The organism is Pseudoduganella violaceinigra DSM 15887 (genome assembly GCF_000425385.1).
Lineage (GTDB): Bacteria > Pseudomonadota > Gammaproteobacteria > Burkholderiales > Burkholderiaceae_D > Rugamonas > Rugamonas violaceinigra.
In genome coordinates, this window is record NZ_KE384360.1 from 6196 (window position 1) to 62082 (window position 55887).

At 64.5% G+C, this 55887-nt stretch carries 55 protein-coding genes (1 of these 55 only partly in view); 18 read left to right on the top strand and 37 right to left on the bottom strand.

Annotation, left to right across the window (positions count from 1 at the left end; all coding sequences use genetic code 11):
- On the bottom strand, positions 1-1274 hold a 1274-nt coding region (locus H597_RS0126470; RefSeq protein ID WP_028104763.1), incomplete at its 3' end, for a type VI secretion system Vgr family protein.
- Positions 1275-1451: 177 nt separating this feature from the next.
- Here H597_RS0126470 and flgG point away from each other — a divergent pair.
- The 6 genes from flgG to flgL all read left to right on the top strand — a co-directional run bounded on the left by flgG (position 1452) and on the right by flgL (position 8213).
- Entirely contained in the window at positions 1452-2234 is a 783-nt protein-coding gene (gene flgG, locus H597_RS0126475) for a flagellar basal-body rod protein FlgG (RefSeq protein WP_028104764.1), read from the top strand.
- 15 nt (positions 2235-2249) lie between these two features.
- Positions 2250-2903, top strand: coding sequence for a flagellar basal body L-ring protein FlgH (locus tag H597_RS0126480; protein ID WP_028104765.1), 654 nt, complete (start codon positions 2250-2252; stop codon positions 2901-2903).
- A 2-nt stretch (positions 2904-2905) separates the two neighbouring features.
- Positions 2906-4012: a flagellar basal body P-ring protein FlgI gene (locus tag H597_RS0126485; protein ID WP_028104766.1), complete on the top strand. Its 1107-nt coding sequence runs from the start codon at positions 2906-2908 to the stop codon at positions 4010-4012.
- A 10-nt stretch (positions 4013-4022) separates the two neighbouring features.
- Positions 4023-4931, top strand: coding sequence for a flagellar assembly peptidoglycan hydrolase FlgJ (flgJ, locus tag H597_RS0126490; RefSeq protein WP_028104767.1), 909 nt, complete (start codon positions 4023-4025; stop codon positions 4929-4931).
- A gap of 63 nt (positions 4932-4994) precedes the next feature.
- On the top strand, positions 4995-6950 hold the full coding sequence (flgK, locus tag H597_RS0126495; RefSeq protein ID WP_028104768.1) for a flagellar hook-associated protein FlgK: 1956 nt from the start codon (positions 4995-4997) through the stop codon (positions 6948-6950).
- 21 nt (positions 6951-6971) lie between these two features.
- Positions 6972-8213, top strand: coding sequence for a flagellar hook-associated protein FlgL (flgL, locus tag H597_RS0126500; RefSeq protein WP_307581156.1), 1242 nt, complete (start codon positions 6972-6974; stop codon positions 8211-8213).
- Here the strand turns inward: flgL and fliR are convergent.
- The 13 genes from fliR to fliF all read right to left on the bottom strand — a co-directional run bounded on the left by fliR (position 8190) and on the right by fliF (position 19669).
- Positions 8190-9044 carry a flagellar biosynthetic protein FliR gene (fliR, locus tag H597_RS32620; protein ID WP_051294138.1) on the bottom strand — a complete coding sequence of 285 codons (855 nt, stop codon included), beginning with the start codon at positions 9042-9044 and terminating at the stop codon, positions 8190-8192. The two genes, flgL and fliR, sit on opposite strands and share 24 nt — an antisense overlap.
- A gap of 3 nt (positions 9045-9047) precedes the next feature.
- Complete coding sequence (fliQ, locus tag H597_RS0126510) at positions 9048-9317, bottom strand: flagellar biosynthesis protein FliQ (RefSeq protein WP_028104770.1); 270 nt, start codon at positions 9315-9317, stop codon at positions 9048-9050.
- 11 nt (positions 9318-9328) lie between these two features.
- Positions 9329-10078, bottom strand: a complete 750-nt coding sequence (gene fliP / locus H597_RS0126515; RefSeq protein WP_028104771.1) for a flagellar type III secretion system pore protein FliP — start codon at positions 10076-10078, stop codon at positions 9329-9331.
- Positions 10068-10673, bottom strand: coding sequence for a flagellar biosynthetic protein FliO (gene fliO / locus H597_RS0126520; RefSeq protein WP_028104772.1), 606 nt, complete (start codon positions 10671-10673; stop codon positions 10068-10070). The genes fliP and fliO overlap by 11 nt, the downstream gene beginning before the upstream one ends.
- Entirely contained in the window at positions 10670-11092 is a 423-nt protein-coding gene (gene fliN, locus H597_RS0126525) for a flagellar motor switch protein FliN (protein WP_028104773.1), read from the bottom strand. Before fliN ends, fliO begins: the two co-directional genes overlap by 4 nt.
- 21 nt (positions 11093-11113) lie before the next feature.
- Positions 11114-12094 carry a flagellar motor switch protein FliM gene (gene fliM / locus H597_RS0126530; RefSeq protein WP_028104774.1) on the bottom strand — a complete coding sequence of 327 codons (981 nt, stop codon included), beginning with the start codon at positions 12092-12094 and terminating at the stop codon, positions 11114-11116.
- Between the two features lie 14 nt (positions 12095-12108).
- Positions 12109-12627, bottom strand: coding sequence for a flagellar basal body-associated protein FliL (gene fliL, locus H597_RS0126535; protein ID WP_028104775.1), 519 nt, complete (start codon positions 12625-12627; stop codon positions 12109-12111).
- Positions 12628-12860: 233 nt separating this feature from the next.
- Positions 12861-14303 carry a flagellar hook-length control protein FliK gene (locus tag H597_RS33595; protein WP_028104776.1) on the bottom strand — a complete coding sequence of 481 codons (1443 nt, stop codon included), beginning with the start codon at positions 14301-14303 and terminating at the stop codon, positions 12861-12863.
- A 12-nt stretch (positions 14304-14315) separates the two neighbouring features.
- Positions 14316-14756 carry a flagellar export protein FliJ gene (fliJ, locus tag H597_RS0126545; protein ID WP_028104777.1) on the bottom strand — a complete coding sequence of 147 codons (441 nt, stop codon included), beginning with the start codon at positions 14754-14756 and terminating at the stop codon, positions 14316-14318.
- Between the two features lie 34 nt (positions 14757-14790).
- On the bottom strand, positions 14791-16194 hold the full coding sequence (gene fliI, locus H597_RS0126550; RefSeq protein WP_028104778.1) for a flagellar protein export ATPase FliI: 1404 nt from the start codon (positions 16192-16194) through the stop codon (positions 14791-14793).
- 1 nt (position 16195) lies between these two features.
- Entirely contained in the window at positions 16196-16942 is a 747-nt protein-coding gene (locus H597_RS0126555; protein WP_028104779.1) for a flagellar assembly protein FliH, read from the bottom strand.
- Complete coding sequence (fliG, locus tag H597_RS0126560) at positions 16942-17940, bottom strand: flagellar motor switch protein FliG (protein ID WP_028104780.1); 999 nt, start codon at positions 17938-17940, stop codon at positions 16942-16944. Before fliG ends, H597_RS0126555 begins: the two co-directional genes overlap by 1 nt.
- On the bottom strand, positions 17933-19669 hold the full coding sequence (fliF, locus tag H597_RS0126565; RefSeq protein WP_028104781.1) for a flagellar basal-body MS-ring/collar protein FliF: 1737 nt from the start codon (positions 19667-19669) through the stop codon (positions 17933-17935). The genes fliG and fliF overlap by 8 nt, the downstream gene beginning before the upstream one ends.
- Before the next feature lie 169 nt (positions 19670-19838).
- Here fliF and fliE point away from each other — a divergent pair, with 169 nt between their 5' ends.
- The gene (gene fliE, locus H597_RS0126570) at positions 19839-20180 is read left to right on the top strand and encodes a flagellar hook-basal body complex protein FliE (RefSeq protein WP_028104782.1); all 342 of its coding nucleotides are present in this window, start codon (positions 19839-19841) and stop codon (positions 20178-20180) included.
- 26 nt (positions 20181-20206) lie between these two features.
- Here fliE and H597_RS0126575 read toward each other — a convergent pair whose 3' ends face one another.
- From H597_RS0126575 to H597_RS0126630, 12 genes are all read right to left on the bottom strand, one after another.
- Positions 20207-20968, bottom strand: coding sequence for a flagellar brake protein (locus H597_RS0126575; protein ID WP_035375333.1), 762 nt, complete (start codon positions 20966-20968; stop codon positions 20207-20209).
- Positions 20968-21324 (bottom strand): EscU/YscU/HrcU family type III secretion system export apparatus switch protein, encoded by a 357-nt coding sequence (locus tag H597_RS0126580; protein ID WP_035375335.1) that lies wholly within the window; start codon positions 21322-21324, stop codon positions 20968-20970. Before H597_RS0126580 ends, H597_RS0126575 begins: the two co-directional genes overlap by 1 nt.
- On the bottom strand, positions 21311-22579 hold the full coding sequence (gene fliK, locus H597_RS0126585; RefSeq protein WP_028104785.1) for a flagellar hook-length control protein FliK: 1269 nt from the start codon (positions 22577-22579) through the stop codon (positions 21311-21313). The genes H597_RS0126580 and fliK overlap by 14 nt, the downstream gene beginning before the upstream one ends.
- A 14-nt stretch (positions 22580-22593) precedes the next feature.
- Complete coding sequence (locus H597_RS0126590) at positions 22594-22926, bottom strand: flagellar protein FliT (protein ID WP_229632251.1); 333 nt, start codon at positions 22924-22926, stop codon at positions 22594-22596.
- A gap of 6 nt (positions 22927-22932) precedes the next feature.
- A complete protein-coding gene (gene fliS, locus H597_RS0126595; protein ID WP_028104787.1) occupies positions 22933-23367 on the bottom strand; it encodes a flagellar export chaperone FliS in 435 nt (144 codons plus the stop codon).
- Between the two features lie 21 nt (positions 23368-23388).
- On the bottom strand, positions 23389-26046 hold the full coding sequence (fliD, locus tag H597_RS0126600) for a flagellar filament capping protein FliD (RefSeq protein ID WP_229632252.1): 2658 nt from the start codon (positions 26044-26046) through the stop codon (positions 23389-23391).
- A gap of 176 nt (positions 26047-26222) precedes the next feature.
- A complete protein-coding gene (locus H597_RS0126605) occupies positions 26223-26594 on the bottom strand; it encodes a flagellar protein FlaG (protein WP_028104789.1) in 372 nt (123 codons plus the stop codon).
- A gap of 75 nt (positions 26595-26669) precedes the next feature.
- Positions 26670-28151: a flagellin N-terminal helical domain-containing protein gene (locus H597_RS0126610; protein ID WP_028104790.1), complete on the bottom strand. Its 1482-nt coding sequence runs from the start codon at positions 28149-28151 to the stop codon at positions 26670-26672.
- Between the two features lie 290 nt (positions 28152-28441).
- Entirely contained in the window at positions 28442-30019 is a 1578-nt protein-coding gene (locus H597_RS0126615; protein WP_028104791.1) for a GGDEF domain-containing protein, read from the bottom strand.
- Between the two features lie 112 nt (positions 30020-30131).
- Positions 30132-30779 (bottom strand): response regulator, encoded by a 648-nt coding sequence (locus H597_RS0126620; RefSeq protein WP_028104792.1) that lies wholly within the window; start codon positions 30777-30779, stop codon positions 30132-30134.
- Positions 30772-31860, bottom strand: coding sequence for a sensor histidine kinase (locus tag H597_RS0126625; protein WP_154668300.1), 1089 nt, complete (start codon positions 31858-31860; stop codon positions 30772-30774). The genes H597_RS0126620 and H597_RS0126625 overlap by 8 nt, the downstream gene beginning before the upstream one ends.
- Positions 31861-31875: 15 nt before the next feature.
- On the bottom strand, positions 31876-32457 hold the full coding sequence (locus H597_RS0126630; protein WP_028104794.1) for a hypothetical protein: 582 nt from the start codon (positions 32455-32457) through the stop codon (positions 31876-31878).
- A 39-nt stretch (positions 32458-32496) separates the two neighbouring features.
- Here H597_RS0126630 and greB point away from each other — a divergent pair, with 39 nt between their 5' ends.
- A complete protein-coding gene (gene greB / locus H597_RS0126635) occupies positions 32497-33060 on the top strand; it encodes a transcription elongation factor GreB (RefSeq protein ID WP_028104795.1) in 564 nt (187 codons plus the stop codon).
- A 104-nt stretch (positions 33061-33164) separates the two neighbouring features.
- Positions 33165-33785 (top strand): transposase, encoded by a 621-nt coding sequence (locus H597_RS34450; protein ID WP_028104796.1) that lies wholly within the window; start codon positions 33165-33167, stop codon positions 33783-33785.
- Positions 33786-33818: 33 nt separating this feature from the next.
- Here H597_RS34450 and H597_RS0126645 read toward each other — a convergent pair whose 3' ends face one another.
- Genes H597_RS0126645 through gmk form a run of 3 tightly spaced genes read right to left on the bottom strand, consistent with a single transcriptional unit; the run spans position 33819 to position 37004 of the window.
- Positions 33819-36107: a RelA/SpoT family protein gene (locus H597_RS0126645; protein WP_028104797.1), complete on the bottom strand. Its 2289-nt coding sequence runs from the start codon at positions 36105-36107 to the stop codon at positions 33819-33821.
- A 24-nt stretch (positions 36108-36131) separates the two neighbouring features.
- On the bottom strand, positions 36132-36335 hold the full coding sequence (rpoZ, locus tag H597_RS0126650) for a DNA-directed RNA polymerase subunit omega (protein WP_005665923.1): 204 nt from the start codon (positions 36333-36335) through the stop codon (positions 36132-36134).
- Between the two features lie 27 nt (positions 36336-36362).
- The gene (gene gmk, locus H597_RS0126655) at positions 36363-37004 is read right to left on the bottom strand and encodes a guanylate kinase (protein WP_371850749.1); all 642 of its coding nucleotides are present in this window, start codon (positions 37002-37004) and stop codon (positions 36363-36365) included.
- Positions 37005-37108: 104 nt separating this feature from the next.
- Here gmk and H597_RS0126660 point away from each other — a divergent pair, with 104 nt between their 5' ends.
- Both H597_RS0126660 and H597_RS0126665 read left to right on the top strand, forming a co-directional pair.
- Positions 37109-37693, top strand: a complete 585-nt coding sequence (locus tag H597_RS0126660; RefSeq protein ID WP_028104799.1) for a TetR/AcrR family transcriptional regulator — start codon at positions 37109-37111, stop codon at positions 37691-37693.
- Positions 37690-38574 (top strand): alpha/beta hydrolase family protein, encoded by an 885-nt coding sequence (locus tag H597_RS0126665; protein ID WP_229632253.1) that lies wholly within the window; start codon positions 37690-37692, stop codon positions 38572-38574. The genes H597_RS0126660 and H597_RS0126665 overlap by 4 nt, the downstream gene beginning before the upstream one ends.
- Here H597_RS0126665 and H597_RS0126670 read toward each other — a convergent pair.
- The gene (locus tag H597_RS0126670; protein ID WP_028104801.1) at positions 38571-39320 is read right to left on the bottom strand and encodes a DUF72 domain-containing protein; all 750 of its coding nucleotides are present in this window, start codon (positions 39318-39320) and stop codon (positions 38571-38573) included. The genes H597_RS0126665 and H597_RS0126670 overlap by 4 nt on opposite strands.
- Before the next feature lie 188 nt (positions 39321-39508).
- Positions 39509-40399, bottom strand: a complete 891-nt coding sequence (locus tag H597_RS0126675; RefSeq protein WP_028104802.1) for a YicC/YloC family endoribonuclease — start codon at positions 40397-40399, stop codon at positions 39509-39511.
- A gap of 97 nt (positions 40400-40496) precedes the next feature.
- Between H597_RS0126675 and H597_RS0126680 the strand changes: the two genes are divergently transcribed.
- The 3 genes from H597_RS0126680 to rph are packed head-to-tail and all read left to right on the top strand — an operon-like array spanning position 40497 to position 43170.
- A complete protein-coding gene (locus H597_RS0126680; protein ID WP_028104803.1) occupies positions 40497-41489 on the top strand; it encodes a serine/threonine protein kinase in 993 nt (330 codons plus the stop codon).
- A gap of 12 nt (positions 41490-41501) precedes the next feature.
- Entirely contained in the window at positions 41502-42434 is a 933-nt protein-coding gene (locus tag H597_RS0126685) for a PP2C family protein-serine/threonine phosphatase (protein ID WP_028104804.1), read from the top strand.
- Positions 42435-42441: 7 nt separating this feature from the next.
- The gene (rph, locus tag H597_RS0126690; protein ID WP_028104805.1) at positions 42442-43170 is read left to right on the top strand and encodes a ribonuclease PH; all 729 of its coding nucleotides are present in this window, start codon (positions 42442-42444) and stop codon (positions 43168-43170) included.
- A 34-nt stretch (positions 43171-43204) separates the two neighbouring features.
- Here the strand turns inward: rph and H597_RS0126695 are convergent, their stop codons facing one another.
- Entirely contained in the window at positions 43205-44110 is a 906-nt protein-coding gene (locus H597_RS0126695; RefSeq protein ID WP_028104806.1) for a LysR family transcriptional regulator, read from the bottom strand.
- A gap of 102 nt (positions 44111-44212) precedes the next feature.
- On the opposite strand from H597_RS0126695, the gene H597_RS0126700 reads away from it, so the two are divergent.
- Genes H597_RS0126700 through H597_RS0126715 form a run of 4 tightly spaced genes read left to right on the top strand, consistent with a single transcriptional unit; the run spans position 44213 to position 47379 of the window.
- Entirely contained in the window at positions 44213-45217 is a 1005-nt protein-coding gene (locus H597_RS0126700; protein ID WP_028104807.1) for an NADP-dependent oxidoreductase, read from the top strand.
- 31 nt (positions 45218-45248) lie between these two features.
- Positions 45249-45836, top strand: coding sequence for an RdgB/HAM1 family non-canonical purine NTP pyrophosphatase (rdgB, locus tag H597_RS0126705; protein WP_028104808.1), 588 nt, complete (start codon positions 45249-45251; stop codon positions 45834-45836).
- Complete coding sequence (gene hemW, locus H597_RS0126710) at positions 45833-47074, top strand: radical SAM family heme chaperone HemW (RefSeq protein WP_028104809.1); 1242 nt, start codon at positions 45833-45835, stop codon at positions 47072-47074. The genes rdgB and hemW overlap by 4 nt, the downstream gene beginning before the upstream one ends.
- Entirely contained in the window at positions 47074-47379 is a 306-nt protein-coding gene (locus H597_RS0126715) for an ankyrin repeat domain-containing protein (RefSeq protein ID WP_028104810.1), read from the top strand. The genes hemW and H597_RS0126715 overlap by 1 nt, the downstream gene beginning before the upstream one ends.
- Here H597_RS0126715 and H597_RS32630 read toward each other — a convergent pair.
- The 5 genes from H597_RS32630 to H597_RS0126740 form a co-directional block, all read right to left on the bottom strand.
- Positions 47341-49143 (bottom strand): methyl-accepting chemotaxis protein, encoded by a 1803-nt coding sequence (locus H597_RS32630; protein WP_083941309.1) that lies wholly within the window; start codon positions 49141-49143, stop codon positions 47341-47343. The two genes, H597_RS0126715 and H597_RS32630, sit on opposite strands and share 39 nt — an antisense overlap.
- A 90-nt stretch (positions 49144-49233) precedes the next feature.
- Positions 49234-50307 carry a patatin-like phospholipase family protein gene (locus H597_RS0126725; protein WP_028104811.1) on the bottom strand — a complete coding sequence of 358 codons (1074 nt, stop codon included), beginning with the start codon at positions 50305-50307 and terminating at the stop codon, positions 49234-49236.
- The gene (locus tag H597_RS0126730; RefSeq protein ID WP_028104812.1) at positions 50307-51749 is read right to left on the bottom strand and encodes an efflux transporter outer membrane subunit; all 1443 of its coding nucleotides are present in this window, start codon (positions 51747-51749) and stop codon (positions 50307-50309) included. The genes H597_RS0126725 and H597_RS0126730 overlap by 1 nt, the downstream gene beginning before the upstream one ends.
- Positions 51746-54892, bottom strand: a complete 3147-nt coding sequence (locus H597_RS0126735; RefSeq protein ID WP_028104813.1) for an efflux RND transporter permease subunit — start codon at positions 54890-54892, stop codon at positions 51746-51748. The genes H597_RS0126730 and H597_RS0126735 overlap by 4 nt, the downstream gene beginning before the upstream one ends.
- A gap of 12 nt (positions 54893-54904) precedes the next feature.
- Positions 54905-55887, bottom strand: partial view of an efflux RND transporter periplasmic adaptor subunit gene (locus H597_RS0126740; RefSeq protein ID WP_028104814.1) — the 3' portion only. The gene runs 211 nt beyond the window's last position; the window shows 983 of its 1194 coding nt (coding positions 212-1194); its start codon lies off the right edge, out of view; it ends in the stop codon at positions 54905-54907.

The following is a 55887-nucleotide window of genomic DNA, read 5'->3' on the forward strand; positions in this document are numbered from 1 at the left end:
GGGCGCCACGGGACGGTGGCGGGCAGCGCCTGGCTGCAGTTGGCGTAGCCGGTGCTGTTGGCCTGCGTGAGCAGGGCCGGCAGGTCGGACACGATGCCGGTGAACGGCGCGGCCAGTTGCTCCAGCAGTTCCGGGATGGGGCCGAACAGTTCGGCCAGGCCATTCCGGGCGGCCACCGGCAGGTTGTTGATGCCGACGCTGGCGACGCGCGTGATCACGTATTCGTTTTCATGCTCGCCCAGGTCCAGCGGGCCGTTGACCAGCTTGAAGCGGGTACCGGCGCGCAGGGTGCGCACGGTGCTGCGCACTTCCCATGGCTGGCTGCGCGCTTCGCGGGCCTGCATTTGCAGGAGGGCGTAGCGCTGGGCGTCGTCGCCGTCGGTGAAGGCGTATTGGCCCGGGTAGTCGAAACTCTCCGGCAGTTGGGCATGTTTGCCGAAGTCGCTGATGCAGGTAGGCACGGTGGTGCCGATCAGGCTTTTGGCCTTGTAGTCGTAGCTGTAGATCGATACGCTGCCTGCCAGCAGGCTGCGCTGGCGGCGCAGGGACTGGATCGCGTCGGCCTTTTCCAGGGCGCGCGCCGAGTGGTAGCGCAGGCCGAAACCGCTCTTGCTGCTGGCGTCTTCGGGCGTGGCGGTGATTTCGCGGCTGTCCGCGAACAGCATCAGGGTTTGCACTTCTTCGCCGTCCTGCAGGCGCCAGGCGATGCCTTCCTCCGACAGCAGCCGGCGCACGAAGTCGTAGTCCGATTCGCGGTACTGGCAGCAGTAGCTGCGCGGTGGGATATCGGCCAGGCAGGCGCGCGCGTCTTCGCTCCATTGCCAGTTGGCGTAGGGGGCGTGCGCTTCGAACACTTCGTCGACAATTTCCGCCACCGATTTGTCCTGCCATACGCGGCTGTTGCGCACCTGGGTCAGCAGCCACAGCCAGGACGAGATGCGCAGGCGGTAGCGGGCGAAGCCGCCCTCGCTGCCCAGCAGGCCGGCCTGGCTCACGTAGCCGTGAAACGCGCTGCGGCCGCCGTCGGCCAGGCTGGCGAGGAAGGTCGCAGGCTGGCCGAGCAGGGAGCGCAGATCGATGGCGGCGCTGGTCGAGAGCGCGATCACTTCGCGCCTGGCCAGCTCCTGCAGGCCGTCGTCGGCCAGGAAGGCTTCGACCAGGAGGCCGCCGCCGGCGATCTCCTCGGTTTTCGGGAGCCGCAGTTCATACAAGCGGCTAGCGCTGGTGAACTGGGCAAGGGCGGCATATACCTGGGACAGGAGTTCAGTCCTCATAATCTGTCTGCTTGGCAATAATTATAAAATTGGAAACAATAGCAGACCTGAAGTATTCCCGCCACACGGTTGAATAGACCGGGGAAAACCAGCCAGATCGACGCTTTAACTTGACCTTTGCCACGGGATAATGCCTGCATAGAAATACGCCGTAGGTTTATTGTTAAGGGGCAGGAAATGATTCGATCACTGTGGATTGCCAAGACTGGCATGGAAGCGCAGCAGACCCAGATGGACGTGGTGTCCAATAACCTGGCGAACGTCAGCACCAACGGCTTCAAGAAGTCGCGCGCCGTCTTCGAGGATCTGCTGTATCAGAACATCCGCCAGCCGGGCGCTGCCTCCTCGCAGCAGACCCAGCTGCCATCGGGCATGCAGCTCGGTACCGGCGTGCGCCCGGTGGCCATCGAGCGCATCCATACCCAGGGCAACCCGCAGGCGACCGGCAACGACAAGGATTTGATGGTCAACGGCAACGGTTTCTTCCCGGTGCTGCTGCCGGACGGCACCACGGCCTACACCCGCGACGGCTCCTTCCAGCGCGATAACAATGGCCAGATGGTCACTTCCAGCGGCTTCGTGCTGCAGCCGGCCATCACCATCCCGATCAACGCCACCAGCATTACCGTCGGTCGCGACGGCATCGTGTCGGTCACGCTGCCGGGCCAAGCCGCCGCGCAGCAGATCGGCGCCATCCAGCTGGCCACTTTTATCAACCCGACCGGCCTGGAGTCCAAGGGCGAGAACCTATACGTGGAAACCGGCGCGTCCGGCGCGGCGACCCAGAACCAGCCAGGCACCAACGGCACCGGCGTGATCATGCAGGGGTATGTGGAAACCTCGAACGTCAACGTGGTCGAGGAAATGGTGAACATGATCCAGACCCAGCGCGCCTACGAAATCAATTCGAAGGCGATCACCACCTCCGACCAGATGCTGCAGCGGCTGACGCAGCTGTAATCGAGCGAGCCCGCCATGCGTACCGCTTTTGCCTCCATCGCCGCCGCCCTGCTGCTGTCAGCCTGCGTCGGCGCACCGACGACGATCGTCAACGGTCCCACCAGCGCCCGTCCGCTGCCGCCGCCTTACCCGCCGGCAGTGCAGAACAATGGCGCGATCTACCAGGCCAGCAGCTACCGCCCGGCCTTCGAGGACCGCCGCGCGCGCCATGTAGGCGATGTGATCAATGTCGTCATCACGGAAAGCACCTCGGCCGTCAAGAACGGCGCCAGCGCCGGCAACAAGTCGGGCAGCGTCAACTTCGGCGTACCGGGCCTGTTGCAGAACAGGCTGGGTGCCAACGTGGCCACCAGCGCCGACAACAAGTTCGCCGATGCCGACAGCCAGTCGCTCAGCAACAGCTTCCGCGGGACGATCGGCGCCACCGTGGTGGAAGTGCTGTCGAACGGTAACCTGATCATCGCCGGCGAAAAGCAGGTCGGCATGAACAAGGCCACCGAGTACATCCGCATTTCCGGCATGGTGAACCCGGATTCGATCAACGGCAATTCGGTGGCGTCGACCGCCATCGCCGACGCCCGCGTCGAATACCGCACCAAGAGCAATATCGACGGCGCCGAAGTGCAATCGATGCTGTCGCGTTTCTTCCTCAGCCTGCTGCCATTCTGATCATGAAGACTTTCAAGCTCCTGGCCTTGTGCGCCGCCCTGGTATTGGCCCCAGCCGTGCAGGCCGAGCGCCTGAAGGACCTGGCCAGCGTGGCCGGCGTGCGCCAGAATCAATTGATGGGCTACGGCCTGGTGGTCGGCCTCGATGGTTCGGGCGACCAGACCACGCAAACCCCGTTCACGGTGCAATCGGTGGCCTCCATGCTGCAGCAGATGGGCGTGGCGCTGCCGCCCGGTACCACGCTGCAGCTGAAGAATGTGGCCGCCGTGATGGTCACCACCAACCTGCCAGCCTTTGCCCAGCCCGGCCAGCAGATCGACGTCACCGTGTCATCCATGGGCAATGCCAAGTCGCTGCGCGGCGGCACGCTGCTGATGACGCCGTTGAAAGGCGCGGACGGCCAGGTGTACGGCATGGCGCAAGGGAATGTGCTGGTGGGCGGTGTCGGGGCGCAAGCGCCGGGCGGCGGCGCCGCCGTGGTGGTCAACCACCTGTCGGTTGGCCGCATTTCCGGCGGCGCCACGGTGGAACGCGCCGTGCCGACCACGCTGGGGGAGGGCAGTCAGATCCGCCTCGAACTGAACAATACCGACTTTGCCACCGCCAGCCGCGTGGTCAACGCTATCAACGACAAATACGGCGCCGGCGTCGCGTACGCCCAGGACGGCCGCACCATCCGCGTCACCGCTCCCTCGTCGAGCGATGCGCGCGTGGCCTTCATCGGCGAGCTGGAGAGCATGGATGTGCGCCCGGCGCGCCAGGCCGCCAAGGTCATCATGAACGCCCGTACCGGCTCGGTGGTCATGAACCAGGAAGTGACGCTGGAGACGTGCGCCATTTCGCACGGCAACCTGTCCGTATCGGTCAGCGCCGACACCCAGGTCAGCCAGCCCAATGCGCTCAGCGGCGGCCAGACCGTGGTCGCCCAGCAGGGCAGCGTCGACATCAAGAAGGACTCCGGCAAGGTCATCATGCTGAAGAGCGGCGCGTCGTTGGCCGAAGTGGTCAAGGCCCTCAACGCCATTGGCGCTTCGCCGCAGGATTTGCTGGCGATCCTGCAGGCCATGAAAGCGGCCGGCGCGCTGCGCGCCGAACTGGAAATCATTTGAGGATGCCGCCATGATCCCGCGTCCCGGCTCCACCGACCTGAGCGCCAACCTTGCCATCGACAATAAGGGCATGTCCGAGCTGCGCCAGTCGGCGCGCGCCGGATCGCCGGAAGCGTTGAAGGCGGCGTCCACGCAATTTGAAGCCATGTTCGTCAACATGATGATGAAGAGCATGCGCGAGGCCACGCCGCAGGATGGTCTGACGGACAGCCAGCAAACCCGGATGTTCACGACCATGCTCGATCAGCAGACCAGCCAGAATATCGCCAAGAAGGGCCTGGGTCTGGCCGATATGCTGGTGCGCCAGCTGTCGAAGACCTTGCCGGCGCAGGAGACCGTGGGCGCCGACCCGGCCATGGCGCGCGCCTTGCTGGAGCAGGCCAAGCTGCAGCGTTCGATCGAAGCCAGCGGCGGCGCCGCGGCCATCGCCAATGCCGCCCCGGCCACGGACAAGCCCGCCCATGTGCGCGCCTTCCAGGACAAGCTCGGCAGCCACGCGGAAGAAGCCAGCCGCGCCTCCGGCATCCCGGCCAAGTTCATGCTGGGCCAGGCGGCGCTGGAGACGGGCTGGGGCCGGCGCGAAATCAAGGGCCGCGACGGGACCAGCAGCCACAACCTGTTCGGCATCAAGGCCGGCCCGGACTGGAAAGGCCGTGTTGTCGAAACGGCCACGACAGAGTACGTGCATGGCCAGCCGCAGACGCGGGTGGACAAATTCCGGGCCTATGACAGCTATGCCGACAGCTTTAAGGATTACGCGCGCATGCTGACCAGCAATGCCCGCTACGAGAAGGCGCTGGCCGCCGCCAACGGCCGCGATGCCGCCGGCTTTGCCAAGGGCCTGCAGCGGGCCGGTTACGCCACCGATCCCAACTACGCCAGCAAGCTGGCGGGGATTATCCAGCGCACTCTTGCCTGACGGACATCAAGTTTTGTCGGAATCTGCCGTAAACTGACCTAACAAGCGAAGGTACTTATCACAATGTCCAGTCTTCTCAGCATCGGTAAAAGTGGTCTGTTGGCCGCCCAGACGGGCCTGGCCACCACTGGGCACAATATTACCAATTCGAATGTGACCGGTTACAACCGCCAGGTGGTGGTGCAGGGCACTACGCCGCCGCTGCAGACCGGCGACGGCTTTGTCGGCACCGGTACCGAGGTGGCGCAGATCAAGCGCGTCTACGACGACTTCCTGAACCGCCAGCTGCTGGGCGCGCAGACCAACCAGTCCCAGCTGGACACCTATTTCAACCAGGTCAGCCAGATCGACAACCTGCTGGCCGATACCACGGTCGGCCTGTCGCCGGCCCTGCAGGACTTTTTCAAGGGCGTGCAGAACGCCAACTCCAGCCCGCAGTCGCCGGCGGCCCGCCAGGCCTTGCTCTCGTCGGCCCAATCGCTGGCCTCGCGCTTCAATGGCATCTCCGCGCGCATGAAGGAATTGCAGCAGGGCGTCAACACGGGCGTCGCCGCCAGCGTCAATGAAATCAATTCCTTCGCCCGCCGGATTGCCGACCTGAACAATACGATTGCCGGCCTGTCGGTCGACCCGTCGGCCCTGCCGAGCGACCTGATGGACCAGCGCGACGCCCTGATCGCCGAGATGAACAAGCAGGTCAAGGTCACCGTCATGCCGGCCGAAAACAATATGCTGAATGTCTCGTTCGGCACGGGCCAGCCGCTGGTGGTGGGCAACCGTAGCCAGGTGCTGGCGACGGCCAATTCGCCGTCCGACCCGGAGCGTATCGTGGTCGGCTACCAGACCAACGGCAATTTCTCCCAGCTGCCGGACAGCGTACTGATCGGTGGCCAGCTCGGCGGCCTGATCGACTTTCGCAATAGCGGCCTGGACGTGGCCAATGCCAGCCTCGGCAAAGTGGCCGCCGGCCTGGCGGACGCCTTCAACGACCAGCATAAGCTGGGGCTCGACCTGAACAGCCAGTTCGGCGGCAACTTCTTCAACGATATCCATGCCTATGTCGGCTATGACAACCGCAATGCGCCCACCAGCACGGTCAAGGTCGACGCCACCATCGTCGACGCCGCCGCGCTGACCACCTCGGACTACGACATCAACTACAACGGCACCGACTTCATCGTGACGCGCGCCAGCGACGGCGCCACCACCACTATCGCGCCGTATCCGCAGGCCCAGCCGCAGGTGATCGATGGCGTCGCCTTTTCCATCACCGGCGCGGCTGGCGGCCCCGACCATTTCCTGGTGCGCCCGACGTATAACGCCGCCCAGGACATCAGCGTGGCGCTGAAGGATCCCAACAAGATCGCGTTGGCGGCGCCGATCAGCACCTCGGTACCGACCACCAATACCGGCAATGGCAAGATCAGCCCCGGCGCGGTCAATGCCAATTACCTGTTGCCCGGCAACCAGCTGGCGGCGCCCGTGACCCTGACCTATAACAGCGGGACCAACCAGCTCAGCGGTTTCCCCGCCGGCAGCCCGGTGGACGTGACGGTCAACGGCACCACCACCACTTATCCGGCCGGCACCCCGGTGCCGTACACGGCGGGCGCCCAGATCGCCTTCCAGGGCATTGAAGTGAGTCTCTCTGGCACGCCAGCCAACAACGACAAGTTCACCATCGCGCCCGGCAGCGGGGTCGGCGATGCGCGCAACGGCGTGCTGCTGGCGGGCCTGCAGTCCAAAAACATTCTGGATGGCGGCCACGCGACGTTCCAGGGCTCGTATGCGCAAATGGTCAACTTCGTTGGCAATAAGACGCGCGAAGTGCAGATCGCCAGCTCGGCGGCCGATACCGCGGTGGTCCAGGCCCAGGCTGCGCGCGACTCGGTCTCGGGCGTCAACCTGGACGAGGAAGCGGCCAACCTGCTGCGCTACCAGCAGGCTTACCAGGCCTCCGGTAAAGTGATCCAGGTGGCAAACACCTTGTTTGACACACTGCTGTCGCTGAACCAATAAGATTTTTGAAGGAAGAGCACCATGGTCATGCGTATTGCCACCAAGACTTTGTACGACAACGGCGTCAGCCAGCTGAATACCCTGCAGGGCCAATTGCAGCGGACGCAGATGCAGCTGTCGACCGGGCGCCGCGTGGTCACGCCATCGGACGACCCGGTTGCTTCGGCACGCGCACTGGAAGTGTCGCAGTCGAAGGAAATGAACACCCAGTACGTCACCAACCGCTCGAACGCCAAGGCTTCGCTGTCCCTGGTCGACAATACGCTGGCCAGCACCGACGACTTGCTGCAGGAAGTGAAGAGCAAAATCGTCGCCGCCGGCAATCCGGCCTTCACGATGGCCGACCGCGAAGCGCTGGCCAAGGAGCTCGATGGACGGCTGGAAGACCTGCTGGGCCAAGCCAACGCCACCGACGGCAGCGGCGCCTACCTGTTCTCCGGCTACAAGAGCGATATCCAGCCGTTCACGCGCAGCGCCACCGGCGCCACCTACAACGGCGACCAGGGCCAGCGCGACCTGCAAGTGGCATCCTCGCGCAAGCTGGCCATCAGCGAAACCGGCTCGACCATCTTTGAAAGCAATATCACGGGCAACGGCACCTTCCAGACCAGTGTCGACCCGAACAACTACACGCGCGGCGGCACCGGCATCATTTCGCCGGGCGTGGTGAAGAATCCCGCTGCGGTGACCGGGCATAACTACACGCTCAACTTCACCGTGGTGCCCGCCGCGCCTGGTGTGCCGGCCGCGACCACCTATACCGTCAACGACGTCACCAGCGGCACCGCCGTGGCGACGGGCGTGCCCTACGTGGCGGGCCAGCCGATCGCCTTCGACGGCATCCAGATGGACGTCAGCGGCGTGCCGGCCAATGGCGACGTGTTCAATGTCGATCCGAGCAAGAACCAGTCGGTGTTCGAGACCATGACCACCCTGATCGCCGCCCTGCGCGGCCCGGCCGGCTCGCCGCAGGCGGGCGCCGGGCTGACCAATGCGCTGAACCTGGCCAACCAGAACATCACCAATGCGCTGGACAACACGCTGTCGGTGCGCGCCTCGGTCGGCGCCCGGCTGAGCGAGCTGGACCACCTGGACAGCGCCGGCGACGACTTGAACCTGCAATATTCGAGCCAGCTGTCCGACCTGGTCGACCTCGACCCGGTGGAAGCGATCTCGCGCTTCACCCAGCAGCAAACCACGCTGGAAGCGGCGCAGAAGTCCTACAAGGCGCTGACCGGGCTATCGCTGTTCAATCTGATTTGAAAGTCGGGGCCGTGTCCGATTGCCAGACCTGACCCCGGCTTCCTTCCTGCTATCCCACTCGCGCGGCAATTGCCGCGCTTTTTCTATGCCTTCGTTGACCAGCCTCTGGATCGGCATGTTCAGGTAGGGCAGGGTCATGGCCAGCGTCAGGAAACCCACGCCCAAGGTGATCGGGAAGCCGATGCCGAACAGGTTCAACTGCGGCGCCGCGCGCGTCAGGATGCCCAGCGCGACGTTGGTGACCAGCAGCGCGGCGACCACGGGCAGGGACAGCTGCAGGCCGGCCGAGAAGATCCTGGAACCCCACAGCGCCAGGTCCCAGAAGCCGTCGTTGTTGAAGGAAATCGCCGCCACCGGCAGCGTGAAGAAGCTTTCGGCCAGCGCTTCCAGCAGCACCAGGTGGCCATTCACCGCCAGCACCGCCAGCGTCACGATCCACACCATGAATTGCGACACCGCCGACGAGCGGCCCTGCGACATCGGGTCGAAGAAGCTGGCGAAACCCAGGCCCATGGTCAGGCTGGATATCTCGCCCGCCATTTCCACCGCGCCGAACACCAGGCGCATCGCGAAGCCCATGCCAGCGCCGATCACGATTTCCCGCGCCAGCACCGACAGCCCGGCCCAGCCCGCTGGATCGAGGGCGGGCATGGCCGGTACGCCAGGCGCCACCACCAGGGCGATCATCAGGCCCAGCGCGAGCTTGACGGTTTCCGGGATGCGGGCGTTGCCGAAGATGGGGGCGGCGGCGATCAGCGCCAGGATGCGGGCTGCCGGCCACAGCAGGGCGGCGATCCAGGTATTCAGCTCGGCGGCAGTGACGACCAGCATCGCTCACGAGACCAGTTGCGGGATATTGGTCAGCACCTGGCGCATATAGTCGAGCATGACCGACAGCATCCACGGGCCGGCCACCACCATGGCGACAAACACGCCGATCAGCTTGGGGATGAAGGACAGGGTCGATTCATTGATCTGGGTGGCGGCCTGGAAGATCGAGACCACCAGGCCGATCACCAGCGCCACCAGCAGCAGCGGGGCGGCCACCATCAGCGTGACTTCCATGGCCTGGCGGCCCATGCTCATGACGGTTTCCGGATTCATGGCGGCCCTCCCTAGTAGAAGCTCTGGGACAAGGAGCCCAGCAGTAGTTGCCAGCCATCCACCAGCACGAACAGCATCAGCTTGAACGGCAGCGAAATCACGGCGGGCGACATCATCATCATACCCATCGACATCAACACCGACGCCACCACCATGTCGATGATGAGGAAGGGGATGAAAATGGCGAAGCCGATCTGGAAGGCGGTCTTCAGTTCGGAGGTGATGAAGGCCGGCACCAGGATCTTCAGCGGCACGTCTTCCGGCCCCTGTAGCGCCTGGCTGCGCGAAATCTTGACGAACAGGGCCAGGTCGGACTGGCGCGTCTGCTTCAGCATGAAGGTCTTCAGCGGCACGGCGGCGCGGTCCATCGCCTGCTGCATGGTGATCTTGCTGTCCTGCAGCGGCACCCAGGCGTCGCTGTAGATCTTGTCGAACACCGGGCTCATGACGAAGAAGGTGAGGAACATGGACAGGCCGATGATGACCTGGTTGGGGGGCGCCGATTGGGTGCCGAGCGCCTGGCGCAGCAGGGACAGCACGATCACGATGCGGGTGAAGCCGGTCATCATCAGCAGCGCCGCCGGGATGAAGGTCAGCGCCGTCATCAGGATCAGCGTTTGCAGCGTCAGGCCGTAATTGGTGCCGCCGCCTGCGGCCGGTGTGCTGGTGAAGGCTGGAATGGTCGGCTCGGCCGCCGCGATCAACGGCAGCAGTAGCAGGGCGGCGCCGGTGGTCAGGCCCCAGGCGCGTTTATTTGCCATTGCGCTTTTCGACGGTCTGTTTGAACCAGTCGGCGAAATTGGCGGGCAGCGCCGGCGCGCCGGCCGCCTCGCCCTCGTCCACTGCCTGGCGCGGCATGGTGGCCAGGGCGTTCATGCGGCCGGGCGAGGCACCGACCACGATCCATTGCTCGCCCACCTCCACCACCAGGATGCGCTCGCGCGCGCCGACGCTAAGGGCGCCGACCAGCTTGATGCGCGAACCGCCCGTGATATGTTTCGGGCCGAAGCGCTTGAGCAGCCAGGCCAGGCCGACCAGCAGGGCGATGACGAAGCCCAGTGAGAGGATGGTCTGCAGCAGGGAGCCGGCAGCCGAGGGCGCCTGCGCCGCCAGCGCATGGTTCGGCGCGGGGGCATTGGCGGCGCGGGCGCCGGCCAGGGCGGCCTGCTGCTCGGGCGTCGCGGCCGTGGCCGGCGTTGCAGGCGCGGCGTCGGCCGTGGGCGCCGGCGCTGCTGGCGTGCTGGTGGAAATCGTATCGGGAGCGGGGGCCTGTTGCGCCAGCGCGGGCGCGCCGACAAGACAGAAGGCGGCCGCGCAGGCGGCCAGGACGGACCTTGCGGCGTGGTTTGGCGTCATTTATTCAGTTTTCGGATGCGTTCGGAAGGCGTGATGATATCCGTCAGGCGGATACCGAATTTGTCGTTCACCACCACCACCTCGCCCTGGGCGATCAGGCAGCCGTTGACCAGCACGTCCATCGGTTCGCCCGCCAAGCCGTCCAGTTCAACCACGGAGCCCTGCGCCAATTGCAGCAGATTCTTGATGGCGATCTTGGTACGCCCCAGTTCCACCGTCAGCTGGACCGGAATATCGAGGATGAAGTCGATATCGTTATGGGTTTCCGTCTTGTTGGGCTGCTTGGAGAAGTCCTTGAACACGGCCGCCGTGGCAGCCTGGTTCTGCATCGCGGCGGCTTCGGCGGCGGCCTGTTCGGCAATCGCGGCGCCCCAATCGTCATCCATGCTGCCTGTATCGTCGTCTTGATTGTCCGACATGTCTTTCTCCTAAATGCTGCCTTATTTCATATTATCGGTGTTTGCCAGCAGTTTCTCCACCTTCAAGGCGTATTGCCCGTTCAGCACCCCGTAGGTGCAGTCGAGCACAGGCACGCCATCAACCGTGGCTTCGATGGTTTCCGGAATCGAGAGCGGGATCACATCGCCCACCTTCATGTTCAGGATCTCATCGAAGCTGACCTTGGCCGTGCCGAGCTTGGCGATCAGTTCCACCTCGGCGATCTGGATCTGCTGGGTCATCAGGCGGATCCAGCGCTTGTCCACTTCCAGCGCCTCGCCCTGCAGCGAGGAGGTCAGCGCATCGCGGATCGGCTCGATCATCGAGTACGGCATGCAGAAGTGGATCTGGCCCGACACCGAGCCGAGTTCGATGGTGAAGGTGGACGCCACCACCACCTCGTTCGGCGTGGCGATGTTGGCGAACTGCGTATTCATTTCGGAACGGATGTACTCGAACTCCACCGGGTACACCGGTTCCCACGATTTGGTATAAGCCTCGAACACGATATCGAGGATGCGCAGGATGATGCGCTGCTCGGTCTGGGTGAAGTCGCGCCCCTCGACCCGGGTATGGAAACGGCCGTCGCCGCCGAACAGGTTGTCGACCAGCAGGAACACCAGGCCCGGATCGAACACCATCAAGGCGGTGCCGCGCAGCGGCTTCATGTGCACCAGGTTGAGGTTGGTCGGCACCACCAGGTTGCGGATGAATTCGGAATACTTCGAGACGCGCACCGAGCCCACCGACACTTCCGCGCTGCGGCGCAGGAAGTTGAACAGGCCCACGCGCAGCAGGCGCGCGAAACGCTCGTTGATAATTTCCAGGGTCGGCATCCGGCCCCGGACGATGCGCTCCTGCGTTGCCAGATTATAGGTCCGGACACCGGTGGACTCCTCTGGCGCTGCGACGTCGTCCTGGTCGCCGTTGACGCCCTTCAGGAGGGCATCGACTTCTTCCTGGGAGAGAAAATTATCAGCCATGCTTCACACCGACCTTACTGGATGATAAACGCCGTAAACAGCACTTCCGATACTTCCTGGGGCTCGCCGCCTTTTTCGAAAGGCTGGTTGACCGCTTCCATGATGTCCTTGCTGAGCTGCTCCTTGCCTTCCGGGGTATTGATCTCGGAGGCGTGCTTGCTCGACAGCAGCAACAGAATGCGGCTGCGCAGCTTGGGCATATTGGTCTTGATCACTTCCGACTCTTCCAGGCTACCGGCTTGCAGCGTGATGGCCAGCTGCAGGTACTGTTCGCCGTTCTCCGGCTGCAGGTTGACGACGAACTGGTCGACCGGGACATACACCGGCGGTCCGGCTTTCTTGGCCGGTTTCTTGGATTTCTTCGGCGCCTTTTCTTCCGCATGCTCTTCGCTGCTATCGCCCTTGAGCATGAAGTAGGCACCGGCGCCGCCGCCCAGCACGAGCACCAGCACAGCGGCCAGGATAATGATCAGCTTCTTCTTGGAGCCACCGCCTGCCGGTGGTGCTGCTTCTGCCTTGGCATCAGCCTTCATTTTTGGATTCGCTTTCAATTCTGCTGCCCTGGATGCAAGAGTTGGATCATGACGCCATTATGTCATTATCGCGAATTCTTTCGGGAAGCCATGCGCCGAAAAGAGGCAGGAAGCAGGGCTATCTCTGCCTTAGAGGCCGTTTCAAAATGGCCATGGCGTTGTTGCAGCTCCTTGCCGTGCAGGCGCACTGCCTTCGTCGCTGCGCCTAGCCACGCCCATTTTGAAACAGCCTCTTAGGCGAAAGTATCGACGGCGCTCAGCACGCCGCGCCGGATGGTCGGGGCGGGCTGGGCCGCGCTGTCGCCGTCCGTGGCGTTGCCATGCTGGCCAGTGGCGACGCCGCGGCCACGGCCGCCGCCCGCCATCCCGGCGAAGGCTTGCTGCTGATCCTGGCTGCCCGAGGAAACGCTGGCGTCGCCCAGCATGATGCCGGCTTCGCCCATGGTTTCGCGCAGCTTGGGCAGGGCTTGCTCGAGCGCCTGGCGCACTTCCGGCTGGGCCGCCGTGAAGGCCACGCTGGCCTGGTCGTTGGAAACGCTCAGCACCACTTGCAGCGGGCCCAGGTCGGGCGGGTTCAGGGTCAGGGTGGCGCTCTGCTCGCCGCCATTGACCATCCAGACCACTTTCTGGCCCAGTTGATGGTCCCATCCCTGGCTGCCAACGCGGGCGTGCAGCTGGTTGCTGGCCAGGGCCTGGGCGGCTTGCGCATTTGCCGCGCCGGCCGGGGCCAGGGCGGTGGCAGTCGCCTGCAGGGCGCTGGCCTGCGGCTGGATCAGTTGTTTGGTATCGCGGGCGGCGGCATCGGCGGCCTTGCTGGCGTCGGCCCTGGCCTGTTGCAGGGTGGCCTGGAAATCGGCGCGCGGCGCCGCAGCGTCGGGCAGGGCGGCCTTGCCGCTGGCGTTGCTGCCGACGGCCTGCTGGGCCAGGGCATCGGCCAAGCTCGGGTCGGCATCGTTTGCCACGGCCTGACTGTTGGCGGCGCCGTCGGCTGTCGCTTTGGCGGCGAGCAATGTTGCCTGATCGATAGCCATGCCATCTTCAGGCAGGCGCGCGGCGCTGGCGGCCTGGCTGGTGTTGCCTTCCAATACGGCGTCGCTGGCCGGCGCCGCAGCGCTGGCGGCCCGGCTTTCTTGGACAGCAGCGGCGGCCGCCGCTGCCGCCGCTGCGGCATCGGTGGCGTTGGGCTGGGCCAGGCCCTGGAGCATGGCCAGCATATCGGCCACGGCATCGCTGCTGGCTGGCTGTTCCCCTGCTTGATCTGTTTCCGCCGGACCCTCGGCAGTGTCCGCAGAAGCAGATGCCTTTCCGCTGTCGGCGGGCGCAGCCTGCCCGTTACTGGATGGCGCGGCGGGATTGGCCTGGTTGCTTTGCTGGGGCTTGGCGGCAGCCTGGGCCTGTTGGGCGGGCTTGCTGGCGGGCGCCGGGACGTTGCCCGCGGCCGGCTTTGCCTGCTGGGCGGCGGCAGTCTGGGGTTGCTGCGCCACCGGTTTCGGGCCCTCGGCGCGGCGCGGCGCGGCGTTGGCCTGCGGCGTCAGCGCCGGCGGCAGGGCTTGGCGTTCGATCTGGCGGTTCAAGGCCTGGGCGAACTGCTGGTCTTCCTGGGCGGCATTGGATGGACGGCCGGAAGCCGTATTGCCGGAGAGAAGGGGTGAGTTCTGCACAGTCTGGGTTTGCATGATCGAATTGCTCTAACGTTTGAAAAATGCCTGGCGCGAGGCGTGTTCATCCATGGCCTTCTGGTCGCGCTTGGCTTCCTTCTTGAGCTCCTGGGCTTCGGCCCGGTCGCGCAAGGTGGAGTAGGACATGCGCTTGCGTTCGGCGTCCTGCCACAACTGCTTTTCCTTATCGCCACGGACTTTGCTGTGGCGCAGCACATCTTCCTGGCCCTTGATGGCCGTATCCAGTTTTTCCATGAAAGCCTGGAAATTGCGGTAGGCCATGGGGGTGATGCCTTGCTGCTGGGACTCGTCGAAACGCCGGCCATACTCGTCGCGGTAGCCGACCAGCATGTTCAGCTTCTCTTCCGCGTCCGCCACGGCTTTCAGGGCCGCGCCGAGGCGCTTGGCCGCATCGTCGGTTTCCCGCCGGGCCAGATCGATCAGAGTCGCAAGTTGCTGGGTGGAGGCCATGATGATCCATTATAGGCAAGGCCAGCCCTACCAATCAGTCAAACAGAGAGGTTAACTGCCCCAAACTCTCAGGCATATTGACCTGTTCGGTGATCTGCTGTTGTAAGAATTGCTCAATCTTATCGTGCAGGGCGATGGCCTGGTCGAGCACCGGATCGGTGCCGGGGGTGTAGGCGCCGACCGCGATCAGGTCGCGGCTGCGTTCGTAGCGCGAAAACAACTGCTTGAGCCGGCGCGCCTGGTTCTGGTGGGCATGCGAGGTGATCGAATGCATGGCGCGGCTGATTGACTGTTCGATATCAATGGCCGGGTAATGGCCCGCTTCGGCCAGCCTGCGGTTGAGCACGATATGCCCGTCCAGGATGGCGCGCGCCGAGTCGGCGATCGGGTCTTGCTGGTCGTCCCCCTCGGTCAAGACGGTATAGAAAGCCGTGATCGAACCGCCGCCCAGCTCGCCGTTCCCGGCGCGTTCGACCAGCACCGGCAGCTTGGCGAAGACCGACGGCGGGTAGCCCTTGGTGGCCGGGGGCTCGCCGATCGCCAGCGCGATTTCACGCTGCGCCATGGCGTAGCGCGTCAGCGAATCCATGATCAGCAGGACATTCTGCCCCTTGTCGCGGAAGTGCTCGGCAATCGCCGTGGCATAGGCCGCGCCCTGCAGGCGCATCAGCGGCGGCGTATCGGCCGGGGCCGCCACCACCACCGAACGGCGCAAGCCTTCCTCGCCCAGGATTTGTTCGATGAATTCCTTGACCTCGCGGCCCCGTTCGCCGATCAGTCCCACCACGATGATGTCGGCTTCCGTATAGCGCGCCATCATGCCCAGCAGCACGGACTTGCCGACGCCGGAGCCGGCGAACAGGCCCATGCGCTGGCCCCGTCCCACGGTCAGCATGGCGTTGATGCAGCGCACGCCCACGTCCAGCGTTTCCACGATGGGGGCGCGGCCCAGCGGATTGGCCGGGCGCACATTGATGGGCGCGGAATCGCTGGTATTGACCGGTCCCAGGCTGTCCAGCGGACGCCCGGCACCGTCGACCACGCGGCCCAGCAGTTCAGGGCCGACCGGCAGGTGGCGCGCGCGGTCGCTGGGGCGGCGGCGCGGGTGGCTGACGCTGCCTGGCTTGGGCACGCTTTGCTCGATCGGGAACACACGGGTGCCGGGCACGATGCCCTCGACATCGCTTTGCGGCATCAGGAACAGCTTGTCGCCCTCGAACCCGACGACTTCGGCCTCGACCTTGCCGCCGGAGGGCAGGGGCACGGTGCAGGCGGCGCCGACGGCCAGGCGCAGCCCGACCGCTTCCATCACCAGGCCCGCCACCCGCGTGACGCGGCCGGAGACCTGCATTGGCTCGACGAAATCGGCCAGGGTCGCGCAATCGTTCAGGTAAGAACGCCAGCGGCCTGCATGCACTTGTGCGTCCGGGGCGCCCATCTCAGTCGATCCAGTCCACGTCTTTGCCGAGCGCGTGGCTCAGGCGCTGCCAGCGCGACGCCACGGTGGCATCGATCTGGTTGGAGGCGGTATCGACCTTGCAGCCGCCTCGCTCGATGGTCGGGTCGTCGATGACGCGCCAGCCACCCTTGTCCAGTTCTTCCGCAATGCTGTCGCGCACCACCAGCGCATCGTCCGGGTTCAGGATCAGCAGGGCCGGCTGCTGCAGCACCGGCAGGTATTCGATCGCCTCGCGCACAATGGGCAGCACCAGTTCCGGCTTGATGCGCAGCGACGTTTTGACCAGGCCCTTGGCCAGGTGCAGCGCCAGTTCCAGTATTTCGTTGCCGATGGCCTGGTCGGCCTCGCGCAGCGCCGCGCTGAAATTGTCCGCGATCGCGCGCACCGGGGCGACCGCCTGCTCGGTGGCGGCGCGCTGTTCGTCCAGCGCCTGCGCCATGCCTTCCTCCTGGCCGGCCTTGTAGCCTTCGTCATAGCCCTGCTGGCGCGCCTGCTCGCGGATGGCGGCCAATTCTTCTTCGCTCGGGTACTCGAGCTCAGGGGCCTGCTCGGCCGCGTATTCGGCTTGCTCCACTTCGGCCAGCGCGGCCGCCTCGGCCACCTCGCTGGCGCGGTGTTCCTCCTGCTCGCGTTCGCGCTGGGCCACAATGCTGGGGCGCGTATCCCCGAAGGATTGCATTTCCCAGCGCTGGTAAGCGGTTTGCTGCTCTTTTGGAATGGTTGCCATCAAACGAAGGAATCCTCGCCTTTACCGCCCAGCACGATCTGGCCTTCATCGGCCAGGCGACGCACGATCTGCAGGATCTGCTTCTGCTGCGTCTCCACCTCGGACAGGCGTACCGGGCCTTTGTTCTCCAGGTCTTCGCGCATCATCTCCGAAGCGCGCGCCGACATATTCCTGAAGACCTTGTCGCGCAGATCGGGCGACGCGCCTTTCAGCGCGATGATCAGCATTTCGGACTGCACTTCGCGCAGCAGCAGCTGGATGCCGCGGTCGTCGACATCGATCAGGTTGTCGAACACGAACATTTCGTCCATGATCTTCTGCGCCATATCGTTGTCGTAGTTCTTGATGTTGTCCATCACGTTCTGTTCCTGCTCGCCGGACATGAAGTTCAGGATCTCGGCCGCGGCGCGCACGCCGCCCAGGGTCGATTTCTTGATGTTTTCGTTACCGGACAGGAGCTTGGTCAGCACATCGTTCAGCTCGCGCAAGGCTTGCGGCTGTACGCCGTCCAGGGTGGCGATGCGCAGCACCGCATCGTTGCGCAGGCGGTCGGTGAAATGGCCGAGGATTTCGCAAGCTTGGTCGCGCTCCAGGTGCACCAGGATGGTTGCGATGATCTGCGGGTGTTCGTTGCGGATCAGCTCGGCCACCGATTGCGAATCCATCCACTTCAGCGATTCGATGCCCGAGGCATCCTTGCCGCCCAGGATGCGCGACAGCAGCACCGAGGCCTTGTCGTCGCCCAGCGCCTTGGTCAGCACCTGGCGGATGTATTCGTCCGAATCGAGGCCGACAGTGGAGGCGGCGGCAAAGCGGTCGCGGAAGTCGTCCAGCACATCGACCACCATTTCGTGCGGGATGTTCTTCATGGTCGCCATCGAGGCGCCCAGCTTCAGCACTTCGCGCGGGCCGAGGAACTTCATCACCTCGGCCGCTTCGCCTTCGCCCATCGCCAGCATCAGGATGGCGGCTTTCTGCAGTCCGGTATTCTCAGTCATTGTTGCCTATCCATTCCTTGATGACGTTGGCGACGATGCGCGGATCTTCCGCCGCGAGTTTCTTGGCCAGCGCCAGGTTGTCGCGGTAGGTGCGGGCGGTGTTCTCTTCCATCTTGGCGATCTCCTCCGCCAGCAATTCTTCCGGTGTCGGCCCGCTGGGCTCGACGATCGGTTCCGGTTCCGGTTCGGGTTCCGGCTCGTTGATCGCGTCGATCTTCTTGAACACCGGACGCAGCATGGGACGCACGATACGCAGCAGGATATACAGCAGGATCAGCGCCGTGATCAGGAACTTCGCCAGCTCCTTGGCCAGCGGCAGGTTGGCCGGGTCGCGCCACCATTCCAGCGGCGCTTCCGGTTCCTTGTCGACGCCGTCAAAGGGCGCATTGGCCACACTGACGGAGTCGCCGCGGTCCTGGTTATAGCCCATGGCTTCCTTGACCAGGCTGTTGATCTTGGCCATCTCGTCCGCACTCAGCGGTTTCACGATGACCTTGCCGTTTTTATCGATGGTCCGACGATAGTTTACTACGACGCCGACCGTCATGCGCTTCAGGCCGGCCAATGCCTTCTGTTCGTAGCGCACGGTCTTGTCGACTTCATAATTGGTGGTCGATTCCTTATGGTTGGGGCCGGCTGCCGTGGCGGCGGCGCCCGTGCCCGGCTGGCCCGGCGCCGCGGCCGTGCCGGGCGGCGTGGTGGTCAGCGGCGCGGTGGCCACGCCCGGCGGCTGGTTCGACAGCGCGCCCGGAATGCCGCCCGGATTCTGGCTCGAGGTGCCATTGGTTTCGCTGTTTTGCTGGCTGCGGATGGCCGAGGCGGCGGGCGGCGAATTCGGCTTGTAGGTCTCGGCGGCCTGTTCGATGGCGGAAAAGTCAACATCGGCCACCGCCTCGGCGCGCACATTGCCTTCGCCCACGATGGGAGTGATGATGGACTCGACCTGCTTGATGACCTGCTTTTGCATCTCCTGCACATACTTGAGCTGGGAGGCGTCGAGGTTTTTGGCGTTGTTGGCGGCGCTGCCGTTCTTGTTCAGGTCGGACACCAGGTTGCCGGCCTGGTCCACCACGGTGACATTGGCCGGCGACAGTTCCGGCACGGACGAGGCCACCAGGTGCACGATGGCGCTGACCTGGGCCGGCTCGATCATGCGGTTGGCATGCAGTTGCAGGATCACGGAAGCGGTCGGTTTTTGCTGGTCGCGCACGAAGACGGACGGCTTGGGCAGGGCCAGGTGCACGCGCGCCGATTCGACCGCGCCGATGGACTGGATCGAGCGCGCCAGCTCGCCTTCCAGCGCGCGCTGGTAATTGACCTGCTCCAGGAACTGGGACACGCCCAGCTTCTGGTTTTCCATGACTTCAAAGCCGACATTGCCGCCCTTGGGCAGGCCCTGCTGGGCCAGGCGCAGGCGGACGCTATGCACCTGTTCGGCCGGCACCAGGATGGCCTGGCCGCCGTCGGCCAGCTTGTACTTGACCTGCATCTGGTCCAGCGCGGCGGTGATGGCGCCGCCGTCCTTGTCCGTGTAGTTGGCGAACAGGACCTTGTAATCGGCTTCCTTGTTCCACAGCCACAGGATCAGGATCAGCGCCAGGATGCCCGCCACGGCGGCGCCGCGCAGCACCATCTTGCCCATCGGCGTCTGGAAAAAGGCAAAGCGGCTCCGCAACCCCTGCCGGGCTTCGGGTTCGTCGATATCGATTGGTTCGGCGGCTGCAGCCATGGGAGATCACTGTGGGTTAATGGGCCTGTTGCACATTATCAGGCCTTGTTGCGCCCTTTAAAGGCCGGAACAGGCGGCCGTTTGCCCTGCTGCTCAGGGCTATCCCCTTGTGTCATGCCCCTTATTCTGGAAGCCTGAACACAGGAATTTTGTATCTTGGAGCCAACGAATGAGAACAGGCGGAATAGATTCTAGCCAGATCCAGGCCATGATCGCCCAGCTGCACGCGGCGGCGACGCGCCCCTCGGCCACGCCGCCAGCGATCCAGACCGAGAAGGTGGTGCAAAAGCCGGACTTCAGCAACGCCCTGAAGGGCGCGCTGGACGCGGTGCAGGCCAGCCAGGACACGGCGGAAGGCTTGACCAAGCGCTTCCAGATGGGGGACGACTCGGTCAATCTGTCGGACGTGATGATTTCCATGCAAAAAGCCAGCATCAACTTCCAGGCCACGGTGCAGGTGCGCAACAAGCTGGTGCAGGCCTACCACGACATCATGAACATGCAGGTTTAAAGAAGAAAGCCCCGGCTTTTCAAGTGCTATTCAAGGCCGGCGATGCGGGCGTTGCGTTCGCGCTCGAGCTTGGTGATGTAGCGCTGCACGGCGCTCAGCGAGGAGCGCGACAGGTCGACGAACTGGCAGCCCAGGCGGCGGTTGGTCTTGTTGTTTAAAAGCGTCAGGTCCAGCGAGTTGCGGATCTGCAGTCCTGTGCTGATGATGCCGATCTCCGGCAGTTCGATGCGGCAGTCGCCGTACACCTTGCCGATCGTGTCGCCCAGGATCAGGCTGTTGTCCAGGATGGCGATGCCGCCGCAGCTGATATCGGCCAGCGGGAAGGCCTTGCTGCCGCCGCCCAGTTCGGCCGGCTGCGGGATCGTGGCCAGCACCGGGCTGCTGACCGGCGTGGCCATCCGGTAGAACTCGCGCCGCTGCAGGCGCACCAGGGTGGCCGGCAGGGGCACCCTGAACGCCGCGCTGCCTTCGTAGGTGAAGGGTTCGATCTGCTCGACGCTGAACATGATGCGGATCTTGTCCAGCGTGGTTTCGAAGGAGAGGCGCTTGGCGCCGAGGATGCGGCGGTTCTGGTCGGGGCTGATGGAGCAGTCGAGGATCACGTGGCCGCCATCGGCATCGACATCCAGGATGGAGGTGACGCAGACATCGGCTTCGCCCTTGACCAGCATGCGGATCAGCTGGTTTTTCTCGCCGATGCTGCGCAGCAGGGCAATGATCTCGCGCCGCGAAGCGACCTCGAAATTGTGCCAGTTCTCTAAATCCGAATCCGAAATATAGCTGTGCATCAATGTCCGTTGTCTGGGGATTCAATCGGTACGCTGAGGTCCGGCGCCGGTGGCGCTGGCTTGCCAGTCTTTTGCGCTGCTTCGATATGATAAAGCCAGGCTAACAGTTCCGCAATTACACGGTAGAGCAGTGGCGGGATCTGCTGGTCCAGGTCCACTTCCATCAGCAGCGACACCAGTTCCTTCGATTCGTGGATGTACACGCCGTGCTCGGCCGCCACGGCGATGATCTGCTCGGCGACCAGGCCGCGTCCTTTGGCGACGACTTTGGGGGCCGCTTGGCCGCTCTTGTAGGCGAGGGCGACCGCGCTTTGCAGCGGCTTGCGCGTGGCGTCGCTGGCGTCACTCTGTGCCATCCTGGCCTTCCGCGTTGATGGCCAGCGAGGTCAGCGGCGCGCCGGCGGCATCCATGGCCTGCTGCAGCGCGCCGGCCCAGGCGCGCAAGGTGGCGGCCGTGTCTTCCGAGCCGGACTGCACGGCGATATGCACCTGGTCGCCGACCAGGGTGACGTGGGCGGCGACCTGGCCCAGCATGGGGAAGCGGAAGCGCACGCCGCTGCGCCAGACGCTGTCGGCGCCCTCGCCCTCGCCGTCGCGGCGGCCGCCCTGGCCGCCGTCGCCGCGCGGCTGTTCGCGTTCCACCTGCCATTGCATCGGCTGCCCGGGCCAGGCTTCGCCCTGCCATATCACCTTGCCTTGTTCCTGCGTGTGCAATTGCTGGTTGATCATCTGCGCCGCCGACAGGTCGGGGCCGGCCAGGGCCTTGGCCACGGCCTCGGCCTGGCTGTGCGCGGCGCCCTGGGCCGCGGCCTGACGCTGCATCTGCGGCTCGCGCTGCAGGTCTTGCAGCGGGCGCTTGCCTTCGGCCCATTCGGCCACATGGGATTCATAGAACAGGCCGCTGTCCCCGAGGGCGCGCTGCAAGCCTTCGCGCAGCATGCCGGTGTCGGGCGGGCCGCCCGCGCTCAGCGCTGCTTTGCCATTGATGGTGACCGGTACGCCGGGCGTGGTATAGGCCGAGGCCAGGGCGCTGGCGATGGCGCGCGCGGCCGGGCTCAAGATCGCGGGCGCGGTGTCCTTGCCCAGCGCCGGCAGCTGGTCGGACGGCACCAGGGGCGCCTTGCTGAGCAGGGCGGCGCCCGGGCTCAGGGCGCGTCCCTGCGCCGCCGCGGCCTGCCCCGTTGCGCCCTCGGCAGGCGGCTGCTTGCCGCTCAGGTTGAGGATGGCCGCTTCCTGGGCCGGCAGGCGGCCGCCCTCGGCGGGCAGGTCGGGCAGCGCGTCGCCGCCGACGAAGGTGGCCAGCTGGCCGGCCTGGGGATTGCCGCTGCCCACTTGCAGGGTGGGCCGCGGCTGGCCGCTGATGACGGTCAGCGGCAGCTCGTCGCCGGCATTGACGCCGGCCGGCAGCAGCATGCGCGCGTTGGTGTCGGCCAGGCGCACCAGGAAGCTGCCGTCGGTGAATTTGCTGAGGACCTGGGCGGGCAGGGTTTGCCCGACCATTTGCGAGAGCGCGCGCTGGAAGGCTTCCTGGCGCGGCGCGGCGACCGCCGGCGTGGCGTTGGCAGCGCTGGTGGCGCTGACGCCCCGGACATCCAGGCGCGGCGGCAGCATGGCGGCCGCCCCGCTCAGACGGCGCCGTAGGCGGCGGCCAGGCGCCGTTCAGTGCCGGTGTTGTTGATCAGTTTGGACAGCTGCGCCATCCAGGGCATGGTCAGGTCGCGCACCTGGCGGTCGTCGTCCAGGATCTGCTTGATCAGGTCCAGCTTCTGCTGGCGCTCGCCGGCGTCGAGCACGACCCTGGCTTCATTGCCGCGCAGCGCGGCGACCTGTTCCGCCACCTGGGCCTCCAGCGCTTCCAGCCCGTCCCAATCGGCCGCCGCCGCCGCCGCCACCATCTTGTGGCTCAGTGCCGCCATGGCGGCGTAGGCGCGCAATACTTCCACGTTCGTCATGCTCATCCTCGCTTACATGCTGGCCATGGCGGCTGGCTGGTTGGGGGCCGGGGCGGGCGCGCCGCCGATCTGGTTCCAGGTGTCGCGCAGGTCGGCCACCAGGCCGCGCACTTCCTCCAGGATGTCGGCATCGTTCTTCAGGTTCGCTTCCAGCAGGCGGCGGCTCAGGTAGTCGTACAGGGCGTCCAGGTTGAGGGCGATTTCGCCGCCCACTTCCTTGTCCAGGCTGGCGCGCAGGCCGTCGTCGATGATACGGATGGCCTTGGAGATGGCCTTGCCCTTCTCCTGCACATTGCCCGCCTTCATCTGCGTGATCGCGGTCATGATGGCGGCCAGGGCGCCGTCGTACAGCATGACGATCAGCTTGTGCGGCGAGGCGGAGGTGACGCCGGTCTCGAGGCCGACTTTGGCATAGGCGTTGACGCCGCGTGGGGTGCTTCCAAACATGGTCTCTCCTTCTTCCTGCGATCAGCGGTTGGAGGCGATGGCCGCCAGCTGCTGCGTCAAATATGCTTGCGTGCCCTGCATCTTGGACAGGGTCGCGTCCAGGCGGGTGAACTGGGTGCGGTAGCGCTTTTCAATATCGTCCAGCTTGGTCGAGAAGGCGTCGCGCTGCTTGGCCACATCCTTGATGCTGTTGTTCAAGCCTTCCGTCACGCTGGTCAGCACACCGCCGGTGCCAAGGAAGGAGGTGGCCAGGTTGTTGAGCTGGTAGGCATAGCCCTGCGAGAAGCCGACCGTCCCGCGGTCGCCCAGGGCGCCGCCGGTGATGTCGATTTTCAAGCCCTCGGTATCGCTGCCGTCGGCGCCGGTCAGGGTCTGGCCGCTGCCGACCACGGCCTTGCCGCCCAGGGTGCCGGCCACATCGGTGCCGGCCACCGGGCTGGCGCCGCCGAACACGCTGGCGACGCTGCTGCCGCCGACATCGCTCAGCCCGATGTTCGAGGTCGAGCCATACTTGCTGGAGGACAGCACCAGCTTGCCATTGCTGTCGATCGAGGCGGCCACGCTGGCGCCGTTCGACGAGAAGGCCGAGGTGCCGTTGATGGACGACTGCACGATCTTGGCCAGGTCGGCCGGGGTATAGGTGCCGGCCGGGATGGTGACGTTGGCGATGTTCTTCGAATTGCTCGGCGTGCTGTCGTTCAGCGACACCGCCCACACCGTGTTGGCGCCGATGGTGGTGCTGGGGCCGACCGCTGCCGCGCTGGTCAGGGCGCCCTGGCTGGCCAGGTTGGTGATATTCAGCTCATAGGTGCCGGGCTTGGTCTTGGCGGTCGAGCTGACAAAGTTGACATTCGGGTCGGTGGCCTTGCCGATCGCGGTAAACAGGCCGGCGATATCGCCGAAATTGCTCTCGATCGCCTTGCCCAGCTTGGCGTCGTCCAGGTTCAGCGTGCCGTCCTTGGCGAAGGAAATGCCGACCTGGCCCAGATTGGTCAGGCCGCCCGCCAGGCCGGTGATCTGCCCGCTCAGCATGCGGCGCAGCTGCGCCTGCATCGACTGTGCGGTCGGATCGCCTTGCAGGGCGCCGGCTTTCTTGGTTTCCGGATCGTAGGCGGTGAGCTTTTTCAGCGCGCCGTTGAGGTCGTTATACGCCTTGACGAAGGACTGCAGGTTGCTCTTCAAGGTGCTGGTGTCGCGCGCCACATTCAGGCTGCTGCTGCCGACCTGGTTGGCCGTCATGCTGACGCCCTGGATCGCTTCGCTGACCGTGTTCGAGTGGCTGCTGACGGCGATGCCGTTCACGGTCAGCTTGGTGTCCTGCGCGGCCGTGGTCTGCTGCATCGACTGGCTGCCGCCGGGATCATAGCCGAGCAGCGATTGCAGGGCCGCGTCGGGCGGGTTGCTGCCGTCGCCGCTCAGGCCGATTTTCATCGAGGCGTTTTCGCCGGTCTTGTTGGACGTCAGCACCAGGTGGTAGGGATTGCTGCTGCCGTCGGACACGATGGTGGCCGTCACGCCCAGGCTGGCCTTGTTGATCGCATCGGCCACGCCCTGCAGGGTGTTGTTGCTGCTGTCGATCACCACCGAACCGGAGGGCTGGCTGGCGTCCTGGCTGAAGCCGCCGCCCAGCACGCTGCCGCCGGTGCCGGCAGTCAGGCCGGCGCCGGCCGGGTTGGTGCCGGCGATGGTGATCGGGCTGCCATTGGCCGAGGCCAGGCTGACGCTGCTGGCCGAGGCATAGCTGGCGCCGGCGTTGGCGGCGCCGGCCGCCGTCTTGGCGCCGCCGGTGACGCCGGTCGCCGTTTCGGTGATGGCGACGCTGGCGCCGCTGGCGCTGCGGAATTCCAGGGTGCCGGCGGCGGCGCTGCCGGTGAAGGTGATGCCGGCCGCCGCCAGCGCGGTGGCGGTGGCGCCACCGGCATTGGCCAGGTCGGCGTCCAGCGCGGCGGCGGTGACGCCGGCGCCGGCCGCCACGCCCGCGCCCTGGCTGGCGATCACGGTATTGCCCACTTTCAGGCTATAGGAACCACCGGCCGCGGTGGCCACGTCGCCAAAGGTCGAGAAGATATTCGCCACGCTGGCGGTGACGCCGGTGGTGGTGCTTTTCTCATTGATGGCGCTGGCCAGGGCGCTGGCGCTGTTGGTGCTGGCCGAGGTGGCGATCGCCGTGCCGTTGATGCTGAGCGAACCATTGCTGAGGCCATTGGTCAGCATGGCCGAGCTCAAGCCGCTGCCCTGCAGGCCGAAACTGCCGCTGGCGCTGCCGAACTGAAAGAACAGGGTGGTCGCGCCGCCCAGGCCGATGGTCGAGGTCTTGCTGGCCAGGCCGCTGGTCATCAGGGTCTGCGCCTGGGCAATCTGCGACACATTGATCTTGTAGTTGCCGGCCACCGCCTTGGCCGAGGCGCTGGCGCTCAGCACGTCCTTGCTGCCGACGGTGGTGGTCAAGCCCTTGAAGGCGGTGGCCGAATTCAGGCTGCTCAGGGCGCCCTGGAACACGCCGACGGCGCCGCTCAGCTGGCCAAAGGCGCTCACCTTGGCCTGGTAGGAGGCGGTCTTCTTGTCGTAGCCCGACAGCGGGGCGGCTTCGGCCGCCATCAGCTTGTCGACGATGTCGTTGACATTCAGGCCGGAACCGAGACCGGGGGATGACAGTGCTGGGGTGGAAGAAAGGGCCACGGCAAACTCCTGAGGAAACAAGATAAGTCTAACTTGTTTACGGCAGATTCAAAGGGGACTTGAGAGGGGGAAATACCTGTTTGTTCGTGGCCGAAATGGCAAGGATGCACGGATATAGCATAACGAAAAAAAGCCCGGGCTGCCGCAAGGCAGGCCGGGCTTCTGTGTCGCGCCGCTCAGGCTTCCTGGTTGACCAGCAAGCCTTTGGCGGGCACCAGGGATTTGGCGAGCTGCAAGGCTTCCGGGGTCGGAATCTGGCGCAGCACTTCCTTGGTTTTCTGGTCGATCAGTTTGACGATGGTGCGGTGGCTGTCCTCGTCGATGGAGAATTCCAGGCTTTGCGCCCGCTCCTGGATCGACTTGTTCAGCTTGGCGACCGCTTCTTCCACATCCTTCTTGGAAGGCACGGCCTGCTTGGCCTTGACCGCGTCGATGGTTTCCACCGCAGCGGCGGGGCTGCGGCCTGCCACCGGAAGGGCCACCATCTCGTGGACCGCGCCGCCACGGTCGGCCCGTGGCGCAGTAGCAGTAATCGAATCGATAGTCATGGAGACCTCCTACGGAAAATTCCCCGGTCCGGCGAACCGGAGCGGGGAAGCGCTTTCCAGCTAGCTGTCCGGCGCTTAGCCGCGCAGCAGGCTCAGCACGCCGTTCGGCAGCGAGTTCGCCTGGGCCAGCATGGCGGTACCAGCTTGTTGCAGGATCTGGCCGCGGGTCAGGCTCGCGGTTTCTGCAGCGAAGTCGGTGTCCTGGATGCGGCTACGCGATGCGGACAGGTTCTCGGTCGTCGTGCTCAGGTTCGAGATGGTCGACGAGAAGCGCGACTGCAGTGCACCGTAAGCAGCACGCTGGTTGTTCACCGACGCCAGGGCGGAGTCGGCAATCTTGATGGCCAGCTGGGCGTTGTCGAAGGTGGTCACGTCCAGGGTCGACACGGCCTTCAGGGTCGATGCCTGGATGGTGGTGGCAGCGGCAGCCGCACCGACGCCGAAACCGGAACCGTTATCCTTGACCGAGAACGAGCTTTCCGAGTCGAAGGTGACGCGGCCGTTGCCCACGGCGGTGGCGGCGGCAGCCTTGGCGTCGAACGCGGCGGTCAGGGCATTGGCGGTGGTGTAGGTCGACACGTCCAGCTTGCTGTTCGCGGCCGAGGCCTGGTTCACCAGCGAGATGTCGGCGCCGGTCGAGCTGGTCAGCTTGATGCCGCCGTTCTTTTCATCGTATTGGGCGGTGATGCCGGTCTTGGCCGATTGCGCATTGATGGCGTTGATGCCGGATGCGTAGTCGGTGGCCGAGGACACGGTGGCGCCGGTCGAGAACGACACGCGCACGGCCGAGCCGACGTTGTCGCCCACCAAGTCGATCGAGTACGACTGGCCGGTACCCAGGGCCAGGTTGACGTCGGTACGCGCCGAAGCGGTCACGCCGGTCTGGGAGGTCAGCTTGTTGACGCCAGCGGCGATCGATTTGGCCGAGTCGCCTGCCACGGTGGTGTAGGTAGCGGCACCGCGCACACCGGCCACGTCGATGGCCTTGGCCGCCACCAATTTGGTGGTGGCGCCGGCAGCAACCTGGTCGTTTTCCACACGGTTGTCGCCGTAGGTATTGGTCAGGAAGTTGGCGCCGCTGGCCGAGATGGTCTGGTTGGCATCGGCACCGACCTGGAAGGTGGCGGTACCCATGGTGCCGTCCAGCAGGTTCTGGCCGTTGAAGGTGGTGGTTTGCGCCACGCGGTTCAGTTCGGATGCCAGCTGGCCGACTTCAGTCTGCAGGGCTTGACGGTCGGAAGCGGAGTTGGTGGCATTCGAGGACTGCACTGCCAGTTCACGGATACGCTGCAGGATGTCGCCGGAGGACGCCAGGGCGCCTTCCGCGGTCTGGGCCAGCGAAACGCCGTCGTTGGCGTTGCGCACAGCCTGGTTCATACCGCGGATCTGGGAAGACATACGGTCGGAAATCGCCAGGCCAGCCGCGTCGTCTTTCGCGCTGTTGATACGCAGGCCGGAGGACAGACGTTGCAGGGAGGTCGACAGGCTGTTCTGGGAAGCGGTCAGGTTGCGCTGCGAGTTCAGGGACGAGATGTTGGTATTGATTACGGAAGCCATGGTATTTCTCCATACGGTACTGCTGATTTGGCAATTTGCTCATTCACTTTGGCCCGCCACGCTGTGCTGTGACGATCAAGCCGCTGTTGTATTGGGTAACGGTTTCCACACGGGAACCTTTAGGGCGATTTGCGCGGTAAATCGTCCTGTTACTCCCCTCAAGTTGCCTGCGCCATGTTCGCTAAGACGGCGTGTTTTTCCTGAACTTTAGGCCGGAAAAAAATATTTTTCATGCGCCGAAAAGACGAAAAAAAACCCGCCGGAGGGCGGGCTGCTGGGAGCGCGGTGGTTTATTCGGCAACGACGACCCGGTTCTTGCCCGATTTCTTGGCCTTGTACATGGCCTCGTCGGCCCGCTTGACCAGGTCGGCCTGCACTTCGTTGGGGCGGCGCAGGGCGACGCCGGCCGAGAAGGTGATCAGCACCTTCTCGTTTTCATGCATGAAGAAGTGGCGCGTCAGTTCGCGCTGCAGGCGGGTCATGGTGGCCTCGGCCGCCTCGATGTTGGTCTCCGGCAGCAGGATCAGGAATTCCTCGCCGCCGAAGCGGGCGATCACGTCCATGGAGCGCAAGGTCTCTTTGACAACCTTGACCAAATGTTTCAGCGCATTGTCGCCGGCGATATGGCCCAGGGTATCGTTGAGTTTCTTGAAGTCGTCCAGGTCCAGCACGGCGATGCACAGCGGCGTGCCGCGCCGGTCGGCGCGCGCCGTCTCGCGCTCGAACACATCGTCCAGGCCGCGCCGGTTCAGCGAGCCGGTCAGCTGGTCTTCGCGCACCAGTTCGCTCAAATGCTGCAGCTTGGCTTCCAGGGCGTGGATGCGCGCCTCGGCATCCTGCACTTCCTGGCGCGCCACCATCATATTGTCGCGCGCCTGCAGGGCATCGCTCTGCACCTGGCGGGTTTCCTTCAGCACATCGTCGAGAATCTGGTTGAGCTCGCCGATATCGTGGGCGGCGCGGATTTTGTCGGAATAGCCGCCGATCTTTTCGTGGAAGTCGCCAGTCGAGGTCGCCACGGCGCCGAGGCGGTCGATGAAGGTCATCATCATGTTCTTGACGGTGGCCTTGACGTCCGTGATCGAGTGCTTGAGCTGGCTTTGCTTATAGATGACGTCCTTCAGGCTGCGCGTGGCTTCCTCCAGCGCGCGCGAGTCGAGCGGGCCGGCGATCAGGTTCTGCACGGCGTCGATCTGGCCGCGCAGCCAGGAATCGTCGTCCAGCAGCTCGCTGACGTTTTCGAGCAGCAGGCGGAACAGGCGCAGCAGCAATTCCTGCTGCTCGGCCGTGTCGCCGCTGCGTAGTTCGATCTGGTAGCACAGCTGCTTGAGGCGGCTGCTGATTTCGGCCAGCGCCGCGTCCGTATGGGCTTCCTTGGTGGCCGCGCCCAGCGACTCGGCCTCGGCCACCAGGGCTGGCGAGCCCGACAGCAGGGAAGCGACGGCGAAGGTCAGCGTTCGGCTCAGCAGTTCACGCAGGACGCGCGCCTGCTCGTTGGTCTCTTCCGGCACCAGGCCGCCGGCGCCCACCTTGACCAGCGGGCGTTCGGCCAGCGAGGCCAGGGTGCGGGCATAGGTATCCCAGTCGCGCGCCTTGACCGCGCGGTTGAAGCGGCGGCCGAAGTCGGCCAAGTCGCCCGGCTGGTCGGTCAGGCGCGCGGCAAACTGGGCCAGCATGGCTTCGGCCGGGCTGTCCTGCACCACGGGGGCGGGCGGCGGCGTGCTGACGCCGGCGATTTCATTGTAGATGTCGCGATACGCGTCAGGCGTCGGGGCAATCCGGCGTACGGCGAGGCGGCGGAACGCCTCGCGCGCAATATCAGCCGGATTCATGTCCCCCGCGGCTGGATTGGTGGGTTTGCTAGACATCTGACGTACAGCCTTTTCAAAGGTTTACCGATTGTCAGCATCTTAAGCCACCCGCCAGTCGCCCGATTCCAGAATCAACGGGTGGAAATGTGCTTACTTCACGGCATCATTTCTATTCGATCAGCTGGTTCTTGATGGCGTAGTGCGTCAGCTCGGCGCTGTTCTTCAGGTTCATCTTGGCCAACAGGCGGGAGCGGTATTCACTGACTGTCTTGACCGAGAGCGATAGTTCCTTGGCAATCGCGCCCACCGTCTTGCCGGAGGCGATCATGGTCAGGGTCTGGTATTCCCGGTCCGACAGCGTTTCATGCGGCGCCGCCTGGTGGTCCTCGCCGACATGGTTGGCCAATTCCTGGGCCAAGGCCGGACTGATATATTTTAACCCTGCCGCACACTGGCGGATTGCATTTACTAACTCTTTTGGCGCACTTTGTTTGGTGAGGTAGCCGGCGGCGCCGGCCTTGAGCGAGCGGATGGCGTACTGGTCTTCGCGGTGCATGGATAGCACCAGCACGGCCAGTTCCGGCTTGTCTTTCTTGACTTGTTTTAGTACTTCAATTCCGTTGCGATCTGGCAGCGAAATATCAAGTAGTAATACATGGCAGCCGGACTTGCGGAACAGCTTGATGGCATCGAGGCCGCTTTCCGCCTCGCCGGCGACCACGATGTCCCGGGTCTCGGCCAATATCTGTTTCAAGCCTTCGCGCACAATGGCGTGGTCGTCGGCAATGAAAACCTTGATGACGGCTTTTTCATTCATGGCCTATTGTAACGTCCGGGGCCGATGCCGGGAGACGGATTTTTATCGCCACTTCGGTCCCGCCGCCGGCCGCATGGCCCAGGGTCAGCGTACCGCCCAGGGCCCGGGCCCGCTCGGCCATGCCGCGCAGGCCGAAGGAGTCGGGCTTGGCGCGGTCGGCCGGGCGGATGCCGCGGCCGTTGTCGCTGATCTTCAAGGTCAGCACGCCGCGGCTGCGGCTGAGCCGGATCGCGGCCGCGCTCGCTTGGGCATGCTTGGCGATATTGGTCAGCGCTTCCTGCGCAATGCGGAACAGGGCGGCGGCCTGTTCGGGATCGAGCTCGAGCTCCTTCATGCCGGCGCGCAGGGTGCAGGCGATGCCGGCCTGGGTCTCGAATTCCTTGGCCTGCCATTCGAGCGCGGGCAGCAGGCCGAAGTCCAGCACCGTGGGGCGCAGGTCCAGCGTCAGGCGGTGCACGGCGTCGATGGTGCGGTCGACCAGGGCGTCGACATAGGACGCCTTCTTCTGCAAGGCTTCATCGTCGGGCAGGCGCGCCGCCAGCATGGCCAGGGCCATCTTGATGGCGGTCAGGTTGCCGCCCAGGTCGTCGTGGATTTCGCGCGCGATGCGCTCGCGCTCCTGCTCCTTGACCTTTTCGATGTGGGCGGTCAGCTCGGCCAGGCGGGCGCGGCTGGCGCGCACTTCGAGCTGCTCGCGCTTGCTCTCCGTGATATTCGACATCATGCCTTCCCACAGCACGGCGCCGCCGGGCAGGGCGTGCGGGGTGCAGCGCAGGTTGATCCACTTGACGTCCTTCCAGGCCTCGACCCAGATGCGGCCTTCCCAGTTCCAGCTCGCCATCGACTGGGCCGACGACTGCATCGACTCCAGGTAAGCCGGGCGGTCTTCCGGCAGTACCAGGGACAGGAAGCGCTCGGGCACCGCCTGCAGTTCGGCGGCGCCGACGCCCAGCAAGGCCAGGCAGCCATCGCTCAGGTAAGGGAAGGACACGCTGCCGTCGGCCGCGCGGCGGAACTGGTACACCAGGCCGGGGGCATTGGCGGCGATCGTGTGCAGGGTGGTCGGCAAGGCTGGGCGCATGGTCGGGCGACGGGCTCAGCGGCGGCGCATGCGCCAGAACGCGCTGAAGCGGCGCAGCACGCGCATCGGCCGGGCGGAAAGCCGGCCGCGGCGCCAGCCGGCACGCCAGCGGCGCAGGCGCTCGCGCACACTGTCCACCAGGGCGCGGTACGCGCGCCAGGCGGCGCTGGCTTTCAGGCGGGCCACCCAGCGCTCCTTCACCGCGAGGAAACGGCCTTGCAGCCAAGCGAACCAGCGCAGCTTGAGCAGGGACGGCCGGGTCAGCGTGTACAGCCGCGCCACCGCGGCGGCGCCGGCGATCTTGGCCAGCACGAACACGCTCAGGCCCATGATGGCGTGGCCGCGCGCCATGGCGAACAGGGCCAGCAGCTTGACCGGGAACAGCATCAGGGCCGGCAGCAGGAAGACGGCCATGGCCGCGGCCGGGCCGAGGCCGCAGATGAGGCGTTCCAAGGCCCGGAAGGGCGGGAAGGCGGACAGCCGTATCATCAGGCGCGCGCCCGCATCCCACAGCCATTCCTCGAAAATGAGGAACAAGGCAGCCAGGTAGACAAGCGGCGCAAACAGGCGGCGTCTGAATGTGTACAATCGCTTCATGTGGCAGCCATTATTGCACCAAATAATTAGAATGCGGTTATGAACAAAGCTTTTGTCAAAGAGAGCGAGCCGGACGATGACGACGACCTGCCGCCAGGCGCGCCGCCGATTCCAAAAGGTTCCAAAAATTACATCACGCCGGCCGGCTATCAGCGCATCAAGGACGAGTTGCTGCAGCTGATCGATGTCGAGCGTCCTGAAGTGGTGAAGGTGGTGCACTGGGCCGCCTCCAACGGCGACCGCTCCGAGAACGGCGATTACATTTACGGCAAGCGCCGCCTGCGCGAAATCGACCGCCGCATCCGCTTCCTGACCAAGCGCATGGACCTGGCCGAGGTGGTCGATCCCAGCATCCACCATGGCAACGACCAGGTGTTCTTTGGCGCCACGGTCACCTATGCCAAAGGCGATGGCGAAGAACACACGATCACGATCGTCGGCATCGACGAGTTTGATCCGCTGAAGGGCAAGATCAGCTGGATCAGTCCGGTCGCCCGCACGCTGACCAAGGCGCGCGAAGGCGACATGGTCCTGCTGCACACGCCCAACGGCGCCGAAGAACTGGAAATCCTCGACGTCAGCTACCCCGCCCCCGCGCCTTGAGCGTGCACAAAACGCCAGCCGGCAGTACGGCTATCCTTTGACTGGACGGTGTCTGACCCTGCGGGTCAGACACCGGTGTACCGGTTTTGACAAGGAGCGCTGAAATGCCCCGTTCCCTTCGCAATTACCCAGCAGGCACCTGTCTTCATCTCGTACAACGTGGCAATAATGGCCAAGTATGTTTCCATGACGACGAGGAGCGAAGGCGCTTCCTGGCGTTACTTAAAGAGCATAGTCTGAAGTCCGATTGCGACATTCACGCATATGTGTTGATGAGCAATCACTTCCATCTTTTGGTCACGCTGCGCGCACAAAACTGCCAGGCGAGTTTCATGAAATCCCTGGCGCAACGAACTTCGCGTTGGCGCCATGTGCGGCATGGCGGTACTGGAACGATGTGGGATAGCAGGTATCACTCCTCGCAAATCGATAGCGCGGCCTATCTGCTGTTGTGCCAGCGATATATCGAACTGAATCCAGTGCGCGCCAGGATGGTTGATTTCGCCGGTGCGTATAGGTGGTCGAGCTACCGTGCGAATGCGGAAGGGAAAGAGGACGAATTGCTGCGTCCACACCCGGTCTATCTTGATCTTGGCATCGATGTTTTAGGCCGGCTGCGCGCGTATAGGGCACTGTTTGATTTGCCATTTTCCGAGAAGGACTTGGAGCGCATCCGGTTTGCGATCAAGGGGGATGCTACGCTGCGCAGCGCGAAAAACCGGTAAACCGGTGTCAGACCCGCAGGGTCTGACACCATGCTATGCGCGCTCGCGGGTGACGCGGTTGACGCCGGCGACTTTCCTGACGTTGCGGATCAGCGCTGCCAGGTGGACGCGGTCCTTGACCTGGATCGTGAAGCGCAGCTGGTGCAGGATGTGCTCGCGGTCTTCGTCCATGCCGACGAAGGTGATGTTGCCGTCCGATTCGCCGATTTCGGCGGCGACGCGCGCCAGGATGCCTTTTTCATTGTTGATGATCAGGCGGATCCGGCTGTCGAAGCGGCGGTTGATTTCCGTGCCCCATTTCACGGCGATCCAGCGTTCCGGTTCTTTCTGCTTCAGCCGCTTGGCGACCGAGCAGTCGCCGGTGTGCACCTGCAGGCCCTGGTCGCGCCGCAGCTGGCCGACGATATGGTCGCCCGGGATCGGCAGGCAGCACGGCGCCAGCTGCACCGACACGCCTTCGCTGCCGTAGATGGTGACCGGGTCCAGCTCTTTCGGGCTGGTGTGCTCGATCGGCGCGCTGGCCGATTCGCCGCCCAGCAGGCCGAAGATGTGGCGCGCCACCAGGGCGGCCATGCGCTTGCCGATGCCGATGTCGGCATGCAGCTCTTCCATCGACTTGGCCGAGGATTCGTTCAGCAGGCGCTCCATCAGCGGCGGCGGCAGTTCGCGCGGCACGTTGATGGCGGCCAGCGCCTGCGCCAGCAACTGCTGGCCGAGGCGGATCGATTCCGGCAGATTGATGGTGCGCAGGTGGTGGCGGATCGCCGAGCGCGCCTTGCCGGTGCGCACGAAGGACAGCCAGGTCGGGCTCGGGCGCGAGTTCGGGTCGGTGACGATTTCCACGATGTCGCCGTTGCGCAGCTCCGTGCGCAATTGCGCCGCTTCGCCGTTGATGTTGACCGAGACCGTGTGGTCGCCGATGCCGGTGTGGATCGAGTAGGCGAAGTCGATCGGCGTGGCGCCGCGCGGCAGGGCGATGATCTTCGATTTCGGCGTGAACACGTAGACCGAATCGGGGAACAGGTCGACCTTGACGTGTTCCAGGAATTCGGCCGAGTCGCCGGTCTGCTGCTGGATGTCGAGCAGCGATTGCAGCCAGGCGTGGGTGCGCTGCTGCATGTCCGAGATGTTGGCGTCGTTGCTCTTGTACAGCCAGTGCGCCGCCACGCCCGATTCGGCGGTACGGTGCATTTCCTGGGTGCGGATCTGGAACTCCACCGGCGTGCCGTAGGGGCCGATCAAGGTGGTGTGCAGCGACTGGTAGCCGTTCAGCTTGCGGATCGCGATATAGTCCTTGAACTTGCCCGGCATCGGCTTGTACAGCGAGTGCAGGGTGCCCAGCGCCACATAGCAGTTGGGGAAGCTGTCGACCACCACGCGGAAGCCGTACACGTCCAGCACCTGCGAGAACGACAGGTGCTTGGAGCGCATCTTCTTGTAGATGCCGTACAGGGTCTTTTCGCGGCCGTAGACTTCGGCCTCGATGCCGGCCATGGTCAGCGTGTTCTTCACCGCGTCCAGGATCTTCGACACCACCTCGCGCCGGTTGCCGCGCGCCGCCTTCACGGCCTTGTGCAGCACATGGTAGCGCAGCGGGTACAGGTGGGAGAAGGACAGGTCCTGCAGCTCGCGGTAGATATTGTTCAGGCCGAGGCGGTGCGCGATCGGCACATACACTTCCATGGTCTCGGCTGCGATGCGGCGCTTCTTGGCCGGCACCATCACTTCCAGCGTGCGCATATTGTGCAGGCGGTCGGCCAGCTTGATCAGGATCACGCGCACGTCCGAGGCCATGGCCAGCAGCATCTTGCGGAAGTTTTCCGCCTGCGCCTCGATCTGGCTCTGGAACTCGATTTTTTCCAGCTTCGACAAGCCGTCCACCAGGTGCGCCACCTGGGCGCCGAAGCGCTCGATCAGCTCCTCCTTCTTGACGTCCTGGTCCTCCATCACGTCGTGCAGCAGGGCCGCCATGATGGCTTGCGCGTCGAGCTTCCATTCGGTGCAGATTTCCGCCACCGCGATCGGGTGCGAGATATACGGCTCGCCCGACTTGCGCACCTGGCCCAGGTGCATCTCGTCCGAGAAGCGATAGGCTTCCTTGACCTTTTTCAGGTCGGCCTCGCTCATGTACTCGGCCAGCTTTTCGGTCAGGTGGGTGATGGTGGCGACGCCGGTTGGCACGGCCGGCGCGGCCGGCGGGGACGGCGGGGACGGCGAAACTGCGGGGGCAGAAACGTCAACGCCCGGCTGTTGCTTAGCCGGGCGCCGTGCCCGCCGTGCGGGCTGTTCGCTGATGTTGGGATCGGCGGATGACAGGTTCATATCGGGAACAAAAAGGTTCCCAGCTTACATAGGGACCTTTTTCAGCATTTCCAGGCCTACTTTGCCGGCGGCGATTTCACGCAGGGCGACGACGGTTGGCTTGTCCTTGGCTTCGACCTTAGGGGTGTGGCCTTGCAGCAGCTGGCGTGCGCGGTAGGTGGCTGCCAGGGTCAGCTGGAAGCGGTTAGGGACGTTCTTCAGGCAATCTTCAATAGTAATACGGGCCATGCTTTCACTCCTGGGTAGATGCGGTATTTATTCTGCGTGGTCGGCGTGGATGCCCAGCTCGGACATCAACTTGGCATTGCGGGCGGCTTGTTGCGCGAACCGGCAACGGGCGGATCGGACGATCGCGCTCAGCTCCGACAAGGCGACCGGGAACTCTTCGTTGATAATAACATACTCAAACTCCGGCGCGTGGGCGATTTCGCCGCCCGCCGCCAGCAAGCGGCGGTTGATCACGTGGACTTCGTCCTGGCCGCGCTTGTGCAGGCGCTCTTCCAGCGCCGCGAACGAGGGCGGCAGGATGAAGATGCCGGCCGCCTGCGGGAACTGCTTCTTGACCTGGCGCGCGCCCTGCCAATCGATCTCCAGCAGGATGTCGGTGCCGGCCTTCATCTGCTCTTCCACGAAGATGCGCGAGGTGCCGTAGTAATTGCCGTGCACCTCGGCCCATTCCAGGAACTCGCCCTGGGCGGCCCGGGCGCGGAAATCCTCGGCCGTGGTGAAGAAGTACTCGCGGCCATGCTGTTCGCCCGGGCGCGGCTGGCGCGTGGTGGTCGAGATCGACAGCTTGATGGCTGGTTCCTGCGCCAGCAGGGCATTGACCAGCGTCGATTTACCGGCACCGGATGGCGCTGCAACCATGAACAGGCTACCGGAAAAATGTTGGCTCATTGGCAATTCTCAAAAGCTAGGCTCGCGCCCAAAGAGGTATTTTACCAAGGGCAAGTGGTTTTGCACTGCTTGACAATGGACCGACCGGTCTATAGAGTTGTTTGATGACGACGCCCACCCTGACCACCCGCGAACGCCTGATCAACGCCATGATCACCACGCTGCAGCACCGCGGCCTGCACGGCGCCGGCCTGAGCGAAATCCTGGCCACGGCCAAGGCGCCCAAAGGCGTGATGTACCACCATTTCCCCGGCGGCAAGGACCAACTGGCCGTGGCCGCCATCGAAGCCACCTTCAGCTTCCTGCTGCACAAGCTCGACACCTATATGGAGCGCGAGCCCGACGTGGTCAGCGCGCTGCAGGCCTGGATCCTGCGCGCCCTGCGCGGCCTGGACGACAGCGCATTCGAACTGGGCTGCCCGCTGGCCGCCGTGGCGCTGGAATCGACCGCCGGCGACGTGGACATCCGCAACGCCCTGAAAACCGGCTTCGCCAGCCTGCGCGGCCGGATGGCCGATGCGCTGGTGCTGGCCGGCCATGAACGCCAGCGCGCGGAAGGCATCGCCGCCCTGATCCTCGCCGCCTACGAAGGCGGCCTGCTGCAAGCCCGCGTGGCGGGCGATACCGCGCCGATGGTGCAAACCATGGACGCCCTGATGCCGATGCTGAACGTGGAGAAGAAAACATGAGCAATATGCCCGCCGCCGCCCTCCTGCTGGCGGAAAAACTCGAACTGCGCGCCGCCGACGGCTACCAGCTCTCCGCCATGCGCTACCGCGCCCGCGGCCCGGAAAAAGCGCGCCTGCTGGTGGCCGGCGCCACCGGCGTACCGCAAGGCTTCTACCGCCGCTTCGCCGAATTCGCCGCGGGGCAGGGCTACACCGTCCTGACCTTCGACTACCGCGGCGTCGGCGGCTCCGCGCCGACAACCCTGCGCGGCTTCGAGGCCAGCTTCCTCGACTGGGCGCGCCTGGACCTGAACGCGGTCATCGAATTTTTCGCCCCCGCCGACAGCACCCCGCTGTACATGGTCGGGCACTCCTACGGCGGCCACGCACTGGGGCTGGTGCCGAACCACGCAAAGATCGCCGGCGTCTACCTGTTCGGCGTCGGCGCCGGCTGGCACGGCTGGATGCCGCCCCTGGAACGCCTGCGGGTGCTGGCCATGTGGCACATCGTCGGCCCCATCGTCACGCGCTGGAAGGGCCGCCTGGCCTGGAGCAAGCTTGGCATGGGCGAAGACCTGCCCATGGGCGTGTACCGGCAATGGAAGCACTGGTGCAAATTCCCGCGCTACTTCCTGGACGACCCGGATGTGCCCGAGATCGCGCAAGGCTTCGCCGAAGTGCGCATGCCGATCCTGGCGCTGAACGCCACCGACGACTTATGGGCGCCGCCGCTGTCACGCGACGCCCTGATGTCCGGCTACCGCAACGCAGCGTGGCACAGCGTCGATATCGACCCGGCCGTCGCCGGGCTGGGCAAGCTGGGGCATATGGGCTACTTCCGCCCGCATGCACAAGCGCTGTGGGAGCGCGCCCTCGCCTGGTTCGACGGGCTGGAACGCTAACGCTTGGCCGCCAAGGCGCGCAGCAATTCCTGCGCCGCCGCAGGGGCACGCTCCTTGGCGCCGTTGATGAAATAGACAAAGACATCGCGCTTGCCATCGTCGGACCAAGCCTGTGCCTGCGCGGCCCACTTCTTCAGGGCGGGTTTGGTATAGCCGGTGGCGATCTCGCTTTGCGCATCCATCAGCCGAGCGTAGACGAAATCGCCGGTCACCTCGGTGAAATGGGGGTATTTCGGCGAATCGGTAATCACGGTCGCGATCTTGTGTTTCTTTGCCAGCGTCAGATACGCGGGGCACAAGAAGCTTTCGTGGCGCGCATCGAGCACATGCTGCAGCTTATGTTTGCCGAGTTTCCTGGGCAGCAGCTTGAAGAACGCCGCCACATCCTCCGGATCGAAGCGCTTGGTCGCGGCCAACTGCCACAGGATGGGGCCCAGCTTATCGCCCAGCTCGGACAGGCCGCTCTTCATGAAACGTTCGATCGACTCGCCAGCCTCGCCCAGCACCTTGCGGTTGGTGGCAAAGCGCGACGCCTTCACGGCAAAGACGAAATCTTTCGGCGTACGTTCGGCCCAGCCGGCGAAATGTTCCGGCTTGGCGTCGCGGTAGAAAGTGCCGTTGATCTCGATACTGGTCAGCACACAGCTCGCGTATTCCAGCGCGCGCTTGATGGGAACATCCGGCGGATAGAAAGTTTCGCGCCAGGGAGCAAACTCCCAACCACCAATGCCAACGCGGATATTCATCGTTGAATTCCTTGGAAGAAATTCGGGGTCAGGTCTGTCATTTGGACACCCGAAGACGACATTTGAGAAATCTCAATACGCTCCTAAAATAGCAAACGGGGCGAGCGCACAGTTGTGCGTTTCGCCCCGTATTGATCTTTATCAAAGGTGTGCGTTGGCTGTCCAAATGACAGACCTGACCCCGACTTTTATTCGAGGTTCTGGACTTGCTCGCGCATTTGTTCGATCAGCAGCTTCAGTTCCATCGAGGCGTCGGCCAGTTCCTTGACCGATGCTTTGGCGCCGAGGGTGTTGGCTTCGCGGTTCAATTCCTGCATCATGAAGTCGAGGCGTTTGCCGACTTGGCCGCCTTTTTTCAGGATGTGGCGGGTTTCGCCCAGATGGGCCGACAGGCGGCCCAGCTCTTCCGCGACGTCGATGCGGATGCCGTACAGGATCACTTCCTGGCGGATGCGTTCCATCGCGTCCTGGCGCGACATCGACGTGTTCGAACCTTGGCAGGCCAGGCCGAGGGCTTCCTGCATGCGTTCGACAGCTTTTTGTTGGAATTGTGCAACTACCTGAGGAATCAGTGGGGTAATTCTTTTGACAATGGTTTCCATCGCTTCGATGCGGGAAACCAGCATCGCTTCCAGGGCCGCGCCTTCGCGCTGGCGGCTTTGGACGAAGGCGGCCAAGGTCTTGGCCATCAGGGCCGCAACGTCGGCCTGCAGCGATTCCTGGCCGATTTGTGCCTCTTCGACAACACCGGGCCAGCGCAGTAGTTCCGCAACACTCATCTGTGCTGCGCCCGAGAAATGCTGGCCTACCTCGCCCTGGAGGCGGGCCAGTTCGTTGAGCAGGGCGAGATTCAGGGCCTGGGTGCCGGCGGCGGCGGCCTTACGGCCAAAACTGAGCCGGAGCTCTACTTTGCCGCGGGTGATGGCGCCCATGATGGCGGAGCGTAAATCGGGTTCGAGGGCCCGCAAGTCGTCGTTGATGCGGAATTGCAGGTCAAGAAAGCGTGAATTGACGCTTTTGATCTCAATTGTCAGTGTGCCCGCGGCGCTTTCGCTGGTGGCGACGGCGTAGCCAGTCATGCTGGAAATGCTCAAAGGATATCCCCGATTTTGTCTTTGTCTTTACAATATATTGCTTTGTCCCACACAATCCGGTTTAGTTGAAGCGAGGAAACTTATGGCAGCACAAAACAACGCTCCATTACCGGATGGCCTGGAAATTGCTGGATACCGCATTGTAAAGAAAATTGCGTCAGGCGGGTTCAGTATTGTGTACCTGGCCTACGATGCCGAAGGTAATGCAGTAGCAATTAAAGAATATTTACCAAGTAGCCTTGCATTGCGTCAAGAGGGCGAAATGGTGCCTGTGGTCACCAAAGCAAACCTTGCGGTCTTTAGGATCGGGTTGAAATGCTTTTTTGAAGAGGGCCGTGCATTAGCGAAGATTTCACACCCGAATGTTGTAAGAGTGTTGAATTTCTTCCGCGCGAACGAAACGGTGTATATGGTCATGGCCTATGAATCGGGTCATTCGCTGCAGGACCACATTCAGCGCCAGCGCAGCAAGGGACGCAATTGCAGCGAGGCTTTCGTGCGGCAGATCTTCACGCAGGTGCTGAAAGGCTTGCGCGAAGTGCATACCAACAAGCTGCTGCACCTGGACCTGAAACCGGCCAATATCTACCTGCGCACGGACGGCACGCCGATGCTGCTGGACTTCGGCGCGGCGCGCCAGACCGTGAACACGGACAGCCCCAAGCTGATGCCGATGTATACGCCCGGCTTTGCGCCGCCCGAGCTGTATTCGAAGACCGAGGCGCTGGGCCCGTGGACCGACGTGTATTCGATCGGTGCGTCGATGTTCGCCTGTATGCTGGGCCAGCCGCCGCAGCCGGCCGACCAGCGCCGCAAGGAAGACAAGATGGAAGCCTACCTGCAGCGGCTGGACGGCAATTACTCGCCGGAGCTGATCAAGCTGGTACGATCGACTTTGCAGATTGATCCTTTGAGCCGTCCGCAAAGTCTGTTCGAGCTGCAAAAACTGCTGGCGCAGACGCCGGTGCCGAAAGAACCGCCTCCTGCGCCGGGGGCAATTGAAAAGCTGGGCAAGCTGGCAGGCAAGCTCGGATTCGGCCGCAAAAAAGAAGCGGCGCCGCGCTCGCAAAAATAAGGAGTTCATGCCATGCAATTCGCGGTATATCAGGAAACACACATTGGCGGCCGCAAGGTCAACCAGGACCGGATGGGCTACAGCTTCACGCGCGACGCGCTGCTGCTGGTGCTCGCCGACGGGATGGGCGGGCACGCGCGCGGCGAAATCGCCGCTTCCATTGCCACCCGCACCATCTCGCAGATGTTCCAGCAGCAGGCCACGCCTTACGTGAAGGGGGCCGAGCGCTTCCTCGAAGAGGCGATGGAGGCCGCGCACCGGGACATCCATACGTACACGATGACCCACAATATGCCGGAGTCGCCGCGCACCACCATTGTGGCCTGCCTGGTGCAGCACAATACCGCCGTGTGGGCGCACTGCGGCGATTCGCGCCTGTACTGGGTGCGTAACGGCCAGCTGCACGGACGTACGCGCGACCACTCGCATGTGGAGAACATGATCGAGAAGGGGCTGATCCCGGCTTCGGCGCGCAATACCCACCCGGACCGCAACAAGCTGTACGCCTGCCTGGGCGCCAGCAGCGCTCCGCGCATCGAGATCTCGGGCCGCGCCAATTTGCTGCCGGGCGATACCTTGATGCTGTGCTCCGACGGCTTGTGGGCGGTGGTCAGCGACGAGGAATTGGTGCAGATGCTGACCACGCAAACCGTGGTGCGCGCCGTGCCGGACATGCTGGCCACGGCGCTGCGCCGCGCCGGCGAGACCAGCGATAACGTGACGGCGTTGGCCATCATGTGGCAGGGCGCCCTGGTCGCCGACGGCGCGCCGACCACGCACGCCGGCTCCACGGTGATTTCGACGGAACAGCTGCCGGAGGATGTGGTGAGCACCACCATCCATGGCGCTAAAGTCGAGAACGACGTGTTCGACGACGACGAAATCGAGAAGGCGATCGCGGAAATCCGCGGGGCCATCGAGAAGTCCACCCAATTATTGAAATAGGAAATCCATGACCACTGTGAACCGCCCGAGCGGCCGCGCCGTCGATGCGCTGCGCGACATCCGCATCACCCGCGACTACACCAAGCATGCCGAGGGTTCGGTGTTGATCGAGTGCGGCGACACCAAGGTGATTTGCACCGCCAGCATCGAAGAACGCGTGCCGGGCTTTTTGAAGGGCAAGGGCCAGGGCTGGATGACGGCGGAATACGGCATGCTGCCGCGCTCCACCCATTCGCGCATGGACCGCGAGGCGGCCAAGGGCAAGCAGAGCGGCCGCACCCAGGAGATCCAGCGCCTGATCGGCCGTTCGCTGCGCGCGGCTTTCGACCTGGAGGCTTTCGGCGAACGCACGCTGCAGCTCGATTGCGATGTGATCCAGGCTGATGGCGGTACCCGTACGGCGTCGATCACCGGCGCCATGGTGGCGGCGTATGATGCTTTCTCCAAGCTGAAGGCACGCGGCATGATCGAGACCATTCCGGTCAAGCATTTCGTGGCCGCGATTTCGGTCGGCGTGTACAAGGGCGTGCCGGTGCTGGACCTGGACTACCCCGAGGATTCGGATTGCGATACCGACATGAACGTGATCATGACGGATGCGGGGGCGTTCGTGGAAGTGCAGGGCACCGCTGAAGGTGCGGCCTTCGATCGCGCCGCCATGAACCGCCTGCTGGATCTGGCGGAAGGTGGTATTCGCGATCTGGTCAAGCTGCAGAAGCAGGCACTGGGCCTGTAAGCAGCCCCCGGTCTGCGGCCGCCGCGAAACCGGGTCAGGCCCTTGGGTCTGACCCGGGTTTACCGGTTCTAGACATGCGCTCCAAAAGAAAATCCACAAACGCCGCAGTCTTCAACGGCAGGAACTCGCGCGCCGGATAAACCGCATAGGTGGCAGGCCCCGGCGGCAAGGCCACATCCTCCATGATGCGTACCAGATGCCCGCCCGCCAGCTCGTCCGCCACGATCGGCACCGGCACCTTGATGATGCCCGCGCCCCCCACAGCTGCCGTCACCAGCGCCCCGCCATCATTCATCTGCAGCGGCCCATCGACCCGCACTGTGCCGGCGTCGCCGAAATTCCACTCGTCATAAACGCGCGAGCCCACCGCATAGAGCAGGCAGGCATGCCGCTGCAGCTCCTGCGGAGTGCGCGGAGCGCCGCACCGCGCCAGGTATGACGGCGCAGCACACACCACACTGGGGTTCTCGGCCAGCTTGCGCGCCACCAGCGTCGAATCGACCAGGGCCGAAGTCCTGATCGCCACGTCGATCTGCTGCGCGATCAGGTCCACCATCGAGTCGTCCAGCTGCAGCGACACCTTCACCTGCGGATAGCGCGCCGTGAAATCGGCCAGCAGCGGCACCAGCACGCGCCGCCCGGCCATCGAGCAAGAAACGCGCAGCAGGCCGCGCACCTCCTGCTTGAAGCTATCGGTCAGGTGGGCGATCTTGTCCAGCGAGCGTTCGATCTGGCGCGCTTCCTCCAGCACCATCTGCCCCACCTCGGTCAGCGCAAGCTGGCGCGTGGAGCGCTGGATCAGGCGTGCGCCCAGATCCTTTTCAAGCTGGGCCAGCTGGCGCGATACGACGGACTTGCCGCAGCCCAGCTTGAGTGCGGCGGCGCTGATACTGCCGGACTGGATGATTGTGGCGAAAATGGCAAGGCGTTGCGGGTTCATTGTTCCTCCATGGTCAACAATGTAATGCCTGATCGTTGACTTATCAAGCAAAGCCAAGCGCCGTACACTGGCATCATTCAATCTTCCAAGGAGTTTTGCATCATGACCAACAACCGCCAGTTCCTGCTTGCCCGCCGTCCTGAAGGCGCTGTCCAGCGTTCCGATTTCGACTTCGCCAGCGCACCGCTGCGCGCCCTGGAAGACGGGGAAGTCCTGATCCAGGTTTCCCACGTATCGCTCGATCCGGCCATGCGCGGCTGGATGAACGCCTCCACCGAGTCCTATATGCCGCCGGTGGCGCTGGGCGAAGTGATGCGCGCCATCGCCGTCGGCCGCGTGGTCGAATCGCGCAACCCGGGGTTCAAGGCGGGCGACCATGTCAGCGGCCTGCTGGGCGTGCAGGAATATGCAATCCACAACGGCGCAGGCTTGAACAAGGTCGATCCAACGCTGGCGCCCCTGCCGCTGTTCCTCGGTGCGCTGGGCATGCCGGGCCTGACCGCGTATTTCGGCCTGCTGGACGTGGGCCAGCCGAAGGAAGGCGACACCGTTGTGGTGTCCGGTGCCGCCGGGGCCGTGGGCGCGCTGGTAGGCCAGATCGCCAAGCTCAAAGGCGCCCGCGTGGTCGGCATCGCCGGCGGTGCGGACAAAGTGCGCTACCTGGTCGAAGAACTGGGCTTTGATGCCGCCATCGATTACAAGACCGAGAACGTCGCCGCCGCACTGCGCCAGCATGCGCCAAAGGGTATCGATGTATTCTTCGACAACGTCGGCGGTGCGATCCTGGATGCGGCGCTGGCCAACCTGGCGCACGGCGCGCGCGTGGTGATTTGCGGCGCGATCTCCCAGTACAACAGCACGGAAGCCGTGACCGGCCCGTCGAATTACCTGCAACTGCTGGTCAAGCGCGCCACCATGCGTGGCGTGATGGTGGGCGATTACTATCACCGCGCGATGGAGGCCATCTCCACCATGGGCGGCTGGATCCAGTCCGGCAAGCTGAAAACGCGCGAACACGTGGTGCAGGGCCTGGATACCTTCCCGGAGACCTTCGCCAAGCTGTTCACCGGCGCCAACCAGGGTAAGCTGGTCCTGCAAGTGGTTTAAAATATCGGCTCTTTCAAAAGAGCCGATATTCATGACACAACGCATCGTTCTCGCATCGAACAACAAGGGCAAGCTCAAGGAATTCAACGAGCTGCTCTCGACCATTGGTTTTTCCGTCCATCCGCAGGGCGAATTCGACGTGCCGGAGGCGGAAGAGCCTTTCCACACTTTTGTCGAAAATGCATTGACCAAGGCCCGCCATGCCGCCCGCCTGACCGGCTTGCCGGCGCTGGCGGACGACTCCGGCGTGTGCGTGAACGCGCTGGGCGGTGCGCCCGGCGTATACTCGGCGCGCTATGCGGGCGAACCCAAGTCGGACGCGCGCAACAACGAGAAGGTCATCGCCGACCTGGCTGCGCACGCCGATAAATCGGCCTACTATTACTGTGTGCTGGTATATGTGCGCCATGCCGACGATCCGCAGCCGGTGATCGCCGATGGGCGCTGGGAAGGTGTGATCTCGGCCGAGGCGCGCGGCGAGGGTGGTTTCGGCTATGACCCGCACTTCCTGATCCCTGCGCTGGGCAAGCATGTCGCCGAGTTGGCGCCGGAAGAGAAGAACCGCCTGTCCCATCGCGGCCAGGCACTGCGTGCGTTGGTAGAGAAGCTGAAGAAATGATCCCGATTAAGCCGGTCGGCAATGCCGCACCAAGCCGCACCATCGACAGCGCCGCCGGCGTCGCTGCTACCTACCTGCGCCCCGGCGCGCTGAACCTGCAGGCCTTGCCGCCGCTGTCGCTCTATATCCACTGGCCGTGGTGCGTGCGCAAGTGCCCGTACTGCGACTTCAATTCGCACGAAGCCAAGGGCGAGGTGCCAGAGCAGGAATACCTGGACGCGTTGCGGCGCGACCTGGAAATGTCGCTGCCCCTGATCTGGGGACGCAAGATTTACACGATTTTCATCGGCGGCGGTACGCCGAGCCTGATGTCGGCGGCCGGCATGGATCGCCTGATGTCGGACCTGCGCAGCCTGCTGCCGTTGGACGGCGCCTGTGAAATCACGATGGAGGCCAATCCTGGCACCTTCGAAGCCGAGAAATTCCGCTCCTACCGCGACAGCGGCATCAACCGCCTGTCGATCGGCATTCAGAGCTTCAACAGCGAGCATCTGAAGGCGCTGGGCCGCATCCACGACGACGGCGAGGCGAAACGCGCGGTGGAAATCGCACTGGCCAATTTCGACAACTTCAACCTCGACCTGATGTACGCGTTGCCGGGGCAAAGCCTGGAACAGGCGCGCCAGGATATCGAGACCGCGATCGCCTTCAAGCCGCCGCACCTGTCGCTGTACCACCTGACGATGGAACCGAACACGGTGTTCGCCAAGTATCCGCCGCAGTTGCCGGACGACGACCTGAGCGCGGATATGCAGGACATGATCGCCGACCTCACCACTTCGAACGGTTATGGCCACTACGAAGTGTCGGCCTACGCCCGGCCGGGCCATCAGGCGCGCCACAATCTCAATTACTGGCAGTTCGGCGACTACCTCGGTATCGGAGCCGGTGCGCATTCCAAACTGTCCTTCCCGCACCGCGTGCTGCGCCAGGCGCGCTACAAGCAGCCCAAGTCCTATATGGATGCGGTGGCCGCCGGCAACCCGGTGCAGGAAGAGCGCGAACTGGCACGTGATGAAATGGGCTTCGAATTCATGCTGAACACCCTGCGCCTGCAAGACGGCTTCGAACCGAACCTGTTCGCGGAACGCACCGGGGTGGCGCTCAACACCATCGAGAAGCAGCTGAACGCGGCCGAGGCCAAAGGCCTGCTGTACCGCGACCACATGCTGATCAAACCGACGGAATTGGGCCAGCGCTTCCTGAATGACCTGCAGCAGATGTTCCTGGGCGAGTAATGACAGTACCTGAACGGGGCCCTGATTGCATCGGCGATGCATCCGATGAATTGACGGCGTTGGTAAGCAGGTACGCCGCCCTTGACATGTTTTCCGGATACACGATCAACGCGCCCGACAGCCCCCGGCTGGATGGCGATACTCCGTTTCATATGGTCGCCTTCGATGGTGATATCGAGGCCGCAAAAATAATGCTCCCATATGTTGCCGACATCAATGCATCAGGCGACTTCGGTTGTTCGCCCTTGCTTTATGCGGTGATGAAATCAAAACTCTTCCCATTCGTCGTTAGCCGCGGCAGGTGAGCGGCGTTCTGCCTTCGTGCGGCGTTCCGCTGAGCGGTCTGAGTCCGAAGTGTTGGCGGCCGGGCGTGGCGTGGCGCGCGGCGCGCTGCGTGCCTCCGTTGTGCTCAGTCGCTTCGGCGGTGCGGAATTGAGTGCTGGCGCAACAGCGTCCCTGCTGTTGTCGGTCCTTTGAGTTGCCGGGCGGGGCTGTGCGCTCCAGCGGGCCACTGCATCGGTGCCGAGTTTGAACGAGGCTGCAACTTGCGCCAGTTGTGCCGCTTGCTCCTGCATACTGGCTGCTGCGGCAGCCGCTTCTTCGACCAGCGCCGCGTTCTGCTGCGTCACCTGGTCCATCTGACCGATCGCCTGGTTCACTTCGTCGATGCCGACGCTTTGCTCGCGGCTGGCGGAAGTGATCTCGCCCATGATGTCCGTCACGCGCCGCACGCTGGTCACCACCTCGCCCATGGTGGTGCCGGCCTGCTGCACCAGCGAGGTGCCGGCGTTCACCTGCGATACGGAATTGTCGATCAGCTCCTTGATTTCTTTTGCCGCGGCGGCGGAGCGCTGCGCCAGATTGCGCACTTCGGAGGCCACCACGGCGAAGCCGCGGCCCTGCTCGCCGGCGCGCGCCGCTTCCACCGCCGCGTTCAAGGCAAGGATGTTGGTCTGGAAGGCGATGCCGTCGATGGTGCCGATAATGTCGACGATCTTGCGCGAAGAGGCATCGATGGAACCCATGGTTTCCACCACCTGGCCGACGATCTCGCCGCCGCGCGCGGCAACGTCGGAGGCGGCATGCGCCAATTGGTTGGCCTGGTTGGCGTTGTCGGCGTTCTGCCGCACGGTGGACGTCAGTTCTTCCATCGAGGAGGCGGTTTCCTCCAGCGAGCTGGCTTGCTGTTCGGTGCGCGAGGAGAGATCCAGGTTGCCCTCGGCGATTTCGCTGGAGGCGGTGGCGATGGCCGTGGTGCCGGTCTGCACCTGGCTCACCAAGCGGCGCAGCGCATCGTTCATGCCGCGCAGGGCGATCATCAGGTCGCCGATTTCATCGCGCGCGGTCTTGTCATCGAAGCGGGTGGTCAGGTCGCCTTCGGCCACGGTATTGGCGATGCCGAGCGCGGAGTTCAGCGGCACCGTGATGCTGCGCGAAATGACCCAGGCTGCCCAGGCGCCGAAGCTCAACAGCAGGATGCTGAGGGTGACCATCAAGCGCGTGCTGCGTTCGTGGGCGGCATTGATGCCGGCAGCCGTGGCGTCGATGGCTTTGCGCTGTTGCGCCAGCAGTTCCTTGACCTTCTCCTGATAGCCCTTGGCCGCAGGATCGAAGACGTCGCGGTAAAGCCGTTCGCCTTCGGTCGCATTACCGGCCTGGTTGGCCTTCATGATGTTGTTTTTCGCTTCCTGGTATTTGGCGCGCAGGACCATGGCATCGTCGTAGATCTTGCGCTCTTCCGGCGTCTCGAGCAGTGCTTCGACTTGTTTCAGCAGTTCGCCGCCGCGCTTGGTGCTGTCCGCGATGACGGTGGCGAAGGTCTTCGATAGTTCGGCATCGCTGCTGCGGGCGATCAATTGGGTGCGCGCGATGGCGGAGTAGATCAGCACATACCAGTCGGAGACGAGGCGCTCTTTGGCCAGCGGGCGGTCCATCATGGCGCGCGTGGCGTTGGCCGTGTCGTTGGAATGGTAGAGGGCGTAACTGGTGCCGATCGCCGACAGCAGCAGAACGATGCCGAAGCCCGCCGCGAGGCGGGGTCCAATGCGAAGCTGGGACAGGACTTGCATACTGGCCTCCTGAGTTTGGAGTACTAGTATGCGCCTGAATAGTTGCGTGGCAGATATCCCGTTGCAAGCCTGCAACAGGAAATGCGGCGCTTAGAATGGCTGGGCAAGTCCCAGGTCGGGTCGCTCCGCCCACTGGGCCAGCGCCTCGGCCATGCGCTGGCTTTCGCCGATGGCGTAGGTCCAGTCGCGGATGCGGGCGGCATGCTCCTGGCCGTAGTGCTTGAAGTCCGTACGGTCCGGCAGTTTGCGGTTCGGCAGGCTGGCCAGGAAGGAGGGCGAGGGCGAGACCAGGATCACGTTTTCCAGCGCGCTGTCGCGGGCGCGGCGCCATGGCATCGATTTGTCGAGCCAGCCGGGCACGATATGGTCGGTGAAGTGCGGATACAGCACCAGGCCTTCGTCGCGCTGGTAGGGCAGGTGCAGGTGGTAGTCGATCAAGCCGCCGTCCCAGTAGTCGCCGGGTGGCGCGCCGTGGATGTCGCTCACCGCCTGCAGCACCAGCGGGATGGAGCCGGAGGCCAGCAGGGCGGCATGCAGGTTCTGTTCCGACAGGCCGACATAGTGGGATGCGAAGGCATCGAAGCTGGTGCGCAGCCAGGCGGCATCGTCGCGCGTGTCGTGGAAGACAACGCGTTCCATGGCGCCGGCCAGGCGGCGGCGCGACACCGCGTTGCCGGCGGCGGCGCGCAGGAAACCGGCTATTTCACGCCAGCGGCGGCCGCCCGTGCGCGCCAGCGGGCCGATGCCGCGCACTGCGATCACCGACAGCAGGTAGCCGGGGTTGGCCAGCATTTCCTCGCCGCGGCCATCGAGCACGCTGTCAAGCAGGGTGCGGATGACGCGGCTGACATAGGCCGCATCCACTTTTTCAGGATAGGTCTGGTGCGTGTAATGGTGGGCCAGGCGCTTGTGCGCCGCCACCGGATCGTGGAAGGCGCTGGCTGCCATGCGCCAGGCGCCGATCGAGGCGCCGATCAGCCGGCGCTGGCGCGGCGCCTGTTTCAGCCACTCGCCGAACATCCATTGGTCGATGCCGTTCAGGATCAGGCCTTTGGGGCCGCCTGCCGCAGCAGGAATGATGGCGATGTCGGCGGCCTGCAGGCCTTCGCGCTCGATGCGCTGGCGGGCGCGCTGGCCGAGTCGGATACTGATCGGTGAATCCACTACTTCAAACCTCCTCCAAGGGCGCGGTACAAGTCGATGGCGCTGCTCATGCGCAGCAGGCGTGCCTGCACGAGGGCTTGCTGCGCGGTGAACAATTCGCGCTGGGCGTCGAGCACGTCGAGCGAGCTGGCGACCCCGTTTTCAAAGCGCAATTGTAATAGACGCAGGCGCTCGGCCTGGGCTTCCTGCACGGTGCGCTGGGCGGCGACCTGTTCGCCGAGGTAGGTTCTTGCGGCCAGCGCGTCGGCCACTTCGCGGAAGGCCGTCTGGATGGTCTTTTCATAATCGGCCACCGCGATGTTCTTGCGGGCGTGGCTGACATCCAGGTTGGCCAGGTTGCGGCCGGTGTCGAAGATCGGCAGCACCAGTTGCGGCGCGAAGGCCCAGGTGCCGCTGCCGCCTTCGAACAGGCCGCTGAAATCGCGGCTGGCGCTGCCGGCCGAGGTGGTCAGCGTGATGCGCGGGAAGAAGGCGGCCCGGGCGGCGCCGATGTTGGCGTTGGCGCTCTTCAGGCGCTGTTCGGCGGCGCGGATGTCGGGGCGGTTGGCCAGCAGGTCCGACGGCGCGCCCGCAGTCAGCGCGGACATGGCATCGGCTTGCGCGTCTTCTGTCGGCTGCGGTGCGCCGCTTGCCGTGCCAGCCGGCAGCGCCTGCCCGACCAGCAGGGCGAGCGCATTGGCGGCTTGGGCACGCTGGCGCGCCAGGGCCAGCGCGGAGGCACGGGCGGTCTCCATCTGCTGCTCGTTGGAACGCAGGTCGAGGAGGGAGGAGGCGCCGCCTTCCACGCGCTGCCTGGTCAGGTCGAAGGTGCGTTTGCGGGCGTCGTAAGTGCTTTCGGCCAGCACCTGCTGCTCGGCGAAGGCACGCTCGGTGTAGTAGGCCTTGGCCACTTCGGCGACCAGGCTGATTTGCGCCGCCTGTTTGGCTTCTTCGGTGGCCAGGTAGCTGGCCAGGGCGGCGTCGCTCAGGCTTTTTACGCGGCCGAAAAAGTCCAGCTCGAAGGCGGGAATCGCAAGGCTGGCGTCGAAGCGTCCGCTGGTTTGCGGCTGGCCGCTGATGCTTGCGAATCCCGGCGTGCGGCTGCGCGATTCGCCCAGGTTCGCATTCAGCGTCGGCAGACGGTCGGCGCGCTGGATGCGGTAGACGCCGCGCGCTTCCTCGATGCGCAGGGCGGCGATGCGCAGGTCGCGGTTGTTGGCAAGCGCCGTTTCGATCAACTGCTGCAGGCGCCCGTCCGGGAAGAAGGCGCGCCAGCCGGTGTCGATGGCGGCTTGCGTGCCCTGCGCGGCGGTGGTGGCGGCGCCGACCGGCGGCGTCCCGGCCGGGAAGGCGTCGGCAACCGGCGCGGCGGGGCGCTGGTAAGACGGCGCCATCGAACAGCCCGAGATCGCGCCGGCCAGCAGCAGGGCGGCGGCGAGGGCGGCGTTGGAATGCTTCATCATTGCTTTTTCTCCGGCTGGTCCAGTTCATGCGCGGCGAGGCGGCGCTGGCGTTCGCTGCCTTTGAAAATGCGGCGCACGACCACAAAGAAGACCGGCACCAGGAAGACCGCCAGCACGGTGGCGGTAATCATGCCGCCCATCACGCCGGTACCGATGGCGCGCTGCGAGGCCGATCCGGCGCCGGAGGCGATCACCAGCGGCAGCACGCCGAGGATGAAGGCGAGCGAGGTCATGATGATCGGCCGGAAGCGAAGGTGCACGGCTTCCAGCGTTGCCTCGATCAGGCCCTTGCCTTGTGCCTGCAGGTCCTTGGCGAATTCGATGATCAGGATCGCGTTCTTGGCCGACAGGCCGATGATCGCAATCAGGCCGACTTTGAAGTACACGTCGTTCGGCAGGCTGCGGATATGCGCGCCGAGCAGGGCGCCCAGCACGCCGAGCGGAACGACCAGCAGCACGGCGACCGGAATCGATTCGGATTCGTACAGGGCCGCCAGCACCAGGAAGGCGGCCAGCATGGACAGGGCGAACAGCGCCGGGGCCTGGGAGCCGGACAGGCGCTCCTCGGACGACTGGCCGGTCCATTCGATGCCGAAACCGGGCGGCAGCTGCTCGGCCAGGCGCAGCAGTTCTTCCATCGCTTCGCCGGTGGAATGGCCAGGCGCCGCGTTGGCGCTCAGGCGGTAGGCGGGGTAGCCGTTATAGCGCACCAGCTGGATCGGTCCGGTCACCCAGCGCGTGGTGGCGAAGGACGCGAACGGCACCATCGTTCCGGTGCTGCTCTTCACATTCAGGCGCAGGATGTCTTCCGGCTGCATGCGGCGCTCCTGGTCGGCCTGCACGATCACGCGCTGCTGGCGGCCGCTGGCGGCAAAGTCGTTCACGTAGGATGAGCCGAACGCCGTTCCCAGGGTGGACGAGATGTCGGTGAACGCCACGCCCAGTGCGTTGGCTTTTTCGCGGTCGATGTCGACCTGCAGCTGCGGCGCGTCTTCTAGGCCTTCCGGACGCATGCCGGTCAGCACCTTGCTCTTGCCCGCCAAGTCCAGCAGCTGGTTGCGCGCCGCCAGCAGGGCGTCGTGACCAAGGCCGCCCCGGTCCTGCAGGCGGGCCGTGATGCCGGTGGCGTTGCCCAGCTCGCGGATCGGCGGCGGGCTGAGGGCGAACACCTGCGCATCCTGAATATGGGCCAGGCCGCCGAAGGAGCGCATGGCTATCGCATCGGCCGACTGGTCGGGGCCGCGCTCTTTCCAATCCTTCAGCGGCACGAATACCAGGCCGGCGTTCTGGCCGCTGCCGGAGAAACTGAAGCCCGCCACCGCGATCGTGCGCGCCACGCCCGGCTGGGCGCGGAAGTACGAATCCACTTCCGCCAGCACGGCTTCGGCGCGGTTGCGCGACGCGCCCGGCGGCAGCTGGACGTTGGCGATGATATAGCCCTGGTCTTCGTTCGGCAGGAAGGAGGAGGGCAGGCGCACGTACAGCCAGGCCACAATGCCCAGCAAGGCCGCGAAGATCAGCAGGAAGCGGCCGGTGCGCGTCAGGATCTTTGCCACCCAGCCCTGGTAGTGCGAGGCGGTGGAGGCGAAGCCGCGGTTGAACCAGCCGAAGATGCCGGTCTTGGCATGATGGTGGCCCGCTGCGACAGGTTTCAGCATGGTCGCGCACAGGGCCGGCGTCAGCGACAGCGCCATCAGGGCCGAGAACACCATGGCCGATACCATCGACAGCGAGAATTGGCGGTAGATCGCGCCCACCGCGCCGCCGAAGAAAGCCATCGGGATGAATACGGCGATCAGCACCAGGGTGATGCCGATGATCGCGCCCGTGATCTGCGACATGGCCTTGCGCGTCGCATCGCGCGGCGACAGGCCTTCCTCGCTCATGATGCGCTCGACGTTCTCCACCACCACGATCGCGTCGTCCACCAGAATACCGATGGCCAGCACCATGCCGAACATGGTCAGCACGTTGATCGAGAAGCCGAACACCTGCATGGCGGCGAAAGTCCCCATCAGGGCGACCGGCACGACGATGGTCGGGATCAGGGTGTAGCGGAAGTTCTGCAGGAAGACATACATCACCAGGAACACCAGGGCCACGGCTTCCAGCAGGGTCTTGACCACCTCCTCGATGGAGATCTTGACGAATAGCGACGTGTCGTAAGGCACGGTGTACTTCAAGCCCGGCGGGAAGTACTTCTGCAGCTCGTCCATCTTTTCGCGCACGATGGTGGCGGTCGCCAGCGCATTGCCGGTCAGCGACTGCTGCACGGCGATGGCGACGAACGGCTGCCCGTTCAAGCGCGCCTGGATGCCGTAGCTGGCGCCGCCCAGTTCCATGCGCGCCACATCGCGCAGCCGCACCAGCGAACCATCGCGGTTGGCGCGCAGCACGACCTTCCCGAATTCCTCCACCGAGGACAGCTGGCCCGTCACCACCACGGGGGCGAACCAGGCCTGGGAGCGCGGATTGGGCAGGTCGCCCACCGTGCCGCCCGCCACCTGGACATTCTGCTGGCGGATCGCGGTGGTCACATCGCTCATATTGAGCTTGTAGCCGGTCAGCTTGTCGGGATCGACCCAGATGCGCATCGAGCGTTCGGTGCCGAACAACTGGGCCTGGCCCACGCCCGGCAGGCGCTTGACCTCATTTAGCACGTTGCGCGCCAGGTAGTCGCCGATGGCGGTCGGGTCCATGCTGCCGTCGGTCGAATAGGCGCCGACGAACATCAGGATGTTGGAGCGCGCCTTGTTCACCTGCACGCCCTGCTGGATCACCGCCTGCGGCAGGCGCGACTCGACGCGCTTGATGCGGTTCTGCACATCCACCGCCGCCAGGTCCGGGTTGGTGCCGGGCTGGAAGGTCACGGTGATGCTGACGGAGCCGTTCGAATCGCTTTGCGACTCCACGTATTGCAGGCCGTCGGCGCCGTTCATTTCCTGTTCGATGACGGAGGTGACGGCATCGTCCAGCACCTGCGCCGTGGCGCCGGGGTAGGCGGCGCTGACGACGATGGACGGCGGTGCGATGGTCGGGTATTGCGCCACCGGCAGCATGGTGATCGCCAGCGCTCCACCCAGCAGGATGAAGAGCGCGATCACCCACGCGAATACGGGGCGGTCGATGAAGAACTTTGCCATGTGGCGGCCCCTTTACTTGGCCGCCGGAGCGGATGCGGCGGGCGCGGCGCCCGCCGCTGCCGGTCCGGTCGCCGGACCTTTCCACGGCACCGCATTGACCGTGCCGCCCGGTTTGGTTTTCTGGAAGCCTTCCACGATGACGCGTTCGCCGCCTTTCAGGCCGGAGCTGATGATCCACTTGCCGCCCGCCGAGGCGTCGGCCTTGACCGGCACCGAGCTCACTTTGTTGTCCGCGCCGACCACCAGCACCGAGGCGCCTTCCGCGCCGCGCACCACGGCCTGCTGCGGCAAGGTGATGGCCGCTTCGTTGACGCCCTGCTCAAGGCGGGCGCGCACATACATGCCGGGCAGCAGGGTACGGTCGGGATTCGGGAATTCGGCGCGCATCGACACCGCGCCGGACGATTCGTCCACCGCAACGTCAGAGAACAGCAGCTTGCCCGGCTTGGCGTATTCCTGGCCATCCTCGGTCAGCAGGGTCACGCGGGCCTGGTCCTTGCCGGCGCTTTTCAGCGTGCCGCCAGCCAGGGTCTGTTTCAGGCGCAGCAGCTCGGCGGAAGACTGGGTGATGGTGACGTAGATCGGGTCCAGCTGCTGCACGGTGGCCATCGGCGTCGCTTCGTTCTGCCCGACCAGCGCCCCCTCGGTGACCAGGGCGCGGCCCACGCGGCCGGAGATCGGCGCGGTGACGGTGGCATAACCCAAGGTCAGCCCGGCGTTCTTGCGCGCGGCGCGGGCCGACTGCAGTTCGGCGCCGGCCTGCTTTTGCGCCGTCAGCGCATCGTCGTATTCCTGCTGGCTGACCGCCTGCGCCGCCAGCAGCGGCTTATAGCGCTTGGCTTTCAGGTCGGCCTGGGCCAGGTTGGCTTCGGCGCGCGCGATGGCGGCGTCGGCGCTTTCCACATTGGCCTGGAACTGCGCGGGATCGATGCGGAACAGGACCTCGCCGGCCTTGACGTCGCCGCCTTCCTTGAACACGCGCTGCAGCACGATGC

Bases quoted from the DNA above. Each gene is read 5' to 3' on its own strand.
- flgG (WP_028104764.1), top strand. From the start codon at position 1,452: ATGATTCGATCACTGTGGATTGCCAAGACTGGCATGGAAGCGCAGCAG.
- H597_RS0126480 (WP_028104765.1), top strand. From the start codon at position 2,250: ATGCGTACCGCTTTTGCCTCCATCGCCGCCGCCCTGCTGCTGTCAGCC.
- H597_RS0126485 (WP_028104766.1), top strand. From the start codon at position 2,906: ATGAAGACTTTCAAGCTCCTGGCCTTGTGCGCCGCCCTGGTATTGGCC.
- flgJ (WP_028104767.1), top strand. From the start codon at position 4,023: ATGATCCCGCGTCCCGGCTCCACCGACCTGAGCGCCAACCTTGCCATC.
- flgK (WP_028104768.1), top strand. From the start codon at position 4,995: ATGTCCAGTCTTCTCAGCATCGGTAAAAGTGGTCTGTTGGCCGCCCAG.
- flgL (WP_307581156.1), top strand. From the start codon at position 6,972: ATGGTCATGCGTATTGCCACCAAGACTTTGTACGACAACGGCGTCAGC.
- fliR (WP_051294138.1), bottom strand. From the start codon at position 9,044: ATGCTGGTCGTCACTGCCGCCGAGCTGAATACCTGGATCGCCGCCCTG.
- fliQ (WP_028104770.1), bottom strand. From the start codon at position 9,317: ATGAATCCGGAAACCGTCATGAGCATGGGCCGCCAGGCCATGGAAGTC.
- fliP (WP_028104771.1), bottom strand. From the start codon at position 10,078: ATGGCAAATAAACGCGCCTGGGGCCTGACCACCGGCGCCGCCCTGCTA.
- fliO (WP_028104772.1), bottom strand. From the start codon at position 10,673: ATGACGCCAAACCACGCCGCAAGGTCCGTCCTGGCCGCCTGCGCGGCC.
- fliN (WP_028104773.1), bottom strand. From the start codon at position 11,092: ATGTCGGACAATCAAGACGACGATACAGGCAGCATGGATGACGATTGG.
- fliM (WP_028104774.1), bottom strand. From the start codon at position 12,094: ATGGCTGATAATTTTCTCTCCCAGGAAGAAGTCGATGCCCTCCTGAAG.
- fliL (WP_028104775.1), bottom strand. From the start codon at position 12,627: ATGAAGGCTGATGCCAAGGCAGAAGCAGCACCACCGGCAGGCGGTGGC.
- H597_RS33595 (WP_028104776.1), bottom strand. From the start codon at position 14,303: ATGCAAACCCAGACTGTGCAGAACTCACCCCTTCTCTCCGGCAATACG.
- fliJ (WP_028104777.1), bottom strand. From the start codon at position 14,756: ATGGCCTCCACCCAGCAACTTGCGACTCTGATCGATCTGGCCCGGCGG.
- fliI (WP_028104778.1), bottom strand. From the start codon at position 16,194: ATGGGCGCCCCGGACGCACAAGTGCATGCAGGCCGCTGGCGTTCTTAC.
- H597_RS0126555 (WP_028104779.1), bottom strand. From the start codon at position 16,942: ATGGCAACCATTCCAAAAGAGCAGCAAACCGCTTACCAGCGCTGGGAA.
- fliG (WP_028104780.1), bottom strand. From the start codon at position 17,940: ATGACTGAGAATACCGGACTGCAGAAAGCCGCCATCCTGATGCTGGCG.
- fliF (WP_028104781.1), bottom strand. From the start codon at position 19,669: ATGGCTGCAGCCGCCGAACCAATCGATATCGACGAACCCGAAGCCCGG.
- fliE (WP_028104782.1), top strand. From the start codon at position 19,839: ATGAGAACAGGCGGAATAGATTCTAGCCAGATCCAGGCCATGATCGCC.
- H597_RS0126575 (WP_035375333.1), bottom strand. From the start codon at position 20,968: ATGCACAGCTATATTTCGGATTCGGATTTAGAGAACTGGCACAATTTC.
- H597_RS0126580 (WP_035375335.1), bottom strand. From the start codon at position 21,324: ATGGCACAGAGTGACGCCAGCGACGCCACGCGCAAGCCGCTGCAAAGC.
- fliK (WP_028104785.1), bottom strand. From the start codon at position 22,579: ATGCTGCCGCCGCGCCTGGATGTCCGGGGCGTCAGCGCCACCAGCGCT.
- H597_RS0126590 (WP_229632251.1), bottom strand. From the start codon at position 22,926: ATGAGCATGACGAACGTGGAAGTATTGCGCGCCTACGCCGCCATGGCG.
- fliS (WP_028104787.1), bottom strand. From the start codon at position 23,367: ATGTTTGGAAGCACCCCACGCGGCGTCAACGCCTATGCCAAAGTCGGC.
- H597_RS0126605 (WP_028104789.1), bottom strand. From the start codon at position 26,594: ATGACTATCGATTCGATTACTGCTACTGCGCCACGGGCCGACCGTGGC.
- H597_RS0126610 (WP_028104790.1), bottom strand. From the start codon at position 28,151: ATGGCTTCCGTAATCAATACCAACATCTCGTCCCTGAACTCGCAGCGC.
- H597_RS0126615 (WP_028104791.1), bottom strand. From the start codon at position 30,019: ATGTCTAGCAAACCCACCAATCCAGCCGCGGGGGACATGAATCCGGCT.
- H597_RS0126620 (WP_028104792.1), bottom strand. From the start codon at position 30,779: ATGAATGAAAAAGCCGTCATCAAGGTTTTCATTGCCGACGACCACGCC.
- H597_RS0126625 (WP_154668300.1), bottom strand. From the start codon at position 31,860: ATGCGCCCAGCCTTGCCGACCACCCTGCACACGATCGCCGCCAATGCC.
- H597_RS0126630 (WP_028104794.1), bottom strand. From the start codon at position 32,457: ATGAAGCGATTGTACACATTCAGACGCCGCCTGTTTGCGCCGCTTGTC.
- greB (WP_028104795.1), top strand. From the start codon at position 32,497: ATGAACAAAGCTTTTGTCAAAGAGAGCGAGCCGGACGATGACGACGAC.
- H597_RS34450 (WP_028104796.1), top strand. From the start codon at position 33,165: ATGCCCCGTTCCCTTCGCAATTACCCAGCAGGCACCTGTCTTCATCTC.
- H597_RS0126645 (WP_028104797.1), bottom strand. From the start codon at position 36,107: ATGAACCTGTCATCCGCCGATCCCAACATCAGCGAACAGCCCGCACGG.
- rpoZ (WP_005665923.1), bottom strand. From the start codon at position 36,335: ATGGCCCGTATTACTATTGAAGATTGCCTGAAGAACGTCCCTAACCGC.
- gmk (WP_371850749.1), bottom strand. From the start codon at position 37,004: ATGAGCCAACATTTTTCCGGTAGCCTGTTCATGGTTGCAGCGCCATCC.
- H597_RS0126660 (WP_028104799.1), top strand. From the start codon at position 37,109: ATGACGACGCCCACCCTGACCACCCGCGAACGCCTGATCAACGCCATG.
- H597_RS0126665 (WP_229632253.1), top strand. From the start codon at position 37,690: ATGAGCAATATGCCCGCCGCCGCCCTCCTGCTGGCGGAAAAACTCGAA.
- H597_RS0126670 (WP_028104801.1), bottom strand. From the start codon at position 39,320: ATGAATATCCGCGTTGGCATTGGTGGTTGGGAGTTTGCTCCCTGGCGC.
- H597_RS0126675 (WP_028104802.1), bottom strand. From the start codon at position 40,399: ATGACTGGCTACGCCGTCGCCACCAGCGAAAGCGCCGCGGGCACACTG.
- H597_RS0126680 (WP_028104803.1), top strand. From the start codon at position 40,497: ATGGCAGCACAAAACAACGCTCCATTACCGGATGGCCTGGAAATTGCT.
- H597_RS0126685 (WP_028104804.1), top strand. From the start codon at position 41,502: ATGCAATTCGCGGTATATCAGGAAACACACATTGGCGGCCGCAAGGTC.
- rph (WP_028104805.1), top strand. From the start codon at position 42,442: ATGACCACTGTGAACCGCCCGAGCGGCCGCGCCGTCGATGCGCTGCGC.
- H597_RS0126695 (WP_028104806.1), bottom strand. From the start codon at position 44,110: ATGAACCCGCAACGCCTTGCCATTTTCGCCACAATCATCCAGTCCGGC.
- H597_RS0126700 (WP_028104807.1), top strand. From the start codon at position 44,213: ATGACCAACAACCGCCAGTTCCTGCTTGCCCGCCGTCCTGAAGGCGCT.
- rdgB (WP_028104808.1), top strand. From the start codon at position 45,249: ATGACACAACGCATCGTTCTCGCATCGAACAACAAGGGCAAGCTCAAG.
- hemW (WP_028104809.1), top strand. From the start codon at position 45,833: ATGATCCCGATTAAGCCGGTCGGCAATGCCGCACCAAGCCGCACCATC.
- H597_RS0126715 (WP_028104810.1), top strand. From the start codon at position 47,074: ATGACAGTACCTGAACGGGGCCCTGATTGCATCGGCGATGCATCCGAT.
- H597_RS32630 (WP_083941309.1), bottom strand. From the start codon at position 49,143: ATGCAAGTCCTGTCCCAGCTTCGCATTGGACCCCGCCTCGCGGCGGGC.
- H597_RS0126730 (WP_028104812.1), bottom strand. From the start codon at position 51,749: ATGATGAAGCATTCCAACGCCGCCCTCGCCGCCGCCCTGCTGCTGGCC.
- H597_RS0126735 (WP_028104813.1), bottom strand. From the start codon at position 54,892: ATGGCAAAGTTCTTCATCGACCGCCCCGTATTCGCGTGGGTGATCGCG.